Origin of the sequence: Paenibacillus favisporus (assembly GCF_040545415.1) — a bacterium.
Lineage (GTDB): Bacteria > Bacillota > Bacilli > Paenibacillales > Paenibacillaceae > Paenibacillus_AQ > Paenibacillus_AQ favisporus.
On record NZ_JBEPLV010000004.1, the window covers coordinates 230,685 to 288,355 of the forward strand.

The 57,671-nt window shown below is 55.8% G+C and carries 37 protein-coding genes and 1 riboswitch (2 of these 38 cut by a window edge); of the genes, 26 read left to right on the forward strand and 11 right to left on the reverse strand.

Annotated elements, in window-relative coordinates; all coding sequences use genetic code 11:
• From ABID47_RS18975 to ABID47_RS19025, 11 genes are all read left to right on the forward strand, one after another.
• Window positions 1–1,628, forward strand: the 3' portion of a protein-coding gene (locus tag ABID47_RS18975) for a copper amine oxidase N-terminal domain-containing protein (protein WP_354499079.1). The gene continues 1,981 nt to the left of window position 1, outside the view; 1,628 of the gene's 3,609 nt are visible here — the last part of the coding sequence; its start codon lies off the left edge, out of view; the stop codon is at window positions 1,626–1,628.
• A 285-nt stretch (window positions 1,629–1,913) separates the two neighbouring features.
• Window positions 1,914–4,520: a xyloglucanase gene (locus tag ABID47_RS18980; RefSeq protein WP_354499081.1), complete on the forward strand. Its 2,607-nt coding sequence runs from the start codon at window positions 1,914–1,916 to the stop codon at window positions 4,518–4,520.
• Window positions 4,521–4,823: 303 nt separating this feature from the next.
• Complete coding sequence (locus tag ABID47_RS18985; protein WP_354499083.1) at window positions 4,824–5,789, forward strand: LacI family DNA-binding transcriptional regulator; 966 nt, start codon at window positions 4,824–4,826, stop codon at window positions 5,787–5,789.
• A gap of 90 nt (window positions 5,790–5,879) precedes the next feature.
• Window positions 5,880–6,293 (forward strand): YugN-like family protein, encoded by a 414-nt coding sequence (locus tag ABID47_RS18990; RefSeq protein ID WP_076173024.1) that lies wholly within the window; start codon window positions 5,880–5,882, stop codon window positions 6,291–6,293.
• 195 nt (window positions 6,294–6,488) lie between these two features.
• Window positions 6,489–6,950, forward strand: a complete 462-nt coding sequence (locus tag ABID47_RS18995) for a pyridoxamine 5'-phosphate oxidase family protein (protein ID WP_105445264.1) — start codon at window positions 6,489–6,491, stop codon at window positions 6,948–6,950.
• Window positions 6,951–7,293: 343 nt separating this feature from the next.
• On the forward strand, window positions 7,294–8,979 hold the full coding sequence (locus ABID47_RS19000) for a sensor histidine kinase (protein ID WP_354499085.1): 1,686 nt from the start codon (window positions 7,294–7,296) through the stop codon (window positions 8,977–8,979).
• A complete protein-coding gene (locus ABID47_RS19005) occupies window positions 8,957–9,775 on the forward strand; it encodes a response regulator transcription factor (protein ID WP_076173022.1) in 819 nt (272 codons plus the stop codon). Before ABID47_RS19000 ends, ABID47_RS19005 begins: the two co-directional genes overlap by 23 nt.
• Before the next feature lie 148 nt (window positions 9,776–9,923).
• Window positions 9,924–11,258 (forward strand): ABC transporter substrate-binding protein, encoded by a 1,335-nt coding sequence (locus tag ABID47_RS19010; protein ID WP_354499087.1) that lies wholly within the window; start codon window positions 9,924–9,926, stop codon window positions 11,256–11,258.
• Window positions 11,259–11,452: 194 nt separating this feature from the next.
• A complete protein-coding gene (locus ABID47_RS19015) occupies window positions 11,453–12,331 on the forward strand; it encodes a carbohydrate ABC transporter permease (RefSeq protein ID WP_076173203.1) in 879 nt (292 codons plus the stop codon).
• A 26-nt stretch (window positions 12,332–12,357) separates the two neighbouring features.
• The gene (locus ABID47_RS19020; protein ID WP_076173020.1) at window positions 12,358–13,191 is read left to right on the forward strand and encodes a carbohydrate ABC transporter permease; all 834 of its coding nucleotides are present in this window, start codon (window positions 12,358–12,360) and stop codon (window positions 13,189–13,191) included.
• Window positions 13,192–13,691: 500 nt separating this feature from the next.
• The gene (locus tag ABID47_RS19025; protein WP_354499701.1) at window positions 13,692–14,891 is read left to right on the forward strand and encodes a multidrug effflux MFS transporter; all 1,200 of its coding nucleotides are present in this window, start codon (window positions 13,692–13,694) and stop codon (window positions 14,889–14,891) included.
• Between the two features lie 258 nt (window positions 14,892–15,149).
• On the opposite strand, the gene ABID47_RS19030 is transcribed toward ABID47_RS19025, so the two are convergent.
• From ABID47_RS19030 to ABID47_RS19055, 6 genes are all read right to left on the reverse strand, one after another.
• The gene (locus ABID47_RS19030) at window positions 15,150–16,475 is read right to left on the reverse strand and encodes a 6-phospho-beta-glucosidase (RefSeq protein WP_354499090.1); all 1,326 of its coding nucleotides are present in this window, start codon (window positions 16,473–16,475) and stop codon (window positions 15,150–15,152) included.
• A 12-nt stretch (window positions 16,476–16,487) separates the two neighbouring features.
• Entirely contained in the window at window positions 16,488–17,477 is a 990-nt protein-coding gene (locus ABID47_RS19035) for an N-acetylglucosamine kinase (RefSeq protein WP_354499092.1), read from the reverse strand.
• Between the two features lie 70 nt (window positions 17,478–17,547).
• A complete protein-coding gene (locus ABID47_RS19040) occupies window positions 17,548–18,546 on the reverse strand; it encodes a LacI family DNA-binding transcriptional regulator (RefSeq protein WP_354499094.1) in 999 nt (332 codons plus the stop codon).
• Window positions 18,547–18,810: 264 nt separating this feature from the next.
• Window positions 18,811–20,196 carry an ABC transporter substrate-binding protein gene (locus ABID47_RS19045; RefSeq protein WP_354499096.1) on the reverse strand — a complete coding sequence of 462 codons (1,386 nt, stop codon included), beginning with the start codon at window positions 20,194–20,196 and terminating at the stop codon, window positions 18,811–18,813.
• A gap of 179 nt (window positions 20,197–20,375) precedes the next feature.
• The gene (locus ABID47_RS19050; RefSeq protein WP_354499098.1) at window positions 20,376–21,260 is read right to left on the reverse strand and encodes a carbohydrate ABC transporter permease; all 885 of its coding nucleotides are present in this window, start codon (window positions 21,258–21,260) and stop codon (window positions 20,376–20,378) included.
• Window positions 21,261–22,151 carry a carbohydrate ABC transporter permease gene (locus ABID47_RS19055; protein WP_354499100.1) on the reverse strand — a complete coding sequence of 297 codons (891 nt, stop codon included), beginning with the start codon at window positions 22,149–22,151 and terminating at the stop codon, window positions 21,261–21,263.
• Window positions 22,152–22,709: 558 nt separating this feature from the next.
• On the opposite strand from ABID47_RS19055, the gene ABID47_RS19060 reads away from it, so the two are divergent.
• From ABID47_RS19060 to ABID47_RS19070, 3 genes are all read left to right on the forward strand, one after another.
• The gene (locus ABID47_RS19060) at window positions 22,710–23,657 is read left to right on the forward strand and encodes a helix-turn-helix transcriptional regulator (protein ID WP_354499102.1); all 948 of its coding nucleotides are present in this window, start codon (window positions 22,710–22,712) and stop codon (window positions 23,655–23,657) included.
• Between the two features lie 149 nt (window positions 23,658–23,806).
• Complete coding sequence (locus ABID47_RS19065; protein ID WP_116232974.1) at window positions 23,807–25,216, forward strand: MATE family efflux transporter; 1,410 nt, start codon at window positions 23,807–23,809, stop codon at window positions 25,214–25,216.
• Between the two features lie 191 nt (window positions 25,217–25,407).
• Window positions 25,408–26,133 carry a DsbA family oxidoreductase gene (locus tag ABID47_RS19070; RefSeq protein ID WP_089549267.1) on the forward strand — a complete coding sequence of 242 codons (726 nt, stop codon included), beginning with the start codon at window positions 25,408–25,410 and terminating at the stop codon, window positions 26,131–26,133.
• Window positions 26,134–26,285: 152 nt separating this feature from the next.
• Here ABID47_RS19070 and ABID47_RS19075 read toward each other — a convergent pair whose 3' ends face one another.
• Window positions 26,286–27,341, reverse strand: coding sequence for a serine hydrolase domain-containing protein (locus ABID47_RS19075; protein WP_251677900.1), 1,056 nt, complete (start codon window positions 27,339–27,341; stop codon window positions 26,286–26,288).
• A 251-nt stretch (window positions 27,342–27,592) separates the two neighbouring features.
• Between ABID47_RS19075 and ABID47_RS19080 the strand changes: the two genes are divergently transcribed.
• Window positions 27,593–29,977: an Ig-like domain-containing protein gene (locus tag ABID47_RS19080; protein WP_354499105.1), complete on the forward strand. Its 2,385-nt coding sequence runs from the start codon at window positions 27,593–27,595 to the stop codon at window positions 29,975–29,977.
• A gap of 116 nt (window positions 29,978–30,093) precedes the next feature.
• Here the strand turns inward: ABID47_RS19080 and uvrA are convergent, their stop codons facing one another.
• From uvrA to ABID47_RS19100, 4 genes are all read right to left on the reverse strand, one after another.
• Window positions 30,094–32,637 (reverse strand): excinuclease ABC subunit UvrA, encoded by a 2,544-nt coding sequence (uvrA, locus tag ABID47_RS19085; protein ID WP_354499107.1) that lies wholly within the window; start codon window positions 32,635–32,637, stop codon window positions 30,094–30,096.
• Window positions 32,638–32,931: 294 nt separating this feature from the next.
• Window positions 32,932–34,722 (reverse strand): hypothetical protein, encoded by a 1,791-nt coding sequence (locus tag ABID47_RS19090; protein ID WP_354499109.1) that lies wholly within the window; start codon window positions 34,720–34,722, stop codon window positions 32,932–32,934.
• 15 nt (window positions 34,723–34,737) lie between these two features.
• The gene (locus ABID47_RS19095) at window positions 34,738–35,673 is read right to left on the reverse strand and encodes a hypothetical protein (protein ID WP_354499111.1); all 936 of its coding nucleotides are present in this window, start codon (window positions 35,671–35,673) and stop codon (window positions 34,738–34,740) included.
• Window positions 35,666–35,815, reverse strand: coding sequence for a hypothetical protein (locus ABID47_RS19100; protein WP_163880163.1), 150 nt, complete (start codon window positions 35,813–35,815; stop codon window positions 35,666–35,668). Before ABID47_RS19100 ends, ABID47_RS19095 begins: the two co-directional genes overlap by 8 nt.
• Window positions 35,816–36,157: 342 nt before the next feature.
• Between ABID47_RS19100 and ABID47_RS19105 the strand changes: the two genes are divergently transcribed.
• The 11 genes from ABID47_RS19105 to ABID47_RS19155 form a co-directional block, all read left to right on the forward strand.
• Window positions 36,158–37,942 (forward strand): vWA domain-containing protein, encoded by a 1,785-nt coding sequence (locus ABID47_RS19105; RefSeq protein ID WP_354499113.1) that lies wholly within the window; start codon window positions 36,158–36,160, stop codon window positions 37,940–37,942.
• Window positions 37,943–37,984: 42 nt separating this feature from the next.
• A complete protein-coding gene (locus ABID47_RS19110) occupies window positions 37,985–41,374 on the forward strand; it encodes a tubulin-like doman-containing protein (RefSeq protein WP_354499115.1) in 3,390 nt (1,129 codons plus the stop codon).
• A gap of 3 nt (window positions 41,375–41,377) precedes the next feature.
• Window positions 41,378–43,864 carry a transcription initiation factor TFIID gene (locus ABID47_RS19115; protein WP_354499117.1) on the forward strand — a complete coding sequence of 829 codons (2,487 nt, stop codon included), beginning with the start codon at window positions 41,378–41,380 and terminating at the stop codon, window positions 43,862–43,864.
• A 37-nt stretch (window positions 43,865–43,901) separates the two neighbouring features.
• The gene (locus ABID47_RS19120; protein WP_354499119.1) at window positions 43,902–45,182 is read left to right on the forward strand and encodes a vWA domain-containing protein; all 1,281 of its coding nucleotides are present in this window, start codon (window positions 43,902–43,904) and stop codon (window positions 45,180–45,182) included.
• 19 nt (window positions 45,183–45,201) lie between these two features.
• Window positions 45,202–45,867 (forward strand): beta-mannanase, encoded by a 666-nt coding sequence (locus tag ABID47_RS19125; protein ID WP_354499121.1) that lies wholly within the window; start codon window positions 45,202–45,204, stop codon window positions 45,865–45,867.
• A gap of 1,315 nt (window positions 45,868–47,182) precedes the next feature.
• A complete protein-coding gene (locus ABID47_RS19130; protein WP_076172999.1) occupies window positions 47,183–48,442 on the forward strand; it encodes a hypothetical protein in 1,260 nt (419 codons plus the stop codon).
• Window positions 48,442–51,687: a GAP1-N2 domain-containing protein gene (locus ABID47_RS19135; protein ID WP_354499123.1), complete on the forward strand. Its 3,246-nt coding sequence runs from the start codon at window positions 48,442–48,444 to the stop codon at window positions 51,685–51,687. Before ABID47_RS19130 ends, ABID47_RS19135 begins: the two co-directional genes overlap by 1 nt.
• A 242-nt stretch (window positions 51,688–51,929) precedes the next feature.
• Window positions 51,930–52,325: a hypothetical protein gene (locus ABID47_RS19140; RefSeq protein WP_354499125.1), complete on the forward strand. Its 396-nt coding sequence runs from the start codon at window positions 51,930–51,932 to the stop codon at window positions 52,323–52,325.
• A gap of 193 nt (window positions 52,326–52,518) precedes the next feature.
• Window positions 52,519–52,618: riboswitch (purine riboswitch) on the forward strand.
• A gap of 55 nt (window positions 52,619–52,673) precedes the next feature.
• Window positions 52,674–54,110: an NAD(P)/FAD-dependent oxidoreductase gene (locus ABID47_RS19145; protein WP_163880177.1), complete on the forward strand. Its 1,437-nt coding sequence runs from the start codon at window positions 52,674–52,676 to the stop codon at window positions 54,108–54,110.
• A gap of 206 nt (window positions 54,111–54,316) precedes the next feature.
• A complete protein-coding gene (locus ABID47_RS19150) occupies window positions 54,317–55,840 on the forward strand; it encodes a stalk domain-containing protein (RefSeq protein WP_354499128.1) in 1,524 nt (507 codons plus the stop codon).
• A gap of 21 nt (window positions 55,841–55,861) precedes the next feature.
• Window positions 55,862–57,671, forward strand: partial view of a FecR domain-containing protein gene (locus tag ABID47_RS19155; RefSeq protein WP_354499130.1) — the 5' portion only. 560 nt of this gene lie beyond the right edge of the window; the window shows 1,810 of its 2,370 coding nt (coding positions 1–1,810); its start codon is at window positions 55,862–55,864; the stop codon falls past the right edge of the window.

Here is a 57,671-nt window from a genome sequence, read left to right on the forward strand (position 1 = left end):
GCGTATCTGACGTTTCGGACTACGGCGACGGCCGGGACCTTCTCGTGAACTTTAAGCGTGCCGACGACGAAAGATATATCAGCCAGTACCGGATTCTCGTCGTGAAAAACGGGGATGCTGGACGTTTTGACCTGAATGACGCCAACGCGGTGCGCAGCTCGAACTACACGGCAGTCACGCCGAATGGTGCCAACATTAGCAAGGCCCTCGCTTCGGGAGCGCGGGATGTGGATGGGGACGCCATCCGGAACGGCATCTCCTATCGGGTATTTATTTTGTCGGTAGGAACGGGCAGCTACGCCGGAACGAATGCTCTCTCCTCGTATTCGCCATCCATCACACTGTCGGGCAACGTGAAGGTGGACCCGGCAACGAATGTGAAGGCGGCGGATATCGGCGATAACGGCGATGGACGCGATCTGCAAGTGACTTTCAATCGTGCCAAGGACGAAAGCAACATTAAAGGCTACCGTGTGCTCGTCGTCGAGGCGGGTTCGGCCCGTTTCTTCGGCCTTTCCGATGCGGAAAAGGTTTCTAGCTCTGCTTATACCGTCGTAGATAAAACGGGATCCGATTTAAGCGGTGAGCTGAAAGCCGGAGCCCGCGACGTAGATAATAACGTCATCAAAAATGACGTCAGCTACAAAGTGTTCGTTTTGTCCGTAGGGGCGAACGGTACCAATGCGCTGTCTGAACCATCTGCGCCGATCACGCTAACCACGAAAGCTGCAAGTCCCGTAACGGATGTCAGCGTGTCGGACGTAGGGGACAACAACAACGGCAGTGACCTGGAGGTTTCCTTTACCAAAGCGGCGGATGAGCGCAATTTGTACGAATACCGCATTTTAGTCGTGCCTGCCGATAAAGCCAAAGTACTGAAAGTGGCGGAGGCATCAGATATTAACTATTTCACGAAAGCATCGAAGGGAAGCAATTATAAGCATGCCCTAAGCTCCGATGCCAAGGATATTAATGGCGAATTTATTGCGAATGGGACCTCTTATAGAGTTTTCGTCCTGTCGGTGATGAGTCCGGACGGCAAGGGCAATGTTCTGTCGACTCCTTCCGATGAAATCAAACTGCAGTCCAACCCGACGCTGGTGACCCGTGTTACCGCCTCGGAGATAAAGGATGAAGAGGTCAAGGTTACCTTTGCGAAGGCAGCGGATGAAAGCACCATCGATTATTACAAGGTGTTCGCCGTGCCGGTTGGATCGACCACGTTCATGACGGCGAAATCCGTCAAGGAAGTACCGGACAGCTTCAAGAAAGTCGATAAAGGCAACAAGGGTTCTTATGAGACGGCTTTCCAGGCGGGCGACAAAGATATTTACGGTCAGGAGCTGGATAAGAATGCCAGCTACCTGGTATACGTCCTGTCCGTGTTGAAAGGGGAGCAGGCTTCCAAAAGCGTGCTTTCTTCCGAAACAGGTTTTATGTTCGTAACGGCTTTTGATGAGAAGGACACGAAGGGTTACACCAAAAACCAGCTGGTGAGTGATCAGGGCAGCATTTATCAGGTGCTAAAGGACTCGCCTCAAGGAACGCCGGGCAAATCCGGTGACTATAAACTGCTGAAAAAGGCGGACGCCGTCAAAGCTGACGTCTCCAGCAAAACAAAGGGCTGAGAAGGGTTTCACGTAAACTTGCCGATCATCGGCCCGCAAATCACAGCTCCTGGATAATTGATTCCAGGGGCTGTTTTTATTGAACATGTCTAATTTTCACATGAAAAATCATCCAATTATTAGGGTATTCTTACGGGATTCTTTGCCCTTACAATAAATTTACTCATCCTTGGAAACCGCTTACATGAAGTGCTATGTCTTGCAGCAATCCGCATGTCAGTCATCATCGATTTTACCGAAAACGCTTTCGAAAAACCAAACCATTTATGATTGAGGAGGGCAATGATGTTCAAGAAAACGTTAAGCTTGGTTCTCGCCGCTTCCATCGCGCTGCCGCTGGCCGGTGCGGGGGGCCCGGTGTCCGCTGACAAGGCGAACAATGGTAAAGGACCCAAGGCACCTGTCCAAACATACAGCTGGGACCGGGTCAAGGTTGTCGGCGGAGGTTTTGTTCCGGGGATTGTCTACAACCCGAGTGAAAAGGACCTGATCTACGCAAGGACGGATATCGGAGGGGCCTACCGCTGGGACCCGGCTACGAAGACCTGGAAGCAGCTGCTGGATTTTGTCAGTGCAAAAGAATGGAACATGCTTGGCGTGGACACCCTGGCGACGGATCCGGTGGAAACGAACCGTTTGTACGTAGCGGCCGGAACCTACACCAACGACTGGACCGACATGAACGGCGTGCTGCTCCGCTCTACGGATAAAGGGGAGACGTGGCAGCGCACGGAGCTTCCTTTTAAACTCGGGGGAAATATGCCGGGACGGTCGATGGGCGAGCGGTTGGCGATCGATCCGAATAATAACCGTATCCTCTACATGGGTACCCGCAGCGGCAATGGGCTGTGGCGCAGCACCGATTATGGAGTCACTTGGAAAAAGGTTGAGAGCTTCACTGCAGCCGGCAACGTGAAGGACCCTTACAACGATCTCGTCGGCGTCGTGTGGGTGACGTTTGACCCGTCGACGGGAAGCCAAGGGAAAACCACCCAGACCATTTACGTGGGAGTCGCCGATACCGAGCACAGCATCTATCGGAGCACCGACGGCGGTCAAACCTGGGAGCCGGTGCCGGGACAGCCTGACCAAGGATTCCTCCCGCACCATGGCGTGCTTTCGAAGAACGGCAGCCTCTACGTGACCTACACGAAGGAAGTGGGTCCGTATAACGGCGGTGAAGGCTCGGTGTGGAAATACGATACGTTAACCGGACAGTGGACCGATATCAGCCCGACCGGTGCGGGTTCTACGGACAGTCCGTACGGCGGCCTTGCCGTCGATGCGCAGCACCCGGATACGATCATGGTCGCCACGATGAACAAATGGTGGCCGGATGAATTCATCTACCGGAGCACGGACGGCGGCAAGACGTGGAAGCCGTTCTGGACGCTGGATTACGCCAAAGACCCGGTAAGGACGAACAATTATACTATTGACTACTCCCTGTCGCCGTGGCTGGATTGGGGTGAGAAAAAGAATCTGCCCGAGCAGAATCCGAAGCTCGGCTGGATGATCGGCGACCTGGAGATCGATCCGTTCAACCCGGATCGGATCATGTACGGTACGGGCGCGACGCTGTACGGGTCGGAGAACGTGACTGCCCTGGACAAAGGAGAAAACGTCAATATCTCCGTTATGGCTGACGGGATCGAAGAGACGGCGATTCTCGGCTTGATCAGCCCGCCGAGTGGGGCCCATCTGCTGAGCGCAATGGGGGATATCGGCGGCTTCCGCCACGACGATTTGACCAAGGCCCCGTCCATGATTACGAATCCGTATATCGGGACAAGCACGGATATCGACTATGCCGAACTGAACCCGGACATCGTCGTCCGCGTCGGGAACAGCGACGGGGCGAACCCGAGGATGGGCGTGTCCACGGATAACGGCAAGACGTGGAAGCCGGCGGCCAACGCCTGGGCGTCGGCATCCGACGATGCTACGCAGGGCGGCTATGTCGCGGTCGGTGCAGACGGATCTTCCATCGTCTGGAGCCCGTCCAACTCGGCCGCTCCGAAGCCGGTGAGCTATTCGCGCGACCTGGGCGCCACGTGGACGGCCTCGTCCGGGGTTCCAAGCGGCGCGAGAGTAGCCTCGGACCGGGTGAATCCGAATAAGTTTTACGCGATTGCGGATGGCACGTTCTATGTCAGCCAGGACGGAGGAGCCTCCTTCGTCAAGGCAGCCGCGGGCCTGCCGACCAACCTGACAAGTAACTTCAAAGCCGTACCTGGCGTGGAAGGAGACATCTGGGTCGCCGCTGCCGCGGATAACAAGAACCAGGACAGCCTTTTTGGATTATGGCATTCCACGGATTCGGGCCGGACGTTTACGAAGCTGGGACAGATTCAGGAAGCGGCGGCCATCGGTTTCGGCAAAGCCGCTCCCGGCCAGAAATACATGGCGCTGTATGCCCATGCCATTATCAACAATGTGGACGGCATTTACCGCTCCGATGACGCAGGCAAGACGTGGACACGCATCAATGACGACCAGCACCAGTTCGGTTCGGCCAACTCGGCGATCACCGGGGATCCAAGGGTTTACGGCCGCGTATATTTGGCGACCAACGGCCTCGGCATTGTTCTTGGCGATATCGCCGGCAGCCCGGATACGGCAGCACCGGTCATCACGGTGGACGACAAAGGCAAACCGCAAAATAACCGGAACTATGTGCTCTCCGGCCGCGTTAACGAGCCTCTGCAGGATTCCACGATCAGCGTTTCCTTAAATGGCGGAAAGCCTTCTACCATAAAAGTCGTGAACGGCAAGTTCAATCATAAGCTGACCTTGGCCAGCGGGAAAAACCGGATTGTGCTGGAAGCAGCCGACCTGGCAGGGAACAAGGCAAGCCTTGAGGTTACGGTCGAGTACAACGCCAAGAAGTAATTTGAAAAAGGACGCAGGGATCCATCTCAAAAGAGGGACCTGCTGCCGTCCATGCGGTGAGGACTGCCCACGATCGGCATTCTGCCTTTGTGAAGCGGTATAAATGAGGGGCCGGCCTGGGACAGCAAATCTGCTGCCCGGGCGGTCCTTTTCTTTTTCAAGAACAGATCAGCGCCTTTGGTAGAAATGAATTTCAGCCTGTATGAAAACGCTGTTGTGCAGGGGAAAGGGGCACCGGTGTCGAAACGATTCAAACAGAATGATAAAATGAAATGATAAGCCAAACGATTGGAGTGAGAAGCCGTGGCCAGCATTAAAGATATCGCCAAAAAAGCCGGCGTATCCATATCAACGGTATCCTACGCGCTGAACGGAAGCCCGAAGGTGACGGATGAGACCTGCGCCCGGATTTTGGCCATCGCCAAAGAACTGAATTATGTACCCAATGCGGCGGCACGAAGCCTGAAGAAAAAGGAGTCGAAAATTATCGGGGCCTTTCTGCCGGATTTTAGCGGCGGTTTCTACGGAGATCTGCTTCAGGGAATGAAGGGCACGCTGATTCAAAAAGGATACGATCTGGTGGTATGCAGCGGCCCCCAGTCGCACCGGCTGCTGGCCGAGAAGCTGTTTGACGGGGCGCTGATCCTCGACCACACGTTCTCGGACGAGCAGCTGCTGAACTTTGCCGAGCTAGGGCACCGGCTGGTGGTGCTGGACCGGGAGCTGAAGCATCCGAATATCAATCACGTTCTTCTTGATAACAAAGCCGGGGCCAGCCTGGCGATGGAGTATCTGATCGACTTGGGACACCGGAAAATTTACGTGGTTACCGGTCCCGAGGGCTCTTACGACTCGAAGCAGCGTATGGCTGCGGTCAGACAAACGGTCGAACGAAGCAGCGACGTGGAATGCATTGAAATTCCCGGTGACTTTAACCGCACGGGCGGAGAGCGGGCCGGCAAACAGATTGCCGCGGAATTCGAAGGTCCGGTGGCGGTCTTTTGCCTGAATGATGAGATGGCGATCGGCATGTATGACTATATATCTGAAACGGATTTGGAGATGGGCAAGGACATCCATATCATCGGTTTCGATAATATCGAGCTGTCCGAGTACATCCGCCCAAGGCTTGCGACGATCGGTTATTCCAAGAAGAAGTGGGGTTCGCTCGCATCCGAGCAGCTGATCAAAATCATTGAAGGCAAGCCGGTCGAAAATGAGCGGATTTATGTGACTTTGGTCAAGGCGGAATCGGTTAAGCCGGTCTAATTAGTCCAATCCCGCCGGACGGCAGCCGCTGAAGTATAAAGAAAGATATTCCTGCTCATCCTGAAGGTAAACCGACAGGAGGATGCAGGAATGATCAATCTGGAGTCCAGACTCGAAAATGTGGAAGACGAATTCGTCAATATTGACAGCTACCTATGCAAGCATGATTTTTCGCTGGCCGGTAACTGGGATTATAAGCACGGCTATCTGGATAAGCGCCTTGACCAGGAAAGAATGGTGTGGCTGCGGATCCCTTTTCATGTAACCAAAGGCAACCTGGACGGCGAATGCGGCGGCTGCCGGGCGACCGTTAAGCTGGGACGTCCTTTCGTATTCAAATACGTATACAACACGGGAACTGACAAGCATGCCATGCCCCATCTGCTCGGCGCCTTATTCGACCAGTTTCAGGCACCGCTCGATCCGGACGCACATCTGGAGGACGAGTGGGTGCAGCGCGCAAGAAGCGTTCTGCAGGAAGTGGAGCTGGGGTACTTACCTTAAGGATTTCGCCGTAAATTAGAGCAGCTTGGTCAAATTCGTTTGGCCGGGCTGCTTTTTGTTTTGTACAGGAAAGCGGGGCCAAACCATCGGGATCACCTGAGCTTACGTTGTTTCTTTTTATACAGCCATCGTTTGTTTCATAGAGTACAATAGGAGAACTACAGGGAAGAAAGGAGGTGTCAGTCAATGAAATACATGGAGACGGCGGAACTTCCGGACGAGCTGTACGAGCTGCTGGACGGCAGGGAGCTGATCACGAAGCAGCATGAGGCGATGATGCTGATGACCGTAACGGAGGAGGGCTGGCCGCATACGGCCATGATCAGTGTAGGCGAGATCGTCGCCCTGGACCGGGGGCAGGTCCGGCTGGCCATGTGGAACGGAACCGCGACGACCCGAAACATGATTCGTACGGGAAAAGCGACGCTCGTTCTGGTCTACTCCGGTAAGGCCTATTACGTAAAGCTTGCGCTGAGACTTCTGCCGGTGCTTCCCGCAGCCAAGCATCCGCGGGAGCGCTTTGAGGCGGACATCCTATCCGTACGAGCGGACGTGGCCGCGTATGCGGACATTAGGTCGGGCATACAGGTCGACTTTAAGGAGCCCGAGGCCGTCCTCACCCGCTGGTATGAAACGTTAGCCGAGCTGAGGTTGTAGAAAGGCAGCCGGATGCCGATAAAAGGCGCTTCGGCCATCCCCGGACTGGGCAGATGCCTGGTCTGAGGATGCCGCTAAACGCGGTTCAGCTATCATGAGTTTACGTCGATAGGGCTTTTCTTCTGATCTTTCGTGCTTTGTTCGGAATTTATGCAACAAGACTTTGAAAGCGCAATCATTCGTATATACAATAACATTACGAAATTCACACTTGGAAAAAGAGGGTGATTCGCATATGAGATCCTGGCTCCTCACGCGCTTTCCCCCGCTACATTCGATTGTCGTGCAGCTATTCCTCTTCTTTTTCTTCGGGATGACTCTTCCTGTCCTTATAGGAGGTTTTTTGTCCTACCACAAATCGTCCTTGATCGTTGAACAGCAGGTCAGCAAGGTGGCCGCGCTAACGATCGTGCAGGTCAGCGACAAGCTGAACATGTTTTTCAAGAAACTGGATGACTCCTCGATGATGGTATTAAACAGCAAAATCGTCCACAACATTTTGGAGCAAAGGCAGGGCGACAACGCCTATGAAACGACGCTCAAGGTGAAGGACGGTAAAGATATGCTGACCTCGATTATGATCAATTCACCGGAAATTCTCGATATTTATATTTTTGATGTCAAAGGCAAAAACTCGGTGCTCAGCGCAGACTCCCTCATGTCGATCCCGAATCAGTGGGATTCCGACTGGTACAAAGCCATTTTGAAGGCGAACGGCAATACCGTATGGTTTGGGCTCTCCGAAACCTCATACCTGAAGAAGACCGGGATGGGCTTCCCGGTGTTTGGTCTCGGCAGGGCCATCCGGAGCTGGGAGACCGGCGAAATTATCGGCGTCATGTTTGTCGAAGTGATGGGGAACGTGCTGATCGATGAGCTGAACCGCGTTCAATTCGGCGATACGGGATACGTCTACATCGTCAACGACCGGAATCAGTATTTCTACCATCCCGACCCGGATGAGTACGGCCAAACGTCGAAGCTGCCGCTGCCGACCCGGAAGACGCAGCTGCGCGAAGGACGGCGGAATACGCTGATGATTCCCGAGCTGCTCGACAACGACTGGCGCGTCGTCGGCGTCGTGCCGCTGGAGGAGATGACAGCCGATTCGGCCAGTATCCGCAACCTGACGGTGTTAATTACCCTCTGCTCGATCGTGCTGGCGATCGGCATGGGCTACTACGTTACACGCAGAATCGGGAATCCGCTCGTCAACTTGAGCCGCTTGATGCGCAAAGGGGAAGCCGGCGACCTGACCATTCGCAGCCGCAACGTCGGACGCAACGAAATCGGCCAGCTGGGACGCAGCTTCAACAAGATGATCGAACAGATCGAGCTGCTCATCGAGCGGATTGCCAAGGAGGAATCCGAGAAGAAGAAGGCCGAAATCCGGGCGCTTCGATACCAGATCAATCCGCATTTTCTGTATAACACGCTGAATTCGATCCGCTGGCTGGCCAAGCTGAACCGTACGAACGATGTCGACCAGGCCGTCACCTCGCTCGTCCAGCTGCTCGAGGTCAGTATGGGGCGCAGCGGCGTCTTTATCCAGTTAGGCGAGGAGCTGGACCTGCTGCAGAAATATATGGTCATTCAAGGGTACCGGTATGACAATGCCATCACCCTGCTTATCGATTGTCCCGATGAGCTGAAGCAAATTCCGATTCCGCGCATGCTGCTGCAGCCGATCGTGGAGAACGCGGTCTTCCACGGCATCGCTCCCAAAGACGAACCGGGCACGATTGAGATCCGCGCGCGGCAAGAGGGGGAGGAGATCATCGTCAGCATCGCCGACGACGGCGTAGGTATGAGCGAAGAGCGGCTGGCCCACATCTTCGCCGACGAGCGTGCCCATCATCACCGGGGGATGACCAACATCGGGCTGCGCCATGTGCACCAAACGATTCGGCTGTATTACGGCAGCGGATACGGGGTCAGCGTGACCAGCGAGCTCATGCAGGGGACGGAGGTCACGATTACTTTTTCAAATTTAAAGGGGGATCAGGATGTACAAAGTGCTGTTGGTTGATGATGAAGCCATCGCAAGAATGGGGATTCGGTCTACTTTTGAATGGGAAGTCAACGGATTCGAGCTGGTGGGAGAAGCCTCCAATGGCCAGCGGGCGATGAAATGGGTCGAGAGCAAGGAGATCGACATTCTGATTACCGATATTGCTATGCCGGTCATGGATGGGCTTGAGCTGGCGCGCAGGACGAGGGAAATCTGTCCTTGGGTCAAGGTGCTCCTGCTCAGCTGCCACAGTGACTTCGAGTACGTCCGTGAGGGGATCCGGCTGGGTGCCTTTGACTATATTTTAAAGCCGATGCTGAGTGCGGAATCGCTGAAAACGGTGCTGTACGAAATGCGCCACAGCCTGCAAAAGGAGAAGGAGGATCACCGTATTCTGGAGCAGTACAAGGAAAAAAATAGCGCAGATCCGGCGGTTGCCGTGATGCCGCTGCCCCTCCCTGCGGATTGTCCGCCTCCGGATAAATCGCTGCACCAACGGATCGTCCAGCAGGCGGTCGAGTATATTTCGGAGCATTTTACAGAGTCGATCTCTCTGCAGCAGGTTGCCGACAAGGTGTGCGTCAGCCGCAACTACTTCAGTGAAATGTTCAAGCGGGTCACCGGACACAATTTCATCGATTACTTGATTACGCTGCGGGTGAACCGGGCCAAGGAGCTTCTGCAAAATCCAACGCTGAAGGTATATGAGGTCGCGGAGATGTCCGGCTTCAATGATACCAAGCATTTCAGCAAGCAGTTCAAAAAGGTCGTCGGACTGACGCCGGCGGAATTCCAGGGCATGCCGCGCAGGTGAGGTGTCCAAAACACAGGAAAACATGACACGATTTCGGAAATATGTGCCGTTCAAAAGGCGAAGGGCGCCGTTTTATAATAATCACGTAAGCGTTTTCACACCAAGGTGCTAATCCGATGACTACTCTTTTGAATGGGGGAGTAAAGAAATGAAGAAGCTCAGAAAGTCCTTGCTAGCGGTGGTATTGTTGGCGTCGGTTGTGCTGCAGGCATGCGGATCGGGTGGCGGCAGCGGTGATAACCAGGGAGCGGTGGCGGAAGACGGCAAAGGCAGCGGGGAGAAGGTCAAGATTAAATGGGCGACCTGGGGGAATCCCGGAGAGCTGACCCGCTTCCAGGAGTTTACGAAGGATTTCAACAAGAGGCATCCCGACATTGAGGCGGAGCTGATTCCGATTCCGGGGGAATACGACCAGAAAATTTTGACACAGCTGACGGGAGGAACCGCTCCTGACGTGTTTTATGCCGGCGATGGCTTCGTTGTGAAACTGATTGAGAACAAAAGCATTGAGGAAATGACGCCGAGAATGACGGCGGCAGACAGCAAAATCAAACCGGACGACTACTTCGAAGGGCTGTGGGGCGCGGCCAAGCGTGACGGCAAAATCTACGGCGTGCCGGTCGACTGCAATCCGATGGTGCTGTGGTACAACAAGAAAGTGCTGAATGACGCGGGAATTACGGAGATGCCGGCTGACCTTCAGGCGAAAGGTCAATGGACCTGGGACGCGTTCAAAGGCATGGTGGAGAAAATCCGCGACTCGAAAAAGTACGGGTACGTGCTGGATAACTCCTGGAACAGCTATTACAGCTGGGTAACGTCCAACGGCGGCAAAGTTTACGACGACAATGGCAAGTTCATCGGCTACGACGATCCAAAGTCGAAGGAAGCGTTCCAGTTCCTGTACGACAACGTGAAGGAGAAAAATATTACATTTGCCGGTACGCTGCCGAAGGGACAGGGCGGTGACGCTATGTTTATGTCCAACCAAGTCGGCTTTGTCGGGGCCGGACGCTGGTATCTGCCGCTGTTCAAGAAAAACTCCAGCCTGGAGTACGATGTCGTGACCTGGCCGACGAACACCGGGAACAAGATCGAACCGGCCGGAATTCCGACGGCATTCCTGGTCATGAACAGCGCATCGAAGCATAAAGACGCCGCCTATACCTTCTACTCCGAATTCCTGAGCTCGGATGGCCAGAAGTTCCGTCTGCAAGGCGGGGGTAATGCTGTTCCGTCCGTTCAAGGTGTGGATGACGTCGTTCTGGAAGGCAATCTGCCGGAGCATGCCCAGCTGTTCCTCGATGCCCGTGAGGTAGGTTATTCGCTGACGCCGTTCGAAGCAGGCATTCCAGGGCTGAGCACGGATATTACTTCCAAGTTCGAGGCATTGTGGCTCAAGAACGGCGAGTTGGACGCATCGCTCAAAGACATCCAGGAAATGGCCAACAAAAAAATCGACGATTATAAAAACGGCAAATAACGAAAGTCCGGAGGGAAGGAGCGCAGGGCACAGCGCAGCGTTCCTTCCCTCTTTCCATGCCGGCCGGCGGCTGGCGGCCAGCGCTTCATAAGGCGTAATTCGCAAGAGGAAGGTGGATGTTTATGCAGAATCAGACGGCCGATCGAACGGCTTCTGCGCCGGCCTTGCAGCCGGACAACAAACGGAAGACCGCTATGACGAGCAAGACATCGGATGGCATATGGGGCTATGTCTTTATTTTTCCCCAATTGGTCGGACTGCTGCTGTTCTCCTTAATTCCCCTGATTTCGGCTTTCGTGCTCAGCATGATGAAATGGGACGGGATGGGCGAGAAGCAGTTTGTCGGACTGGATAACTTCATCAACACGTTCAAGGATGAGGATTTCCGGATCGCCGTGGTCAACACGCTGTATTATACGGTGTTAACCGTGCCTACGGGCATTATTCTGGCGATGCTCATCGCGGTGGGCCTGAACCGGGTACAAGGCAAGCTGATCTACAGACTCATTTATTTTATGCCGAATATTACGATGTCCGTGGCGGTCGCCGTCGTCTTTATGTGGCTGTTTAACGCCGATTTCGGGTTGATCAACCTTTATTTGAAGGAGTGGTTCGGGATCGACGGTCCCCGTTGGCTGACCGACACGCGGTTTGTAATGCCGTCGATTGCCATGCTCAGCGTCTGGATGGGGCTTGGCGGGAATATGGTCTTGTTCCTGGCCGGGCTGCAGGGCATATCCGCCAGCTATTACGAAGCCGCACAGATTGACGGCGCCAGCAAATGGCAGCAGTTTGTCAATATAACCGTTCCGCTGCTGTCTCCGACGACCTTTTTCGTGACGATTATGACGATCATCGGTTCGTTTCAGGTGTTCGACCAGTCGTTCGTCATGACCTCCGGCGGGCCCGCGAAAGCGAGCTATACGATCGTGTTTCACATTTACGATTCGGCGTTCGTGGACTTTACGTTCGGGAAAAGCACGGCGACTGCAGTCATTTTGTTCATCATGATCTTGGCGCTGACGCTGTTCCAAATGAAAATGTCCAAACGCTGGGTCCATTACGAGGACTAGAATCGACCGGATAAGGAGGAGAACGCATGCAGACCAGAGGACTACGTTTGTCCACCGTCCTGCTTCATATTATATTGCTGATCGGCGCGTGCATTATGGCACTGCCGTTTGTATGGATGCTGCTCAGCTCGCTCAAGGATCTGTCCCAAGTTTTTATCGTGCCGCCCAAATGGATCCCCGATCCGTTCGTGTGGTCCAACTTCAAAACCTCGTTAACGGCTTTGCCCTTCGGAAGGGCGTATTTCAACAGCTTCTATATCAACATCATCGTCGTTGCTTCGCAGCTGTTCACCTGCTCGATGGCGGCTTACGCGTTTGCCAAGATCCGCTTTCCCTTCCGGGAGCCCCTCTTCGTCCTGTTTCTGGCGACGATGATGGTACCGGGGCAAGTCACGATCATTCCCCTGTACTTGATGATGAAAAGCATCGGCTGGCTCGACTCGCATTTGTCGATCATTGTGCCTGCCGCGCTGTTTAACGCCTTCGGCGTGTTTCTGCTGCGCCAGTTTTTCAGAGGCATTCCGAAGGAGATGGAGGAGGCCGCCATCGTGGACGGCGCCAACCGCTGGACGATTTATGCGCGGATCATGCTGCCCCTGGTGAAGCCGGCTTTGTCGGCGCTCGGCATTTTCACGTTCCTCGGCATGTGGAACAGCTTCTTCTATCCGCTCATTTTCCTGAACACTCCCGAAAAATTCACTGTCCCGATGATGCTGAACCTGTACCGCGGCATGTATTCCACGGACTGGACGCTCATGATGGCCGGCGCCTCGATTGCGCTGATTCCGGTGCTGATTGTGTATATTATCGGTCAGCGGTATATCATCGAGGGCGTAACGCTGTCCGGGATTAAGGGTTAAAGGGTTGTGTCTATGTTTGGAGATAAGAAAGTATTCACTTCCCAGGCAAACATCCTTATCTCGCAAGAAAAACTTCCGCTAAACGCGGTATGTCTTCTAGAATGTACGTCGATAAACGTTTTTCTTATAAGCAAGTCGCCGCAGCGTGGCCAAATTTCTTTGGCCAGGCTGTTTTTCTTTGTAGACGTAAGCTGCCAAAAAGGCGGGGTGACCGAGCGCAAGGAATTGGGGATAGCGGTATGGGGGGACGGTTGAAGGGGGAGGATGATGCTTCTTGGAAATATAGGCAAGCCGCTCATTTTGCGGGGGAAATATGATACTCTATACTTTAGTTCAATCTATCTAGTGAAGAAAATTCACTTTATAAAGGCCATGCATCGGAGCAGGGAACACAGAGGGGGAACAAGATAGAGCTTATGAATAAACGTTCACAGACGGATGCGAAGGCAGGTGGCTTTGCGGGTGCAGCTGCTTCCGGACCGGGCGCGAACCGGGTCTGGATGATTATTGTGCTGGGGGCGCTGTCGGCCTTCGGTCCGTTTTCGCTTGATATGTATTTGCCGTCTTTGCCGGAAATGGCCAAGTCGATGCACACGACGGCATCGCTGACCCAGCTGAGCTTGACGTCCTGCCTCATCGGGCTTGCGGTAGGCCAGCTGCTGGCGGGGCCAATCAGCGATGTGAGGGGACGCCGCACGCCGCTGATGATCGGGATGGTAGTGTACGGGGTTTCGTCGCTGCTGTGCGCCTTCAGCCCGTCGATTGAGCTGCTGATTCTGCTGCGGTTTATCCAGGGCATTGCCGGCTCGGCGGGCATTGTCATTTCAAGAGCGATCGTCCGGGACATGTATTCCGGGAGCGAGCTGACCAAGTTTTTCTCCATGCTGATGCTGGTGAACGGGGCGGCGCCGATTCTGTCGCCGATCCTGGGCGGGCAGCTGCTTCAGGTGACTTCGTGGCGCGGCGTATTTATCGTGCTGACCGCCATCGGGGTCGCCATGCTGCTGGCCGTCATGCTCGGACTGCCGGAAACGCTGGCGCCCGGCAACCGCTCCGGCGGCGGGACGCTGGGCACGGTGAAGACGTTCGGCAAGCTGCTGCGCGACGGCAAGTTCATGGGCCTGGCGCTCAGCTCAGGCTTCATATCGGCCGCGATGTTTGCCTACATTTCCGGCTCGCCGTTCGTGCTGCAGGAAATCTACGGGGTATCCCCGCAAATGTTCAGCGTGATCTTCGCCACGAACGGACTCGGGATCATTATCGCGGGGCAGATCACCGGCCGGTTGGCCGGACGCGTCAGCGAGAGGAAGCTGCTCGTGACCGGCATTACCCTGGCGACGATCGGCGGCGTACTGCTGCTGATCCTGCTCGCCGCCGGGGCAGGCCTTGCGGCGATCCTGCCGCCGCTGTTCGTGGTCGTATCCTGCGTCGGCATCGTCGGAACCGCAGGTTCCTCGCTGGCTCTGCAGGATTACGGCCGCTCGGCAGGCAGCGCCTCGGCGCTGCTCGGACTGCTCTCCTACATCTTCGGAGGGATCGTCAGCCCGCTCGTGGGCATCGGAGGCAGCACCTCGGCCCTGCCGATGGGCATCGTCATCGCCTGCGCGGACGTCGGCGCCGTGCTGTGCTACGTGCTGCTGGTGCGCCGGCACACGCGTGCCAGCCAAGCCGGCTCGACGGACGCCTCGGCAGGGCTGTGACGCCGGGGACGCCGCGGGTGGCCCGGCCGGGAGGCAGGCCACCTGGCCGCTGGGCTAGCGGCCTGCGCAGCGTAGAGGCGGCTGATGCGGGCGCGAACTGAAAAAACCTTGAACGGGAACGTGCCGTTCAAGGTTTTTTTGTGTGCTTTGCAGCGGGAGTTCTGCCAATCTGCATTTATTTTCGGGGAAAGGGAAAAGGGCGCTTTCTTAGACAGGCGTCACGATCATCCGCTCATCCCGTGAGACCATCCCTCAGCCTCAGGGATGAGCCGGTGTTTTCCCGAAAAACTGCGGCAAGTATTCTTTGTTGGCCTCCAGCATCTCATCCAGCATCTTGATGGCTACTTCAACCGACGGCACAAGCGGGTGATGGGCCAGCGCTTGGATCGCCAGCCCGCGGTCACCGGTGACCGCAGCGTCGATGGCGAGCTGCTCATAGGTTTTGACGGCCTGAATCAGGCCGACGGCCATCCGCGGGATGCGCGTCACAGGCAGCGGGAGCGGCCCGTTCTTCGTTACGACGCAGTTGACCTCAATGCTGGCATCCTCGGGCAGGAACGGCAGCGTCCCGCGGTTGGCCACGTTCAGCGTCTGAATGTCATTGGTGCCGTTATAGAGCGACCGCATCAGGTTGACGGCGGCTTCGGAGTAGAAGGCGCCGCCGCGCTGCTCCAGCTGCTTTGGCTTCTCTTTCAGATCCGGGTCGCTGTACAGCTCAAACAGCTCCTCTTCGACCCGCTTCACGACCTCGGCGCGGTTGATGCCCTGATGGAAGGACTCGAGCTGCTCCTCCAGCATCGCGTCCGTCATGTAAAAATATTTTAAATAATAGGAGGGCAGGGCACGCAGCGACTGCAGGAACTCGAGATTCCATTCGCGGGCCGGTACGTTCGAAGCGCTGTAGCCGGCGGTATCGGCGAGCAGTTCATCGAGTTTGTCTTCGCCCTCGACATCGACGCGGGTGACCCAGTGAAGATGATTCAGACCCACAAACTCAGCGTAGACCCGGTCAGGAGCGACCTGGTATTTGGCGGAAGTTTGCTTGATCAGGCCGATGGGCGCGTTGCATAACCCGATGCTGCGGACGTTGGAATACTTCAAGATGGCTTCGGTGACCATGCCGGCCGGATTGGTAAAGTTAAGCAGCCAGGCGTTTGGCGCCAGCTCCTCCATATCCCGGCAAATATCGAGCAGGACCGGGATCGTGCGCAGCGCCTTCATCATGCCGCCGGGGCCGGTCGTTTCCTGACCGATGACCCCGTACTTGAGCGGGATCGATTCGTCGCGTCCCCGGGCGTCCAGCATGCCTACGCGCATTTGGGTGCTGACGAAGTCGGCGCCTTCGATCGCTTTGCGGCGGTCGGTGGTCAGATGCACTTCGATCGGCAGTCCGGACTTCTCGACCATCCGCTTCGCCAGGCTGCCGACGATGTTCAGCTTCCGGAGACCTGGCTCGATATCGACGAGCCACAGCTCGCGGACCGGAAGCTCACGATGATGCAGGATAAACCCTTCGACCAGCTCTGGCGTATATGAGGAGCCCCCGCCGATCACTGCTATTTTCAACCCCTGTTTTGAAGTCATGATCCTTCACTCCTATCGGGTAATTTGGTGTATATGTTCAAAATCGCGAAACAGCCGCATCTGCTCGTAGACCTGTTCCGGAATCGTTAGACCGTCCGCCTCCATGGCCGCCCACACGGCGCCGACGACCGGCTCCGTCGCGAGCGTTACGACCGAGGCCGCTGGTGCAACGGCTCGAACGGCCTGCTCTATCGGGCCGCGGATCCAACCGCGGTCACCCCGCGTCAGCAGGCTGCCGGCAAGCACCACATCAAAGGCCTCGTTCTCCATACCGAGCCTGCGGATGACGGCAGCGGCCGATTTGCCGAGCTCCACGCCCTGGCGGTTCAAAATTTCCAGCGCCACCGCATCCTGGCCGGCAGCAGCTGCAAACAGCAGGCGTGCGGCGTCTACGGGCACGCTGCGCTGGTTGTCGTAGAAATCGTCGAACATCTCACCGACGGTATCGTAGCCCAGCAGGGACAACAGCAGTTCCGTCAGCTGCGTCGGCTGCTCGCGTCCGTCCCAGGCGCGGATGACGGAGCGGAACACCTCGATGTTCAAAGCTCCGCCTCCGCCAAAATCGCCGTACATGTAATCGAAGCCGCCGCACTGTACATGCTCGCCTTGCGGATTCCGGCCGGCAGCATTGGTGCCCGTGCCGCAGATGAGGGCGACCCCGTACGGCCGCTTCGTCCCGGCCCGGAGGCCGATGACGGTATCACAGTCGACCGAATAATCCGTGAAGCCCATATTTCGGATCATGGGATGCAGGATCCGGTAATCCGGCTCACGGTCGGCTCCCGCCAGGCCGAAGAAGGTGTGGCGGATGTCCGCGAGCTGCAGCCCGGCGTCGGCGATGGCGCCGAAAGCGGCGCTCCGGATGCTCTCGGCGGCCACGGCGGCGTCAATCTGGTGATTCCCGTTGCCGCTCTGGCCTTTGCCGAGCACTTGCCCCTGTTCGTCGGTGAGCAGGGCATAGGTTTTGGTTCCTCCCCCGTCGATTCCCAAATAATAAGCCAATAGTCGTCACTCCTATATGATCAATTCATGCTTTTGCATTACATGATGATCCGGAGCCGGGTAATTAAAGTCAGGCTCGACGCCCAGGAACGGACGACTCCCGGACGATGAGCTCCGGATCGATTTTCAAGTTGGCTCCGCGCTTCATCGTACCGTCGATCCGCTTCAGCAGCATGTCGGCTGCGGCGATGCCGATCCGGTCTGCCGGCTGGCGTACCGTCGTCAGATACGGATGAAGCTGGGAGGATATTGTCTGGTCGTCATAGCCAACGACGGCTACCTGGCCGGGCACCTGAACGCCCGCTTCCATCAGCGCGTTCACCACGCCGAGGGCGATATTGTCGTCGCCGGCGAAGACCGCTTGCGGAAGCTGCCCTTCCTTCAGCCACCGTACGGCCGTTTCATAGCCGAACCCGATTTCAAAGTCTCCGTTTACGATTTCAAAGGGGGCAAGCCCCCGCCCGGACAGCGCCTGCATAAATCCGTCGCGTCTCTCCCGGGTACTTCGGAACATTTCCTGTCCGCACAAATGGGCAATGGACGTATATCCGTTATCAAGCAGATGGCTTGCTGCCGCATAGCCGCCCTTGAAGTTGTCGATCGTCACCGAGAAATTGTCGTTTTCCGGCTTCTGATTGTCGATCAGTACGTATGGAATGCCGCGTTTTTTTAATTCCACGATATAGTTGTCTTCTTCCATGGGGGAGAGCAGAATGAGCCCGTCCACCCGGTCCTCCTGAATCAGGTAATGGCTCTCGTCCGAATCGATGCCCGTCGATACCGAAATGGCCAGGTAGTAGCCGTGAAGCGCGAACACTTCGTTCAGCTCTTTGACAACGGCATCGAAGAAGGAATCCTGCAAGGTCGTTACGATAAGGCCAATGATGCCGGTTTTCCCGCGGGCAAGGCTCCGGGCGGCGGCGTTCGGGTGGTATCCCAGCTCTTTGATCGCATCGAGCACTTTCTGCCGGTTTTTTTCCCGGACGGTTTCGGCCCCGTTCAACACACGGGATACCGTTACGACGGACAGTCCTGATTTTTTGGCAACGTCAAAAATACTTACTTTCATCTCTCATTTCTCCTTGGGCAGATTTTTCCGAACCTATAAACTTATCCCTAGTATACATGGACGGAAGTCTGTCCGCGAAGCATGGGATGGCATAAAACGGATACCGCCCTGCAGAGGACGGCATCCGATCGCCGATACGCCGTAAAAAGGTATAACGAATTGAATCGAATATCTACATTATAAAATTATGGCACGCCCCACCGAGGAGGACATTTTTACGATGGAAGGGGAAATTTCTCTATTCATGTTCCACAAACTCTCCGTTTACCGCTTGATAATATCCTGCAGCTTCTTCTGGATCGTCGGCATGACCTCTTCCACCGTCTTGTGCCCGCTCTCGATCGGCTGCATCTCGTTAATGAACATGTCGTTGATTTGCGAGTAGTTCGTGATCAGGTGGTTATAGGACTCAAAGCCGTATTTAATGGCGCCTTCGTATACGTTCTTAATATCCTGCGGGTCGACGCCCTCAAAATGTTGGTAATAAGCTTCTGCTGCCTGCGTGTTCACCGGCGGATTGCCTCCGCTGAGCTCGATGGATTTCTCCTGCACGTCGGCGGTGACCAGATACTTGATCCATTCAAAAGCTTCCTTCGGATGCTTGGAACCTTTCAGGATCATGAGCGGATCGACGTACAGCGTGCTGCGAACCTTGTCGTTGCCGCCCCAAGGCACGGCCGCTACGCCCACTTTGAATGGAAAATCGTTGGCCCCGGCCAGGTTCCACGAACCACCGACGGACATGCCGATTTTGCCGGCGACGAAGGGATCACCGTTCTGACCGGCGACGCTTTTGCTCCACTCGGTCGTCGGGGAGACCTTCTCTTTGAAAATCAAACCGAACAGCTTGTTGTAGGCCGCCATCACTTCCGGCGAATCGAAATGGGTAGCGGAAGGAACGCCGCCGTTGGTCCAGGTGTCTTCCGAATAAGGCTCGGCGCCGAAGTAGAGAGGGCGGTTATCGCGCTCAGCCCAGGTAAAGTCCACGCCGTACTGGGTTTTGGCGATGTCGTCCGAAATAACGGTCATCTTCTTGGCGTCTTCGACCATTTTATCGAACGTCCAGCTCTTGTCCTCATAATCGCTTGGCGGATAAGGCACCTTCGCCGCGTCGAACATATCCTTGTTGTAGAGCATCAGCGTGACATACATATTGACCGGAATGCCGTAAGTACGGTCCTTTACCTTGTAGATGCTCATCAGGTTGTCCGGAATGCCGTAATCCCCCGCCTTGAAGCCGTCCTCCTGGATGATGTCCGTCAGATCCAGCAGCATATCCTTGTTGTAATATTCGGCAAATCCGCCGTAGCCGTAATGGCTGGTGACGTCCGGGGACTTGCCGCCGGCGATCAGCGTCTGCAGCTTGCTGTCAAACTGCTCGTAAGGCGCCTTTTCGACCTTGACCTTAATATTCGGGTGCTTTGCTTCAAAGTCGGGAATCAGTTTCTCGACGAACGTGCGGTCCTCCGAGTCGATCGTGTAGTGGGTAATCGTCACTGTGCCGCCTTTATCGCCCCCTGCGGAGCTCTCGCCTCCGGAAACCACATCGCCCGCCGATTTGCCGCCGCTGCAGCCGGACAGCGCGGCGGCAACCAGCATTAGCGTCGTCAAAAGAAGGGCAAAACCTGATCTTTTCCTGTTCTTGTTCATGAACCGATACCTCCATTGCCTTCATGTAATGGGTGCTGCTGCTGTCTGAACTTGTTGAAGTAAAAGCCGGCTTGCTAGTCTGTGGGGAAGGTTCTTGCAGCATGCCGGCCTCGACGTCGTCCCGGATGGCACTTGAGGATAACCGCCGGGACGACGGGTCTTCCAATAGATCCGTGCCATTACTTGATCCCGGTGAGCACGATGCCCTCGACGAACCGCTTCTGGGCTATAGCGAACAGCGTCACGATCGGCAGCATGGCCAGCACGGAGGCGACCATCAGCAGGTGCCACGGCGGAATCCGGAAGCGGGATGACGTCAGGGATGCCATACCGACCGGCAGCGTGAATTTCTCGGTGGAGCTCAGGTACAGCACCGGCGTCAGCAGATCGTTCCAGCTGTAGATGAAGGCGAAGATCGCTACGGTGGCGAGCGCCGGTCCCGAAAGCGGGAGGGCGATTTGGCGCCACATGCGAAACTCGCTGCAGCCGTCGATGCGCCCGGCGTCGAACAGCTCTTCAGGGAGCGTCGAGAAGAATTGGCGCAGCAGGAAGATGTTGTACGCTGAGCCGAAGAACGCCGGGACGATCAGCGGCAGGAACGTGTCGATCCAGTTCAGCTTCGAGAAGAGGATGAACTGGGGAATCATGATGGCCGGGTAGGGCAGCATCATCGTGCTCAGCATGAGCAGGAACCACGTGTTGCTCCCCTTGCCGCGGTATCTGGCAAAGCCGTAGGCCGCGAGCGCCGAGGAGAGCAGCGTTCCGATGACGGTAAGAACGCCGATAATCAGGCTGTTCATGTACATCGTGCCGAAGGAGAGTGTATCGAAAATCTCCTTATAATTGCTCCACTGCCAGCTTTCCGGCAGGAAGGTCGGCGGAAACTTCAGCATTTCCTTCTTCGACTTCAGCGACGTCGATACCATGAAGAACAGGGGCAGCAGCATCAGAAAGGTGGTAACGACCAGCGCGATAAAGCTGACAATGCCTACGGGGTCAGTGCTGCGCCGCCGCTTGGGGACGGCGTTGTCCGCGTGCGGGCCGGTGGCCGGAAGGGTACTCATCTAGCGTTTGCCTCCTTCGTAGTGAACGTATCGGTTCGACAGCTTCATCACGAGCGCGGTAAAAAGCATGACGACGACGAGCAGCACCCAGGCCAAGGCGGAGGAATAGCCGGCGCGGTACTCTTTAAAGGCGCTGGTGTACAGGTTGTAGACATAGAACCAGGTAGAGTAGTTCGGGCCGCCCTGGGTCATGACAAAAGCCTGGGTAAACACCTGGAAGGAATCGATCATGCCCATAATCAGCTGGAACAGCAGTACAGGCGAGATCATCGGCAGGGTGACATGGAGAAAAACTTTGAAGCGTCCCGCCCCGTCCAGCTTGGCGGCTTCCACGAGGCTCGCCGGAACGCCCTGCAGTCCCGCCAGAAAGAGGATCATGCCCGAGCCCGCCGTCCAGAAGGACATGATCATCAAGGCGTATAGAGCCGTGTCCGGGTTCATGAGCCAGGACGGACCTTTGATGCCGAACCAGGAGAGCATGTAGTTGAACAGCCCGATCTGCGGGTTGAAAATCCAGTACCAGAGCAGCGACATCGCCACGCCGGATACCATGCTCGGGAAATACATCGCGGTCCGGAAAAATCCGCGCAGCGGGATCTTCTGGTTCAGCAGCAGGGCGAAACCAAGGGCCAGCAGCAGCTGGATCGGCACACTGATGAGCGTATACCTCAGCGTCACGGTGACGGATTTCCAGAACAGATCATTGCCGAACATCTCTGCATAATTGGACAGGCCGATAAATTGGGGCGGGTGAATGATGTCGTAGTCCGTGAAGCTGTAATAAAGCGAGGACAAGATGGGATACAGGGCAAAAACCAGAAAGCCGATGAGCCAGGGGGAAATAAACAGATACATGTACAGCGTCTGCCGCCTGCTTTCGCGATGGGTCACGGGTGCATCAACCTTTCTCACAAAGTTTATAAAAGTTTAAACGCTTTAACTTATGGGACAAATTAAACCCTAAATATTTATATATAATAGCGGGTTATAATCTATAAAGTTAAAGTGCTTTAACTTTTATCTCCTGCCTGTTGCCATTATCATAGTGGATGGTCTGCAAATAATCAATACTAAATTTCAGACTTGTAAGCGTTGCCTGTTATAAAAGGTTACATTAAGCAAGGGAATCTTCATTGATTTCAAGCGGGAAATCAGGTTTATGCCGGTTAGCGACGTGACTTTCGGATTGAAAAAAGACATGTTTCACTTTATTAGCTGCCTAGTACCCCTGTCCTCCGCTGTTGCACAGTAATATGTTACAAAATATAACACTAATATAACGGAAAAAAGGATAGCCTCTCTTTGATCCTGGCTGGTTGCGAGGAATCAGGGCTGTGCCGATGTTTTGGGCCGACTCCTATAGTCGTTTATAATAATGACAAGGTTTGTCACCGACCATATTTGTTTTCGATGGTGTGTAACGCAAAATCCAGTAACGGGAGTGCCGACATGTCCAAATCCAAAAGACTGCTCGACCTGATGATGACGATTAACCGGATGCGCCGCTTCAAAGTCAAGGAGCTGGCCGACGAATTCGGGGTGTCCACCCGGACGATCCTAAGGGACCTGCAGGAGCTTAGCGAGCTCGGCGTCCCTTTGTATTCGGAAGTGGGGCCGCATGGCGGCTACCAGGTACTGAAGGAACGGATCCTGCCCCCGATTGCCTTTACGGAGGAGGAGGCGGTGGCGATTTTTTTCGCGGTGCACGGTCTCCGGCATTATGTCCATATCCCGTTTGAGACGGAGAGCTCGTCCGCGCTCCAGAAATTCTACCACTACATGCCCGGGGATGTGCGCGACCGGATCGACCGGATGAAGAACCGGGTCGACTTTATTACCCCGTCCAGGCGGGCGGGTGCACCCCATTTGTCCGTACTGCTGGACGGGGCCGTGAACCAGAAGGTGCTGCGCATCGTTTACGAATCCCGCGGCAGCAGCTCGGTTCGGCAGATCCAGCCGATCGGCATCTATGCCAGCCAGGGACTGTGGTACTGCCCGGCGTACTGCTTCCAGCGGAAGGACTTCCGCCTGTTCCGCTGCGACCGGATTACGGATGCTGCCGAGGATACAACCGGCCTTGAAGCGGTCGACCTCAGCCATGTGCATCTTGGGAATCGGAAGTCGTTTCACGGGGAGGACTCGGCGGAGCTTCGCTGCTATGCGGAACTGACCCCGGAAGGCGTGGAACGGTGTGAGGGAGAATTGTGGCTGGAGTCCAAGCTGCATATCCGCGAGGATGGGACCGGCTGGGTGGACGGAATGATTCCGGAGCATGACCTTTCGTTTTACGCCCAATTTTTTATCGGCTTGGGAACGAATGTGACCGTGAAAGAGCCTCAGGCACTGGTCGGTCTGATCCGCGAAAAACTCGCTGAACTGCTGTCCCGGTACGAATAATGGTCATTTTTAGGGAAGTAAGGGCTTACCAAAAAAAGAATATTAAATTTTCAGTGTTTTTCTGTTAAATGTCATGTATTTTCATGAAAACTGTGCTAACATACCTTTGTTTCAAAGAATACGATTGAAAGAAAGGTGAATTCTGACTCATGACCGCAACTGTTGAAGAGCCTTCTGCACGGTCAGAAAAACGGCTCAGTCTTGTCCGCCTCACCTGGCCTATATTTCTCGAATTGTTCCTGTTCATGCTGATGGGCAGTGTCGATACATTGATGCTCAGTTCGGTTTCCGACAATGCCGTCTCCGGCGTCGGTGCCGCCAACCAAATTATTTCCATCGCCATCCTCGTGCTGGAGGTGATCGGCAGCGGGGCGGCGATCGTGGTGGCCCAGTACCTGGGCTCCAAGAAGCTTAGCGACGCGGCGCAGGTGACCGGAAATGCAATCACGCTGAACCTGGCCGTAGGGGTGCTCCTAAGCGTTATTTTTCTCGCCTTCGGCGGAATGATGCTGCGCCTGCTTAACGTGACCGGGGAAATTTACGGGTACGCCCAGTCCTACATCCAGATCGTCGGAGGCGGCATTTTCCTGCAGGCGCTCATTAACGCCCTTGCCGCAACGATCCGGACCCACGGGTTCACCAAAGAAACGATGGTCGTGTCGCTTCTGATGAACATCATTCACGTGGCAGGGAACTATGCGCTGATCTTCGGGCATTTCGGCCTGCCGGCGCTGGGCGTACAGGGGGCGGCGATCTCGACGGTATTCAGCCGCCTGGTCTGCCTGCTGATCTTCTTCTGGCTGCTGTACCGGGTCATGGAGGTGCACGTGGAATGGCGTTATTACATCCGTCTGTCGAAGAAATTTGTGCTTAAAATTTTGAATGTCGGCATTCCGTCGGCTCTGGAAAGCATCGTATACCAAATGTGCCAGCTGACCTTCACGCTGTACGTCACCTACCTTGGGGCAGAGGCGATGGCCACCCGGCAGTATGCAGTGAACATCTCGATGTACATCTATTTGTTCAGCATGGCGATCGGCATGGGCACGGCCATTATGGTCGGCCATTACGTCGGTGAAAGACGCAACCAGGACGCCTACACCCGGGTGTTCCAGAGCGTGAAGTGGGCGCTGGCCGCCACAATCGTCATCGACTTGATCATTATCCTGTTCCGCGTTCCGCTGATGGGCTTGTTTACGGACGATGCACTCATTATCAAAATGGGGGCGCAGGTCATCCTGCTCAGCATCGTGCTGGAGACCGGCCGCACCGTCAACATCGTCATCATCAACTCGCTGCGCGCTTCGGGAGACGCGAAGTTCCCGGTCTACATGGGGCTGTTGTCTATGGTATGCATGTCTCTGCCGCTGGGATACTTCCTCATATTCAAGCTTCACATGGGCCTTGCCGGCGTGTGGCTCGCCATTGCCGCGGACGAATGGGCCCGTGCCGTCATCATGTATTTCCGCTGGCGGAGCCGGGCGTGGGAGAAGCATGCGCTGATCGAACCGCAGGACGGACCGGAGGCCGTGCCGGCAACAGTGCCGACGACGGGTTAACACGAGAAGTTAACCCGGCTGGATATAAAGGGAGATCGGCACAAGGAAAGTTGCGCGGTCCCGGTAATCGCGATATAATGTACCTGATGCAGTTACAGCTGAGTGACTGCTTTTCTTTTGACTCTTACTGTGATGGAAAAAGTATCAGTTTACCAAGCAAAGGACATCACCCGAAAAGGAGAGGTTTGCATATGAAAATCGAAGTATGGTCGGACTTTGCCTGTCCGTTCTGCTATATCGGCAAGCGCCGTTTTGAGGCTGCCCTCGAGCCGTTCGCGCACAAGGATGAAGTCGAGGTTGTGTTCCGCAGCTTCGAGCTGGACCCGGGCGCACCGAAAGACAACGACAAGGACATTCACAGCATCCTGGCCTCCAAGTACGGCATGAGCTGGGAGCAGGCCAAGGCGGCCAACGACAATATGACCGAGCAGGCCAAGACGGTGGGGCTCACGTACAATTTCGATACGCTGGTCCCGACCAATACGTTTGACGCGCATCGTCTGACGCAGTGGGCAGGGGAGTTCGGCAAGAAGTATGAGATGACGGAACGGCTGTTCAAGGCGTACTTCACCGATTCGGAACATTTGGGAGACCGTGCGGTATTGGCGCGCTTGGCCGGCGAAATCGGGCTGGACGCCTCTGCGGCAGCCTCCATGCTGGAGAGCGATGCTTACACGAACGATGTCCGCAAGGACGAGGGAGATGCGGGACGACTCGGCATCAACGGCGTGCCGTTCTTCGTCATCAACCAGAAATACGGCATTTCCGGCGCTCAGCCGACTCAGGTGTTTGCCGAAGCGCTGGACAATATCTGGAAAGAGGAGCATCCGCTGACGCTGCTGGGGAACAGCGCTGACGGAGATGACCTCTCCTGCACGGACGGCTCCTGCCAGGTGCCGACGGATAAAAAGGCGTAAACACTGCGTTCGCCGCAAGGCGCCTGGAATTGAATACAGGCTGTTAGCAGAAGAAAGGCTGCCTACAACCGGGCTTGCGAGCAATCCGGGAGGCAGCCTTTTTGGCTGTATATTTTTTAAGGATTTTTTACATGAGGATGCGGTTAGACCGGTTAATAGACCGTTTTGGTCAGCTGCTTGAACAGCTGGAAGCCGATCTCGTCCACATGCCGTTTCTGCGGTCTCATCATGGACAGCATTTTCATCGCAAAGCTGCCGTTGTTGGACAGCACGACGACCGCCGTGTTTTTTTCCATGTGAAAGCCCAGGAAGCTGCTTGAGCCGTACGTACCGCCGTTATGCCAGTGAATCCGGTCGTGGTAGATGCCGGTTTTGACCATCCATCCGAGGCTGACGTCCTCGCCGCGGCGCACCCGGTGGCGGGGCTTCTGCCCGTCGCGAAGCGCGGCCGTGATCGGGGCCGAGCCCATGCCGACGTTCGCTTTGGCAAATTGGAGCAGATCGTGCGCCGTGGAACGCAAGCCTCCCGCGCCGGCGAGAACGCCCAGATCCCAATGGGGAACCGGCTTGCCGTTGGCCGTATACACCGGGAGGAGACGGGACTGCTGCTCATCGTTCAGTTCAAAGAGCGTGTCCTCCATAAATAACGGACCGCAGATCTCTTCCCGCATAAGCTGTTCCAGACTTCGGCCGGTGCAGCGGCTCAAGATAAGCCCAAGCAGGCCTACGCCCAAATTGGAATACTCGAAGCTTCCTCCCGACGAAGGTCTGGTTTTCAGCAGGTCCTGCAGCAGATGCTGCTCGGTGTAGTTTTGGTACGGGTTCAGTTTGTCGGTGACGGTCTGCTTGAGACCGGCCGGCAGCCGGGGGAGTCCGGAGGTATGCGTGGCGAGCTGTTCCAGCGTGATGGCGCCGACTTTGGCGTTAGAGGCGATTTCAGGTATGTATTGGCCTACGGTATCCTTCAGCTGCAGTTTGCCCTGACGCTGCAGGATACACAGAAGTGAGGTCGTAAAAACTTTCGTTACGGATGCGATTTCATAGATGGCTGATGCGTAATCGAAGCCCGGAGGTTGTCCCCAGCCGGTGTAAAAATGGTCCCCGTTCTCCAGAATGCCGATGGTGACGCTCAGCGGGTTTCTTTCCCCGTAATGCTCCTGCACCAGGTAGTTGGCTTCTTCAATGATTTCATGGTCAGGAATGATCATGCGCTTATGGCACCTCCTATCTTAATTAGACGCCATAACCCCCGTACAGGTTTCGCTAGAAGGTTTACCAATTAGAGGATTACCCCTTTTTAGCGTGCGTGACGCGCAAATTTCAGAATCAGACGGCGGTTTTTATCAAAAAATTGCAGAAAATCTCCAAAAAACTAACATTTTTGGCTGGACTGACCGATATGGGAGGTAGGGTCTTTTTTTGTTTCTACTCAAAATAAGGGAATTGGAGGGAATTTACATTGCGAATCAGATTAAAAAGGGTACTGGTCATGTCCCTGGTTATGGTGCTGTGCATGGCCTATGCCGGAACAACCTGGGCCGCCACGGCGGATTTGACCAAGCTGGTTTTGTCCAAAAATGAGCTTACCCTTGAAATCGGCGATACGGCGAAAGTAACCGCGACGGGTGTATATTCGGATAATTCAACGGCAGATTTGACGGTAAAGGCGAGCTGGAGCAGCTCGAACAACGTAGTTGCCACCATATATAACGGTACCGTAACCGCGAAGAGCGAAGGTACGACAACGGTAACAGCCGTATTCGGGGACGTATCCGAATCGGTGTCGGTGACCGTGACGAAGAAGGTCAAGGCGCTTACGAAAGATGTGCAGAGCCTGGATTTGAAGCTGGGGGACAAGCCCCAGATCAAGCTGACCGCAACCTATACAGACAACAATACGGAGGAAGTTTCCGGCAAAGCGGACTGGTCGACAGATAACGCCAGCGTGGCGACGGTCGTGAACGGAACGGTGACGCCGGTGGGTCCGGGTACGGCTACGCTGACGGCGGTATACGGCAAGCAGACCGTAACGATTCCGGTGAGCGTAGAAGTGGTGAAGCGGCTCGATGCGGACCCTGCGCTGGTGTCCGTGCTGCTGAGCGAGAAGACGCCGGTTCAAGTGACGCTGAAAGCGACCTATCCGGACGGCACAACCAAGGATAACGTTGCGGCCGACGCGGAATGGACGTCGAGCAACGAAGGCGTGGCGGACGTCATCAAGGGGCAGATTACTCCTTACGGTCCGGGAACCGCGACGATTACGGCGAAGTACGGCACGAAAACGGCAACGATTCAGGTCGATGTCGACAAGACGATCCGCCTGAAGGCGGACAAGCAGGATATTTTCCTTCATGCAGGGGACTCCACCACACAGCCGATCAAGGTTGAAGCGGTGTATCCGGACAAGGATGCGGTGGACATTACAGGAGATGCCGTATGGTCTTCCAGCGACGAAAAGGTTGCTTATGTGAACAAAGGCGTTATTACGGCCATCGCGCCGGGTGCAGTGATTATTACCGCCAAATACGGGGACAAGAGCGTGGCCATTAATGTCGACGTCGACGTGCCGCGCCACCTCGATCTGGTCGAGAAGGTTGCGCTGAGCCTGACGGGTGAGAAGACGAAGCAGCTGGACCTGATCGCTACCTATGCGAACGGGGAAACCGAGAAGGTTCAGAGCAAAGCCGTGTGGAAATCCAGCAATGAGGACGTCGTTTTTGTCAGCGGCGGGAATTTGACGGCATTCAAAAAAGGGGAATCCAAAGTCAGTGCCACCTACGGCGGAGTGACGGTAACGACATCGGTAGCGGTCGACATGCCGCTCAGCATCTCGCTGCCGGTGAAGAAGTTGTCCCTGAAGGTGGACGCCACCTACCAGGCGAGCATCGTGCTGGATTACGGTGCGGACCGTCCGGCCGAGACGATCTCGTCCAAGGACAAGGTGGAATGGAGCACAAACAAAAAGGATATTGCCGACATCGATGAAAATGGACTCATCACCGGCGTGGCGACAGGCACCGCGACGATTACGGCCAAGTACGAAGGCAAATCGTACACGATGACCGTGGAAGTCGGATTGGTCAGCGACCTGAAAGCGTCGGATACGCTCGTGATCATGTCCGCCGGTGACAAGAAGCAGCTGACCTTGACCGCGAAGGATGCGACGGGTACGGTGGTGGATGTGACCAAGGAAGCGTCCTGGAAGTCGAGCAGCTCCACGGTTGCCGGAGTAGACAATAATGGCCTGGTATCCGGTCTGAAGAGCGGGAAAGCCAACATTACCGCTGAGTACGGCGGACAGAAAGTAACGATCCCGGTGGAAGTCGACGTCATCTCCGCCATTGAGGCGAGCGAGACCGCAGTATCGCTGAAGACGGCAGGCAAAGCCAAAGATAAAACGGCCACCGTCAAGCTGGAAGTGACGTTCAGCGACGGCAGCACCAAGGACGTGACGTCCAAGGCGGAATGGAAAACCGGAAACTATAAAGTAGCATCGGTCAGCGACGGTGTCATTACCGCTGCTGCTTACGGCAAAACGACCGTGACGGCCAAGTACGGCAACAAGACGGTCCGGATTCCGGTCGAAGTGGATACGCTGAAATATTTGCAGACTGACAAGGTGAGCGTGACGCTGAACGTCGGCGACAAGCTGACGCTGGCGGCCACGGCGACCTACATGGACGGAACCGATGTGGATGTCTCCAAGCCGGCCCTTTGGAAGTCTTCCAAAATTTTGACGGCGACGGTGAAGGACGGCCAGATCACGGCTAACGGCAAAGGCAAAGCGACGATCACGGTCAGCTTCGGCGGCAAATCGACCAAGGTGGTCGTGACAGTACAATAGAACATAAGCGGATCAAAGCGATCCGAATATGAAGAATCACCCATAGTCCATGTGACTGAGGGTGATTCTTTTTTGCTTGCGCAAGCTACAGGAGCAAAGGTGATTGGGAAGCACGATCAGTGTGACAGATGCCCGGCCAGATAGCGGCCTGTATATGATGCTTGAGCGGCCGCCACATCTTCCGGCGTACCTTGCGCGACCAACTGCCCTCCGGCATCCCCGCCTTCGGGTCCAAAATCGGCGATCCAGTCGGACGCAGCGATCAGATCGAGATGGTGCTCGATCACCATGACCGTGTTGCCGGCGTCCACGAGCCGGTTCAACAGACGGCACAGATGCCGGACATCGCTGGGATGAAGCCCGGTCGTGGGCTCATCCAGCAAGTACAAGGTATGCCCTCTGCTTTTTTTGCCAAGCTCCTTCGCCAGCTTGATCCGCTGGGCTTCTCCGCCCGACAGCGTCGTCGTGGGCTGCCCCAGCTGCAGGTAGCCGAGCCCCACTTCGCCCAGCAGGTTCAGCATGTCGGTTATTACCGGCTCCTCAAAGAGGGCGGCATTCTCCAGGACGGTCAGGTTCAGAATGTCCGAAATGCTAAAGCCCTTGTACTGAACGGCAAGCACATTCTCTTTGAACCGTTTTCCCAGGCAAACGGGGCAGCGTACCTCCACATCCGGCAGAAAGTGCATATCCAGCTGCAGGGTGCCCATGCCGCGGCATTTCTCGCATCGGCCGCCCGGCGTGTTAAATGAGAAGTGCTTGGGGCTCAATCGTTGTTTTCGGGCCTCTGGCAGCTCCGCGAATAGGCTGCGGATCGGGGTGAACAGGTCGGTGTAGGTCGCGATATTGGATCGCGAAATTTTCCCGACCGGGGCTTGGTCGACGGCGATGACCTTGTCGATAAGCTCCAGGCCGGTGATGCGTTCGTATGGGCCTGGCATATTGCCGGACAATCGAAGTTGGGATTTTGCCGCAGGCTCGAGGATATCGAACAGAAGGGTGGATTTGCCCGAACCTGAAACCCCTGTCACTGTAATCAGGCATCCGAGCGGAAAGCTTACGGTCAACTGCTTCAGGTTATGGGCGGAAGCCTGCTCGATCGTAAGCTTGCTGCCGCTGCCCGCTCTCCGTGTAACCCGAGTGCCGGTGATGTCCAATTCCCGCAAATACCGTCCGGTAGCGGATTCGGGGATCGCTTTCAACTGTTTGAGCGTTCCGGTGCCGACGACGGTCCCGCCTTCTTTTCCGGATCCGGGGCCAATCTCGATCAAATGGTCCGCGGCCTTCATCACCTCGGTATCATGCTCGATGACCAGCACGGTATTTCCCAAATCGCGGAGCCGCTTCAGCACCCGGATCAGCTTGTGGGTATCCCGCGGATGGAGACCGGCCGTTGGCTCGTCCAGTACGTACAGGACGCCGGTGAGGCCTGAACCGAGCAGCGAAGCGAGCCGGAGCCGCTGGGCTTCCCCGCCGGACAACGTGCTCGCCTTCCGGTCCAGCGACAAATATTCGAGCCCAACGTCGATCAGCCGCTGGATGCGGTCCGCCAACCCGTTGAAAATGGGCTCCCATACGGCCAGGCTTTCGCCAGGCAGCTCCTGTTTCAACTGCTTGAGCCAGGCATAGAGCGGGAGAAGGGTGTAAGAAGCCGCCTCGATGATAGTCGTATCCCTAATGGTAACGAGCCGGCCCTCTCTCCCCAATCGCGATCCCTGGCAATCGGGGCAGGTCTGCTTCATAAAATACGGGTCCCATTTTTTAGAGCCCGATTCTTCCGGATCTCCGTCATGTTCCCTGTACTTGCGCAGCAAATGGGTGATCAAGCCTTCAAAATTGCCCTTGCCCACGGTTTTGGGAGGCTTAACGCCGGGGAAATGGCGCTGGAACCGCTCACTGGCTGCGCCGTAGAGCAGCATGTCGCGTGCGATCGCGCCATAATCGCGGATGGGCAGGTGCGGCTCGTACGGGAAACCGTAATGTTTAGATGCCGCTAACAGCACGTCCGCATAGTATTCGCGAACCCAGCCGTCCCAGAGCGTTACGCCTCCTTCCAAGATACTGCGGTCTTCCTGCAAAAGCCGGTCCACGGCAATATCGGTCACGATGCCGATTCCTGTGCAGGTCGCGCAGGCTCCTTCAGGCTTGTTAAAGGAGAAGTGGGCCATCGTCAGCTTCGGGATCGAGGCATGGCAGTGCGGGCAGGGCATATGCTTAGGCTCCTCAATCGCATCTTCCGCTGGTTCAAGAACTTCTTCGGACACCGCTGGACTGTCTTCGAAGACAGGGTGAATGTTTTGACCGCAAGCTGGACATACCCGCACGCCAAGCTTGGCGTACAGCACACGCAGGTACGTATAGATCTCCGTAACGGTCCCGACGGTGGACCGGGGGTTCCTGTTGGTCACATGCTGGCTGACGCTGATGGAAGGGGACAGGCCGCGGATGGAATCCACCCGCGGTTTGCTGATGAAATCCGTCACCATCCCCATGGACTCCATGTACTGCCGTTGGCATTCCTTTTGCAGCGTATCCATTGCGAGCGACGATTTGCCCGACCCGGACAAGCCCGTCAGTACGACCAGCTTGCGTTTGGGAATGCGGAGCGAAATATTCTTCAGGTTATGCTCCCGGGCCCCTTCGATTTCAATATATTCATCCACGAATCCATCCCTCTCTTTCATTTTGCGATACGGTACCTTGGATGGTTTTAGAATAATTCATATATACGACAAAAGATGACGTAATTGGAGAGATGACATTGTAAAAAAGGCCTCACGCCGAAGCAGAAGCCTTTTAATGTTCACGAACGATCCTAATAACTATGCCAGGAACGATGCATGCACGATATTCTTTTTGAAATTGGTCTTTGGCCGTTTTCGTCTCCATCGGACAAGACCTTGTAGGGCTATGCCTTGTTGGAAGTTGGAAGTTGGAAGCAGCCGAACTTCCCGAATCTACTCCAGCCGCTCCACGTCTACGATCGGTACGTTCACAGGCTCGACGGTTTGATCGCCATCCGGGTACATCTCCTCAGACTCGTTATAGGTTCCGATGACGGTCACGCTGCCCTCGGTGAATTGGAAATTGCCCCTCAGTTTGATATACGAGCCTTCCATTTCTGCGAGCGCCTCGCCCTGGCCGCCTTGGACGATATAGATGGTAAAGCGAACCTTCTCGCCCGGATGCGACGGCAGGTCGGTCGCTGCGATATCCGTAAAGTCCTGCTGGAAGCCCGTAAACTCATAGGCATCGCCGCTCCGCTCATATATCGCCTCCGGTGCCGTGCCTCCGGCAGCGTCCATCCCGCCGGTCACGCTGCCTCCGCCGATCTCCGGATTCGTCACCAGGAGCGACTTGTCCGATTGAACGCTATAGCCGTCCGCGCTGAATTGGAACAGCTGGACCATGCCGTTCTCCCGGACTTCATAAGCGGCATACAGCGTCTTCCGGGTCGGCGAGTCCGCCTCGACGAGAATGACCGGCGTGCCGCCCGTGCTGAGCGACGGTTCGATGGAGACTTTCCGGATGGCAGTTCCCTGCGGGAAATCATGGCTGCTGTAACCCTGCACCGTCTCATCGCTGTTCATCCGGGTGAAATAGACGGTGTTGCTGCCGTCCGCCCCGATGGCATAGGCTTTACCGCCGAAGCGATTCGCTCCTCCGCTGACGAAGTCGTAGGAGGGGGAGGGATCGGCGCTCTGCAGCAGACGGACCGGATCGTGAACCGTCCAGGCCAGTTGGGCCGCCTTAATCTTGTCTTCCGTATCCTCGTAGCCGGATAAGGCCTGGTAAATCGCGATCGCCTCTTCATACTTATGGTTCTTCACTTTGCGGTCGGCGCCCTTCAGCCAGGTGCCGATTTGCCGGGTGATGTAATCCTGGACAGCGGACTGCTTCGCGCCGGCGCCGGCCATGTAGGCGGCGTACATCTTGGCGTGGGCGGCAAAGTTTGCCGCCTGGTCTCCCTGCACGTCCTTTGTGAGCAGGGCACGGGTGAGGGAGTCGGCCTTTTCTTTTACCCAATTCGCCTTAAAGCCGCGGCTCTTGTATTCGGTCATCATGGACAGCGACCAGTCCAGCATGTTCTGATACTGCCCGGCACCTGCCATGCGGGCCATCAGAGCCTCGTCATACGATTGAAGTTTTCCGCTTAACTGCTTGCTTTTGGCTTCCGCACCGCCGTAAAATTCCGCCGGAATGGCCAGCAGATTCCATTTAAAGGCGTTGTCGTTAACGTCCCCCTGGGCCAACTGATCCTTCGCCTGCTGGTAAAAGAGGGACTGGAACTGCTTGAAGTCCTTGGTCAGATCCCCCGAAATGCCGTACATGGCGGAGATCTTCGGATAGTAGGCGGCCAGCGGCTGGCTCGCTGCCATATACTCTTTCTTGGCGGCAACCAAGTCGGCGTACACATTCATAAGCCCGTCAAAATCCCGGTTTCGGGCAGCGGTTTCCGCGCGGCGATCGAGACGGGACAGCGACTGCCTCATGGAGGTGATCGGCTCAAGCTCTTTCAGCCGGGAGGCGATCAGATCTTCCTTGTAGCGTATGGACCGGTTTGCGGTGGCTTTTTGGTACCATTCCTCTGCATTGATCAGATCTTTCCGGTCGTAGTACTGACCCGCTGTGGCGACCCAATCGATCTTCCGGTTCATGTCATAACCCTTGACTCCGATCAGGACCAAAACCGCGGCGCAGAGCAAAATATACAAATTACGCAGGGTTAGCGCGTTTTTCATCGTCATATCTTTATGGCCTCTTTATTCCCATTTTTGAAAATCCGGGTCCCAGCGGTACTTTTCATTATAAATGGCGGATACCTCGTCGCGTAAACCGTCCCAGGACTGGTCCGGATTGCGCCGCACGATTTGGTACAGCCGTAAAAACCGCTCCCGCGGCAGGCCGCGCGCGTAGCGCCGGATGAAATCAGGATACATATCCACGTACTTCTTCATCCGTACCGCGGCACCGGCCGCCGCCGTCATAATGCTGGCGCCCTGCTTCATTTGCAGGATGTAACGTTCATGAATGAGCAGATAACGAATGGCGCTGGCTTTGATCAGCTCGCGTTTGACCTTGGCGATTTCGCCGATATAAGCGGCCAGATCGGAATCGAAGTCCTCGATCAGCAGCGGCTCCAGCTCGAGATCCATATCTTTGCGCAGCACGAACGACTGGAGCAGCACGATTTGCTGCAGCCGGATCCGGTCATTATGCACGATGGTGGCAATCTCCCGCAGAATCTCGTATCCGATCTGCTCGTCATCCTTAATGGCGGCTGAGGCGGTGGACAGGTTCAAATAGATGCCTTCCAGGATCAGACGCTGGCTGCCGTGGAGCAGCTTGTCCAGCTGGCGGCGTGTCTCGGACGGCAGCATGCGCCGCTGGAGCAGCCACAGCAGCACCGTCAGCAGCATGCCCCCGCCCAGGCAGACGGCAATCTGCAGGAATGTCTGGCTTAGCAGCACGGCCACCAGCGTCAGCAGAAGGGCGGCAAGCCTTTCCGTCTGCATCGACCGCTTGGCGTTAATCGCCGCCTGGTCCATGACTGGGATCAGCGCGTGACGGCCGCAGTTGGCGCAAGTGTCTTCCCACAGGACGGTAAAATGATGGCAATGTTTGCAAACTCTTAACTTTTGATAGGCATATCTCGTTCTATAATAAGGGCGCAGACGTACCGGCTTCTTCTTAACCATGGCGGTCTCCCGGGTTGGCGATGGTGAGCAGCGTTTCGTCCAGCTCTTCCGGCAGCGGCGCGGTCTTCTGGCGTCTGAAATAATTGACGGATTTGATCAAAACAAAAAGAAACAAAACGGCGAGACATCCGTAAGCAATCATATCAATATTCCTTTCTATCGGATGGATAATTATGCAAGTTGATAGTTAGGTCCTAATGCCTACACTCAGCGGAGCTCCTGTAAACATTGAACTTTGGCAGGTATAATTATATCATAATGTTATAGATTGGGATATTTTAGCGCTCGGCATGGAAGTTTCTACTGAATATGGAATGAAACTAGAAACGTCGCTTCACGTTTTTTTATCGTTTCTTAAGGAATATTTAAGACTTTTTGCCTAGAGTTAATAATGGCACTCTTACGGCTTGGAAAGGTCGAATTTTGCGGAATACTGGCCTCGAATATTGGAAACCGAAGACTAATGTTGTGAAGGAGAAACGCTATGCATTTAAAAAATAAATGGACGCTGTGCCTGCTGGCCGGGGTGCTGCTGCTTGTGTCATGGTGCGGCTTCCTGCCGCCGGTATCGGCTGCCGGGCAGCCGTCATCCCAGATCGACGCTGTACTGGTGATGGATGCCAGTAATTCGATGAAGGCTAGCGATCCGAACCGGATCAGCGGCGAGGCAATGAAGATGTTCATCGACATGCTGTCCGCCCAAGGGGACAAGGTCGGAATCGTCTCCTATACGGACAAGATCCAGCGGGAGAAGGCGCTGCTTGAAATCCAGTCCGCGGCGGACAAGGAAGATCTGAAGCAGTTCATCGACCAGCTTGACCGCGGCGCCTATACCGACATTTCGGTCGGCGTGGATGAAGCGGTGAAGGTGCTGAAACAGGGCATGGACAAGAGCCACGAGCCGATGATCGTCGTCCTGGCGGACGGCAACAATGAGCTCGACCCGAAATCGGGCAAGACGGAGCAGCAGGCCGACCAGCAGCTGAGCACCGCCGTGCAGGAGGCGAAGAAGGCAGGCATTCCGATCTATACGATCGGGTTGAATGCCGACGGCAAGCTGAACAAGGCTGCCCTGGCGGATCTGGCCAGCCAGACCGGGGCCAAATCGTTCTCCACCAGCTCGGCGGATGATTTGCCGCAAATTTTGAGCGAAATTTTCGCCAGCCACCAGAAGCTGAAGATCGTTCCGGTGCAGTCGATCACCGCGAACGGCAGCTATCAGGAAGTGACCATCAGCGTTCCGAACGCGAATGTGCTGGAAGCGAACATTTCGATGATGTCCGGAAGCCCGGTTGACGTGAAATTGACCGATCCTGCCGGGACGGCTCAGACCATTCCTTCGGCGAACGTGCTGAGCTCCAAGTCGAAGACGTACTCCCTGATCAAGCTGCTGAAGCCTAAGCAGGGCGACTGGAAGCTTCAGGTGAAGGGCGTTCCGAAGGACAAAATCGACATCAATCTCGTCTTTAACTATGATTTGGACCTGACGATGGATCCGCTGCCGTCCAAATCGGTGAAGCCGGGTGACACGATAGAGATCAAGTCGTATCTGGTCAGCAGCGGCCAGAAGCTTCAGGATCAGGCGCTGTATGGCAGCATGGCCGCCAAGCTTCTGGTGAAGGACCTCGATACGGGCAAGACCGAGGAAGTTAAGCTGACGAACCAAGGAGACCATTTCGAGGGTTCTTACCAAGTTCCCGCCAAGCACCAGTACGAACTGAAGGTGCGTGCGGAAGACCAAAGCTTCTACCGCGAAACCCAGCCGTTTACCGTCAGCGCAAAGCCGGCGGCTTCGGGCACAGGGGCCGGGACGGGTGGCGCAGGAGCGTCCAAGGATAAACCGTTCCCTACGATGCTCGTCGTGATCGGGGTTATTGCCCTTCTGATCATCGCGGCCGCTGCGTATTTCATTTTAAATGCCGTGAAGAAGGCGAATCGGGGCTTTGTCGGGCAGATGGTCATCGAGATCCGCGACGAGAACACCGGGGAGAAGACATACCCGCAATATAAGAAGCTGACTTCATTCCGGGGCAAGTTCAACCTGCACCAGCTGCTGCAGCTGGCGCCGGAACTGAAGGAAACCGACAAAATCATGTTTACGCCGGGCAAGAACGACCGCCTGGTGCTGAAAAATGCCTCGTCTTGCACGATTGAGCGGTCCGGCCGCGTGCTGGATGCTTCCGCCGGCGTGGAGCTGAAGAGCGGAGACCGCTTGAGCGTGTCTCTGCAGCAGATTGACAAAACGATACAATTTGAATATTTGGTGTAACGATTTATTCATATCCGTACACCTTTTCCAGGAGGGGAATCTATGAAACCGGTCGTTAGAGAACATATACAGCAGCTGGACGTGTCGCTGGGAGGCGGTATCGTCAGCGAAAAAATCCGGGTGGACACGATTGACAACCCGATACTGATCATCGGCCTCGGAGGCACCGGCATCGATGCGCTGCTGCGTCTGAAATACCAGATCAACCGGCGCTTTAAGCTGCCTGAAGATCCGCTCTCCAAGAAGAAAATGGACAAGCCGGACAACGTCGAGTTCCTGGCCTTTGAAACGAACGAGCAGGACCGGAACAAGCGCTACAAAGGCGTGGGCCTGGATCCGATCAACGAATTCGTGCTGCTGTCGAACGCCGAGATCGGCGGACTGCTGCAGAACCGCAGCATTTTGGAGCCGTACATTACGGACTGGCTGTCGCCCGAGCTCAGCATCACCGACGGCATGAACGGCGCGGCGGGCGTCCGCCAGGCGGGACGTTTGCTGCTCTTCACGAAGATCAACCAGGTCGTGCAGGCCATCGACAAGAAGATCAAGACGCTGTCCGTAGGCACCAACAAGAAGCTGATGGTGTTCCTGCTGACGGGCCTCTCCGGCGGTACCGGAAGCGGCTGCTTCCTGGACATCGCCTATATCGTCCGCGGCATTATCGAGCGCGATCATGGCTCCGCCGGGATCGACCGGGTCAACACGCTCGGTTATCTGTTCACGCCGGATATTAACCTGGCGAACAAGAGCCTTAGTGAACATACGCGTGAGTACATCAAGAAGAACGGTTATGCAGCCCTCAAAGAGCTCGACTACTGGATGAACGTGGATGCGCGCGGGGAGCGGTTCAAACAGCAGTACGGCAACATTTTGACCGTCAACTCGCCGCTCCCGCCATTTAACCTGTGTCATCTGATTTCGGCGACCAACACGGAAGGCAAGCTGCTGGAAAATGCTTACGATTACTGCATGAACGTCACCGCCGAGAACATTACGAACTTCATGGCGAGCGAGGAAAAGCAATCGGGCGAAGAATTCGCCATTCACGACTATATCAGCAACATCCGCACGAACATCGCCCAAATGAACAAGGCGTATCCGGCCAACTACGATTACAACATCATCGGCGCCTCGTCGGCCGTGCTTCCGATTGAGGAAATGACGACGTTCCTGGCGTACCGCCTGTTCGGCAAAATGGAGACGATGTTCGAAAAAGCGCCGAATCAGGAAGACGTGGAGAAGTTCGCCCGCAAGCTCGGCGTCGATCTCGACACGATGGTGAAGACGTTTGAATCGCGCGTGCCGGAGCCGCTGCCCGGCTATCAGAACAGCGAGCGCTTGAGCTACACGAACGTTGTTAAAAATCAGGTCATCAACATGGACACCGAGCTGGAGCAAAATTTCCTGGCACGGGCCCGTGAGGAATATATCAAGGCGAAGAAGCAGCTGCCGGGGGAAATCGTGGCGCAGTTCAGCGACCAGATCCGCCGCATGTTCCTGCACCCGCAGCAAGGGCCGTTCTACGTGTCCCGCCTGATCTACACGGAGAAGGGATTCAGCTTGCTCAAAATGCTGCTCTCCTATATTGAGACGCTGCGCGAGAACCTGACCCGCATTCCGCGGGACATCGAGGTGGCCCGGGAGCAGGCGGATGAGCGTCTGGGCGATGCAAAGAGCGCCTTCGTATCCAAAGAAAAGAAGAAAAACGTCTACATCGAGGCCAAGATCAACGAATACTGGCTGATGGCGGATGTAGAGCGTACCGAGCAGATGATCGAGTTCTACGAGGATCTGTACGATCTGCTGAACAAGGAAAACAACCGCATTTATAACGTATATACCGAAATTTTGAACGCGCTGAACTCCATTTTCGCCAAAAACGGAGACATTCTCCTGAATGGGGAAGAGCAGCAGGATCACAAGGGCAACAAAACCTACTACTGGAATCTGGTCAGCGTGCCCGACATCTCGAAGGTCATTAACCGCATGATGGAGCAGAAGGATGTTGACGATCTGATCCGCGACTTTGCGCAGGAGCTGTTGGACCATTCCAATCGCTGGATTCGCGAGCAGGAGATCGACGTGGTCAGCTCCATTTCGGAGTTTCTGACCGACAAGTTCGGCGACCTCATTACCCGCTCGATGGAAGACTTCCTGATCATGAAGTTCGGGCAGGAGGAGTCGATCGAGAAGTTTGTGGAGCGGAACATCGCCAGCAAGCTGGACGAAGAGGCCGTGCCGGTCTTCCACTTGAGCAACAGCGCAGGCAATCTGTACTTCCCGTCCTGGGGCTTTGTCTCCGTGCCGGTGCAGGCGCCGAGCATCCTCAAGGGGATCCGCAATTATCAGAACAATTCGGTGGGCAAATCGCATTTTACCGTCAAAGAGAGCGAAGTGAAGAACCGGATCTTCTGGCTGAACACGAAAAATGGCGTGCCGCTGTTTGTGTATACGCCGCTTAAGGTGTACGAAGAAAGCTACGAACGCACGATTCTGGACAAAGAAGGCATCGGCCGCCACCTGGTGCAGACCGATCGTGTGAACTGGACGTACCTGCCTTCGCCGATTCCGGAAAAATCGTGGGGCGAGACCTACGTAAACACGCGGGTGCAGAGCTACAATGCCCGTGTCCGCACTGAATTCGACCAAGCACTTCAGCTGAAGGTGGTTCAGCTGAAGGATGCCGACCAGAACACCAGCAACCGCTACGCGGTGGTGTTTACGAAGCCGTTTGACGTGGAGTCTGCGCTGCGCGCGTACGACATGCAGCTGAATGCCGCCAAGCCGAACCTTGGCGAAGTGAAGCGGGCGCTGACCGAGCTGAAGCGTTACTTGAGTGAGGGATTAGAGCGGGAAGGATCGAAGGATATCTTTGGCTCGATCAATGAGGAGCTGGCCAAGGAGAACCTGATCCGTTCGCCGGAGCTTATCACTCGGGTGCGGGCCGAATTGGCCAAATATACAGCCATTGCCGCCAAGGCTGCCGAGCTGGAAGACATCATCAGCCAGCACCAGGATGAGGAGAAATGGCTGGACCAGTTTATCGAGGCGATGTACACCGGCACGATATGCAAGAAGGGCGCCTTGTACGTCTACGACCGCGACCCGGAAGAAGAAGCGTGGCAGCCGTTCGCCAATCTGCTGAAAAGCGTCAATTACGTCGAATACGAAGTGTTCAAGCATTTCCGCGGGCTGGATGAGAAAAGCCGCAGTACCCTGCTGCGCAAATCGTCCCGCCGGGATGCCGAGCTGACCGCTTCGGAGGATATCACCCCGCTGCTCACCAAGCTGGAGGAGCTGTCGGCGACCTTCCTGGAAGCCCGTGACCGACTCGAATACGAGAAGGTGGAGCTGGCGGACGGGGAAGACCGCTATCAGTTCTACAGACAGATTTCTTCCAAGCTGAACGATATCCGCAGAAGGCTGAAGTAAGCGATGAACGGCATTTTAGAGCGGTTTGCATCCAGCTATGCCGCGGCCCAGGAGAGCCTGACGGGTAAGGGAGACGACCAGAGCAGCATCCATTACCCGGCGGTGCTTCTGTTTATCGGCGACAAGACGGCGGACGCCATCGGCCCGATCATGAAGATCCACCGGCAAAAGTGGGATAACAGCGCCGGAGTGACGTATTTTAATGTCGGCACGGCGTCGGGCAACGACCGGGGAGGTGCCGTTTCAGACGAAACCCACGGCACTTTGGCGTCCATGGCCTCCAGGGGAAGTCATGCGAATGAAAGGTTTGAAGCCAAAGGGTACGGGTTCGGCGAGGTGCGCTCCGAAGACGGGGGCTCCTTGCTGAGCCGGTTTCTGTTGGACGATTCCGCTGTGCCGGGTGATCCCAAAACGATACGCAAAGAGCTGCACCGGGCGTTCTACCGGAATGAAAAGCAGTTGTTCGAGCTCAATAAAGCGATCCGCCGGCTAGAGTCTCATATTGCGGGCTACGGCCGGATGTATTCCTCGTTCGACCGGATCCATCTCTCTGTCATTACGCGGGTCGACGACCCGCTTAATGTGTTCATACCGGAAATTTCGCTGCTGGCCCAGTCGATCTTTAGCCAGTCCTTCAAGTCGGTTCAGATGGACCTGTACGCGCTGATCAGCGAACGGGAGCAGCTGGAGTCGTTCGGATACGCCAGCTCGGCGGGGATGGCTTTTCTGCGGGAGCTCGACATGATGCAGCGCCCCGAGTACACGTTCTCCGCGCCGCTGCACGTAACGGAGGATGGACTGTCCATCCCGGTGACGCATCCGGCTTCGCCGCTCTTCGATCTGGTGTACGTGCTGTCGGACAAAAACGAGCGCGGCATCGCCGATCCTGGCGGCATGCAGGACAACTATGAGATCATCTGCCACCTCGGCCTGCTGAAGAACCGCAAGCAGAAGGAACATCAGGTCGACGGTCAGGCAGGAAGCTATAACAATACCTCCTTTAAAAACAACATCATGACCGAGTCCGGCCGTCAGGGCTATGTCTCTGCCGGTTTCTCCCGGGTCAAGCGGCCGAACCAGCCGATCGCGCTGACGGTGCTGTACCATTTCTACAGCCAGCTGCTGCTGCGGATGAAGACCGGAAGGGAGCTCGGCATCAAGGAACGCCTGGCGTTCTTCGGGCTGGATCCGGCGGCGGTTTCGTCGCGTGCGGACCATGTGGTGCCGGACGGCAGCCGGATCGAGGAAATGAACGGCATGATGACCCGGCCGGTCGGCTTCGCTTCGCTGAAAGGCATGTCCGTACGCGAAGCGGAGGAGGCGCTGTTTGGTGACGGATGCCGGCGGTATTTCCAAGCCAACTACGAGCAGGAGGCAAGCGAAGCGCTGGGCCGCCTGGACGGGGCGGAAGAGCTGGATTCCGTCATCCGGCAGCAGATGGCGGAACATCCGGAGATCAGCGTGTTCCACATTGCGGCATGGACTGGCGAGAAAGACGGGGCAGGCGGTGTGCTGGAGGCGCTGCGGGCCCGGATCCGCGATATGGCCGGCCAGCTGGAGGCTGACCGGGCCGAGCTCGACCGGTATTACGGCGAGCAGGTGGGGAACCTGCCTTTTCCAAAACGGCCGCTGATGGACAAGCATAATGTGCGGAGCTTTATCCGCTATTTTCTGGAGACCATCTATCAGCGCAAGCTGGAATTGCTGCTCCTGGAGACCGAGCTGAAGCTGTACCGCCGCTACGAAGCGGAGCTGGAGCGTCTGCACGGCCACTATAAACGGCAGGCGCAGCGGCTGGAACAGCTGGAGGGTGAGCTGCATGCCTCCGCGCAGCAGAGCATCCGGGCTGCCGACGATTATATCGGGCAGAACATTATGGAGTATTACGGACTCGTGACCAAAGACATCATGCGCGACCTGGAGGCGAAGAGGGGGCCGTTTATCTTTTTCGAGGACCGTTATGTCGGGAACCTGTCCGCATTGTCAGCTGCAGGGACCGACAGACTGCTGGAGAGGCTCATTGCTGTCGTGGAGCGTGATTTGCTGACGGCGGAGCCTTTTGATCAGACCTTTGAGGATGAATTGCTGCGCCGGGCCAACGTAACGATCGATTACAGCAACAAGCAGGTGCTGTCGAAGGAAGACCTGTTCAAGATGCTGTACCGAACCCTTGAGGAGCATGCGGTCATTAACGTGCGGCTGTTCGACTACACGCAGGAGCACCGCTATGAGGAAAAGTATTTCTTTGGCGATGCCAGCAGCGAATTCGTCCGGTATGCCCTAGGGGCAGACGAGACCTCGCGCATCTACAAGCTCGGGGTCGTGCATGAGAAGCGCAGCAGCGGCGTCGAGAAGCTGAACCTGATGGGCGGATTCCATCTGGAGGACTTGATGTATTACCGCAACGGCAAAGCCTATTATGAGACGTACGTCCAGAACGGCTACGAATTTCACGGTGTGGACCCCGGGCAGCTGCCGGAGCTGCGGTAAGGGCCCGGGCGCCACTTAAGAAAGGAAGCATGGTATCATGCAGCGTAAAATCAATCTGCTTCTGCTGCTCCTCAGCCTGATTGGCGGCGCGGCCGGCTACGTCATCGGAGAGGTCGTGCTGCACGTGTGGGGCAGCGATCTTCCGCGAATCGTGGCTATTGGATTATATTTGGGAATACTGGCTCTCTGCATCGGCACCGGGTGCCTGATCGCGGAGATAATGTCACCACGCCTGAATGGGCCGTCCTGGAGACAGCGGTATATGGGGACTTCCTGGAAACTGCTCGTGCCAGCCACACTGGTGCTGGTCTTCGTGCTGGGATTGGTTTTGGAGTTCGTCTATGAAATCAACCCCGGCCATGCGAAGCCGGTCAAGGACATTGCTCTGGTCATCGACAACTCCGGAAGCATGGGGGAGACGGACCCGGACAATGACCGCTACACGGCAGCCAAAAACCTGATCAACCGGATGGACAGTGACAACCGGGTGGCGGTGATGGTCTTTAACGACCAGACGACCCTGCTGCAGCCGTTTATGAAGGTCAAAAATAAGGATGCGAAAAATAAGGTCATCTCCGAAATTGACGGGCTTGAAGCAACCGACGGGGGAACGAACATCAGCCTGGCGCTGGCGGATACGATGAAGCATATCGAGGAAACGAATGACGCCAGCCGGAACACGATGGTTATCCTGCTGTCGGACGGCATCAGCGATGTCGACCTGAACAGCGCTCTCGCGGCGTACAAGCAGCGCCAAATCGCCGTTAACACGATCGGGCTCAGCCTGGTTCAGGCGGATGGGGCGCAGCTGCTGCAGGATATTGCCCGGGAGACGGGCGGGCAGTATTACGACGTGTCCAATGCGGGCGACCTGTCGCCGGTCTTCCAGCAAATCTATGAAGACGTAGGCGACCGGACGCTTCTGACCGAGCGGACCGGCCCAACGCAGGACAGCGTCTATTACCGGATGCTGCACATCGCTTTCATCGCCATCATCGGCGGGGCGATCGGCTTGTCCCTCGGCCTGATCTTCGACAACCGGTATTTGGCCCGCAGCTTTGGTATTGGCGGCGTGGTGTCCGGCCTGATCGCCGGAGCCGTGCTCGAATTCGGCCTGTCGGGCCACACCGTCGGCGACGAGATGGTCCGCCTAATGTCGTGCCTGATCCTGGCCGGCGTGCTCGCCTTGTTCACCGGCGTCATTCCGGTGAAGGAGAACGGCAAGCTGGCGGCCGGTCTTCAGCGCCCGGGCCAGGCCGGACGGACGCAGTCCGGCTTCGACCAGCGCCAGAAAGACAACACGAGCAGAGGATTCTAAGCAGGGAGGCGCATGACCTATGCGGTTTATCGATGCACAGCCGGGCGACCCGGTCATTCGCGGCTTGTCCCACCAGCTGGACGAGGACCGCTGTACCCTCCGTTGGCAGTGGCCGGAGGGGATTCAGGCCGTGTACATCGGCAGGGCTTTTGAGATTCTTGCGGGGGACGCGGGAGAGGGCGGAGCTTCGGCTCCGTCCGATTCGCCTTCCGACAAGCTGAGGCTGTATACCCGAAACGAATACAAAGCGAACAACGGTTATCACGACCGGATCGAGGGCGTCGGACGCGTCATCTACACCGTCTATGCTTCGGTAACGGAACAAGGCGATGCCGTCCTGTTCCGCCAGCCTGACGGGGCCAATCGTGCCGTCTTCAGCACAGGCAAAGCCCGCGTGACCGTCTCCATCCGCGAGAAGGGCGGATGGCTGCAGAAGTTCAAGACCGTGGAGATCCGGGTGACGACCGAGGTCCCGATCCCGAAGGAAGCGCTCTGCTATGTCAAGAAGCAGGGAAGCTACCCCGCCCACAAGGAAGACGGAACGGTGTATCCGTTCGTCATGGATTTCGCGGCGGGGAAAAACGTGCTGCCCGCCATCGAGGTGGGCAAAAACGACTACGTGCGCCTGTTTTTTACGGACGGGAAGAAGTACGGGCAGCTCTTCGAGTTGGTGCAGGGACGCTAGGGTCGCTCCATATATGCCCCTGCGGCATCTGTTGGGTCGCTCCATATATGCCCCTTCGGCTTCTGTTGAAATCGTGTTATTTTGATGAGATTGGAAGGGAATAACACGATTTCAAAGGAAGCACGTAAACTCTCCGGTCCATATATTCCGCTTGGCAGGGGGCGATTTGTGGGTGGACTCAGGATGCTCCATATCGACATGGCAGGGAGAGTTTGTTGGCGGACTCAGGGTGCTCTATGTTCGCTTGGCTGGGAGCATTGTGGGCAGATTCAGAGGAGAAGGCAGAAGCTGGATAGCTCGAAGATGGCTGTATGAGCAGCCACGGGACCCGGGGCAGGTCGTATCGGCTGCCTTTAGGCAGGAATGTGCGATAAAATATAGAGATTAAACATATGAACTATTAAACTAGTGAAATTAAGGGTTAGAGTGAACGGAATTGGATTCAAAGGCGAAATGCTAGCTTTGAGAGGCGAAATAATACAGGCTAAAAGTACGCAAGCTTGCGGAATCGACCTGTAAAGCTGCAGAATGGAGTTTGAGGGTTCGAGGTAGGATTAAAGGTTGGGCTTGCGGAACAAATAGATTAGAAGAACAAATAGCTTAGAAGAACGAGAAGATGACCAGAACGAATAGATTAGCAGGAAGTATACATTAAGGGAGCAGTGCTTTGGGTGAAGTGCTTTGAGAGAAGTGCTTAGAGAATAACAGCATAGAGGGAAAGAACTTAGAGCTTAAGAGTGAGCTTAAAGATTAGGGCTTGGAACTTAATGATCAGAGATAAGAATTTGCAACCTGGACCATCATAGCGTTAAGGGCAGGGTAGCCTGAACGGCTGAATGCCAAAGTAACAGAACTCCATAGGGCTAAAGCAGAGTGATGCCCAGAGATAAAAATGCTTCCGGAGATGACCCAGCGGAGAGGACGGAATCATTCTGGAGAAGCGGCAGCGGTCGCCTTTGCCTCGGAATTTCAACCTTTAATAGGGTTAATCAAATCAGGAAATTTGGAGGCAACAGCGATCGGAAGAATGATCCGGCATCGGAGCGGGCTTTGGCTTCTCTGCCACGGCTCGAGGAAGATATTCTCGATGTTTTGCTTCCGCAAAACGATAGATATCAGCGCCTCTTCGAGTCAGCTCACGAAAGGTCATCAGCGCCTCTTCGAGTCAGCTCACGAAAAGTCATCAACGGCTCTTTGAGCCAGCTTACGATAAGGCATCAGCGGCTCTTACGAGCCAGCTCACAATGAGATTACTAGCGGCTCTTCGAGCCAGCTATTGAACATAGAAGTACGGGAAAGGGGGAACGAGAGCATCATGGGCATTTTTGACAGGTTCAAGAGGAAGCCGGAGCCGGAGCCCCGGCCATTGTTTTACGATATCGTATGTCCGTACTGCTTCAGCAAATTTTCGCCGGAGGAGGTCGTGTTCCGCGCTGCCCACCATCGGGAAGACGATGAGGATTACGCGCTCCGGGAGGATGAGGAGCTGAACCGCTACCGGGAACGCTTCGGCCTGGATTCGGTGTACGACATGGAGGCGATTCTCTATCCGCGGGACATTCCCGAGGAGCATCAGATCTACTCCGATCACGTACTGATCGGGCTGAACGACCGCTACGGGGTGGTCACGCGCAGACGGCTGTGCCCGAAGTGCCATAACGAACTTCCGGTAACGGCGGGCAAAGTGCCGAGCAATATCATCTCGATCATCGGCGCCTCGCAGGTCGGCAAGTCGGTGTATATGACCTCGCTGATCCATACGCTTCAACATATGACGGCGGACCATTTCAACGCGGCCTGCATGCCGCTGAATGCGGAGATCAGCCGCAAGTTCCGCACGATGTACGAGGAACCGCTGTTTGAACGCGGAGACCTGCTCGCTTCCACGCAGAAGGAGAAGATGCAGGAGCCGTTTATTTTCCAATTCGTGTTCAAGGACGAGACCAAGCCGCCCCTCACGCTGGTGTTCTTCGATGTGGCCGGCGAGGGCATGGTCGACGAGGATTATCTCGGCCTGCACGGGCAGCACATCAAAAACTCCGCGGGCATCCTGTTCATGATCGATCCGCTGCAGATCCGCTCGATCCGCGAGAAGATCCGCCTGAATTTAGGTGACCAGCCGGGCGAATGGGTGTCGCAGTACGACGAGCCGCGGGACGTGGTGCTGACTCTGTTCGGCGACTTTATCGCCTACGAGGACAAGGGCAAAACCGACATACCGACAGCGGTGGTGCTGACCAAGAGCGACATGCTCCACTCGTTGAAGGACGAGGACGGCGAGTACGTGAAGCCGAACAGCAACATTTTTAACAACATGGTGCACCGCAAATATTTGAATCTGACTGAGTTCGAAAATATCGACGGAGAAATCCGCCGCTTCATCGAAAAGGTCGACCGGCCGTTTAAGGGGACGATGGACGTGTACTTTTCCAATACGGCTTATTTCGCGGTGTCTGCGCTGGGCAGCAATCCGGTGGGGCAGAAGCTGCAGAGCGTGGTCAGCCCGATCCGGGTGGATGAGCCCTTTATCTGGCTGCTGTACAAGCTGAAATACATCGAGGGGAGAGAAGACTAGTGCCTGATTTCACTCCCAAAAAGGTTCAGCAGCAAATGTATACCCGCGAACGGCGCGGGATTTTCCGCTCTACCGAAGGGTTTGATACGATCGCCAGATCGCTGGGGCTGGAGCATGGCTTTATTAAAAAGGTGCTGCATCCGTTCTGCCAATACGACGCCCCAGCGGAGCTGACCGCTCGGAGCGAGAAGGAAGCAGCCGCTTATCCGGACGCCCTGCATCTGTTTCGGACCGAGACCGGAGAAACGGTTTTGGGGCGCAGCGTGTACCAGCCGGCGGATTTTACAGGGCTGCGAAGCGCCTTTTTTACCCATAACTATGTACTCCCACCGGGCTGGATGGAGCAGACGGGCACAGATTACCGCAGGCTCCTGAACGCCCAGTTTACCGATCATTATGACATTGAGCTGGGCCCGGACCTCCCCGAACTGGGGGATTTGCCAGTGGCGAAAGACGGGCAGAATTTGGCGGCGACCGAGGTCATGGCGCTCCTGGAGGAGCTGCATATTGACGAGAAGGTGTTTAAACAGCTGCTGTTTGCAGCCATGTCGTCGGTATCGGGTAAAAAGAAGGTATACATCGTCCTGGACGTTCCGGTGGAGCAGTTGTCCATCAAGGCGCGCGAACTGCTGCATGTGCTTTATGGCAGCCTGCCTTACGCGCTGCGTAGCGAGCTCGGTTTTCTGACGTATGCCAAAGAGCCGCAGAGCAAAAAGGGCATCCACCTGAACTTCGTGGAAAAAGGAGGCCTGCGCCTCGGTGACCGCAGCGTAGAGAAGGATTATTTGTTTGAGCTGGCTGCGGGCCGTGTCATCAATGTGGACTTGGACTGGTCCAAGCAGCCGTACCTGGATTTTGCCTGGGCGAATCTGCGGAATCCGGAACGGTTGGAGGATTTTTATGCTTTTGCCGACCAAATGATGGAGGGCATGGAGCCGATCCGACGGATTTCGGTTGCGGGCTACCATGAGCTTTGCGTGCTGTACCAGATCGATCAGGGGCGGGAAGAGCTGTATACGGCGCAACCTGGCACGGTGCTGCGCTGCATCCTTGATTATCTGTCCACACCTGGGGCAATTTATGCCAAAGCCCGGCTGAATCAGCTGTTCTTGACGCGTTTTGACAAAGAGCTGGATCGGGTGAAGCTGGGCGAAGTGCCAGGTACGGACATCATCGAAAGCATCAAGGACTACTATGCCGTCGACGGCAAAAATTTTGGCCTGCGCATCGTGGAGTATTTCATCCGTACGATCAACAATGCGCTGTCGCAGCAGCGTGAGGATATTGCGCAAGCCGCGTACGGCATGCTGGAGAGTACACCGGCCTTGAGCCGTACCTTCTTCGCCCGTGTGCTGAGCAGCCCGGGGCTGCCCGCCCTGCTGTTCGAGCCGTACATAGAAAACAGGCTGAAACAGGCAGCGACAGCCAGCGATCTGGTCGAGCTCGCCGGCGCCTGGGTGCAGAATCACCCGATCGTGCTGGAGAACGCGGTGTTCACTAAGCTTGCGGAAACGCAGCTGATGGACAAGCTGGGCCGGGAGTCCGATCCGGTCCGCGCCGTGAATGCGGTGATGGACCAGTTGGACGATCTCGAGCGGGATCCGGGCCGCGGACTGGGCCAAATCGAAGGCGGGTCGCGGTTTGTCGACCGGCTGGTGTATGCGGCCAATCTCTTTTTGCTGAAGGATCTGGATTTGGAACGTCTTTCGAGAGAGCAACTGTTGGATATTGGATTTCTGCGGGAGGCGAAGGAATTAAGATCGTGGGTATCCCGATTCGATGCCCGCATCCGCTCCAAAGCGAACGTCATGCTGGCGCTCTATCAATGGTTCGGTACCGACCATCCGAAAAGGGAGGACGTGCTGGACGGATTGTCCTTTGCCGAGCGGGATCAGGTGCAGTATATCGGCCGTGGCTGGCTGCAGCGGGAAGTGAAGCCGGAGGTGTTCGAGTGGATTACTCTAGCCTTCTGTCAGGACGTGGAGACCGGCGCGGTGGATTACGGATCCCTGCTGGATTTCGTGTATAAACACGGAGACAGCCCGGAGACGGTGTATGAGTACATCCAGTGGTCTGCGGACCAGCCGTTGTTTGTGCGTCCGCGCGGCCTGGTGCCCGCGTATGCCGCGGCGATCGTGTCGTTTATGAAAAGAAATGACCCGGGCGCGTTCCGGAACAAAGACAAGGTGAAAAGATACTTTGACTCCGCTCCGCCGGCGCTTCAGCCGGCCTACGCCCGGGCACGGTCAGAACTTGCGCCATCGTGGATGAAGTTTTTTAGAAACAACCGCAAGCCGATCATGCTCAGCTCAGTGCTGCTGGTCATCGTGATTGCGGCAGGTGTTACGATGCTGACGCTGCAGGCGAACGGTGCCTTTGACCGGAAGGCGGACCCGGTAGACGTTACGAAATCGCCGGTCGCTTCCCAGCCTCCGGCGACGGAGACGGCAACGGAAATTCCGCTGCTTACGGCGGAGCAGGTCAAGGATGGGGAGCAAGGGGAACTAACTGAGCTTACTTTCCACTTCAAGCAGCCGGAAGCCTGCCGGAACTTCAAAGCCGGCGAAGTGACCGTCCTGGACAAGGACGGTAACATCCTGTTTGAGGCGATTGATCCGCAGACGGTCAGCCAGTGCGCGGCAGATTCGGCCGGGGGAACGGATTCCACGTCCGGAGATACGGCAGGCGGCAAGGCAACCGACGGGCAGACCTCCGATTCGGCAGGAACGTCAGGCACGGATGCGACGGAAGGCGGCGAGACCGGCGAAACGCCTGGCGGGACCGATACGGATACCACGAAGGACGGACAGGCGGATACCGGCGGGGCTTCCAGCGGGAAGACGAACGCTGCGGATGGAACGGCGGGAACGGACTCGAACGGTGGGGGAGCGGACGCGGGTCAGTCGTCCGACAAGGCTGCCGATCCATCGGATGATGCATCGACTGGCACTGCCGGCGGTAAAGACGGTACAGCTTCAGGCAGCGGAGACACCAGTAACGGTGACACCGGGGGAGTAACGGACAGTGCAGGAACAGCGGAAACTACAGGTACGACCGGTTCCGGTAATACGTTGACGGACGAATACACCAGCACTGTAACCGTGAAGCTGGGCAAAAAGCTGGACATTAGCCAGATTGAAAAAGTCAACGCGGCCGGCGGATCGTTTGTCTTGACCGTAAATCCTGGGCAAGGAAACACGGATCAGGAAACGGGCGATACGACCGATCAGATTTCTCAGAAATAAAGAGCCGACATACGGATTAACCAGTGCCGAGAATATAAGGAGTTTTACAGCCAAGCCCTTTGCCACAGCGGTGGCGGAGGGCTCTTTTTTGCCATTGTTCATGGTGATGATCTCTTCTTGCCTGGAATCGGTAAATATCACGAAAAGCGTAAAGTCCCTTCATAAGTTCGCAACATCCGTTCGTTATGCTGTAAGGGAAGCCGGGAAGGCAGACCATGAGAACAGAAGGGAATGAAATATAGATGAACATTGCAGGAGCCGCTAAGCTCAGCCTGCCCTTGATTGTTGGCTTGGGAGCGCTCGCGATGATCAGGCCGATCATGAAAATGACCGGTTTGATGGACCTCATCGGGCAGCAGTTTGGCAGTATTTTGATGACCGTATTGATATCCTTGGCTTGGCTGATCATCGTGATCATGAAAAAGGTCACCGATCCAGTTCGCACGCTGGTGTTGGCGGGGGTGGCCTACGCATTGTTCGCCATTATCGTGAGCGGCGTGATGTCACCGATCCTTACCGGGCATCTTCAGGGCCCGCTGACTAATCCGTTCGCTTTCGTCAGTGTGTTCGTCACAAATGCGATCTGGGGACTGATCGTTGGGGCCATCGCCCAAGGGATAAGAAAAGGGAGAAGATAGGCCGTAATCCAGACTCCTTTCGGAAACTGGTTTTGATGCGGTATGTCACCATTGGTTCGTTAATGTTCGGTTTTTGTTGAATATTATAAATAATAGTTTAATATTATTTCCTTAAATTCGTTGAATTACGAACTATATTTTATATTGAAGTTGACACATTCGTGTTTATCCATTACACTAACTCCTGTAAACGATAAATAACAGATACATTGTTCGTATAACCTCAATGATATGGTTTGAGGGTTTCTACTAGGGGCCGTAAATCCCTGGCTACGAATAGGCTGCTTCGCATACCTATTCTATGCCGGGGATTTTTTTGTTGACCTAACCCATTTCAGGAGGAACATGATGAGTAAATATGATGTCATTGTCGTTGGAGCCGGTCCGGCCGGTATTTTTGCCTGTTATGAATTTGCATTGAAGGCGCCTCACCTGAAGGTGCTCCTGGTGGATAAAGGGCATGATATTTACCGCCGCAGCTGTCCGATTCTGGAGGACAAAATCAAGTTATGTCCGCCTGCCGGCGGCCGTAAGGAGTTTGCGGGCTGCGTACCCGCCTGCTCGATCACAGCGGGCTTTGGCGGGGCCGGAGCTTACAGCGACGGAAAATTTAACATTACAACCGAATTTGGCGGCTGGATGACGGACTATCTGCCACCATCCAAAGTGCTCGAGCTGATCCGTTACGTTGACGAGCTGAACCTGCAGCATGGCGCGACGACGAATATTACCGATCCGACGACGGATGTCATCCGGGGTATCGAGCAGCGCGGTTATGCGGCGGGTCTGAAGCTGCTGCGGGCACAGGTACGGCATCTCGGCACGGAGCAGAACCTGGAAATTTTAAAATCGATCTACGAGTTTCTGAACACGCGCATCGACATGATGTTCAAGGCCGAGGTGGAGGACATCCTCACCGTCAAGGAAGACGGCGTCCACACGGTGCAGGGCATCGTCCTGAAGAACGGGGACAGTTACGAGGCGGACCGCGTCATCATCGCCCCCGGCCGGGACGGATCAGCCTGGCTGACAAGCATCCTGAAGAAGCGCCGGCTCAAAATGTACAACAACCAGGTCGACGTCGGCGTTCGCGTCGAAACCTCCGATGTGGTGATGTCGGAAATCAATCAGCATCTGTACGAGGGGAAATTCGTCTTTAACACCTCCGTAGGCACTCGGGTCCGCACGTTCTGCAGCAACCCTTCCGGCCATGTCGTGGTCGAAAATCACAGCGGAGCCATGGCGGCCAACGGCCATTCTTTCAAGGATCCGGCGCTGGGCTCGTCCAACACGAACTTTGCGCTGCTCGTCTCACATAAATTTACGGAACCGTTTGATAAGCCGAACGAGTATGCGCGTGAAATATGCAAACGGGCCAACGATTTGTCCAATGGCGGGATCATCGTCCAGAAGTACGGCGATATTTTGCGCGGACGGCGCTCGACCGAAGGGCGGATCCGGGAAGGATTTCTGGAGCCTACCCTGAAGGAGGCTGTACCGGGGGACCTGGGTCTCGTTCTGCCCTACAACACGATGAAAAGCCTGATCGAAATGGTCGAGGCGCTGAACCATGTCACGCCGGGCATCGCTTCGGAGCATACGCTTTTCTATGGTGTCGAGGCCAAGTTTTACTCCGCCCGTCCCAAGCTGTCGGAGACGCTGGAGACGGAAATCCGCGGGTTGTACTGCGGCGGCGACGGAGCGGGGATCACGCGCGGTCTGGCCCAAGCCGGGGCGGCCGGCGTTTGGATTGCCCGCGGGGTCGTGGAGTCGCTGTCCCGGTAAACAATAGCATATAGAAATTGGTGAGATTCCTGCCTGAATGTAAGGCGGGAATCTTTTTTTCACTCCAAAGGAAGATACCCTGCCTGTCCGGGCCCTAAAATAGAAAAATTTTACTAGTCGGATGTCTTTAATCAGGATAAGATCGATGCAGAACAATTCAGCGTTGAGGCTTGCATCCATTCATAAATACGTAGGAGGAATGAAATTTGCAGGGGTACGGTAAAAGGTGGGTTACCGCCGCGTTGACGCTGTGCATGGCACTTGGTGTGCCTTCACTGGCTTTGGGCGCAGGGGTCAGAGAGGACTCGGCATGGCTCAGCGTCAGCACTTGGCAGCCGGATGCTACCGCCAGCACGAAGGGGGATTTGCTTACCGCGGGGTGGGTTGGAAACGGCAGGGCGCTGGCCGCAAAGGACGGCAGCGTGCTGGTGTCCGACACGGTGAACCAGGTGATATGGAAGGTCAGCGGCACGCAGCGGACCGTTTTTGCGGGAATGCGGTTTGCGGGTTATGACAAGAGCAGCGAGCCGCTGGGCGGATTGCTGGACGGGGCTGCGAATACCGCGCTGTTTAACCAGCCGATGGGCATGGATACGGATGCCGCCGGCAATTTGTACGTCGCCGACTCGGGGAACCATGCGATTCGCAAAATCACCCCTACAGGGCAGGTCAGCACGCTGGCAGGAAACGGAGTGCAGGGGTTCAAGGATGGCACCGGTTCGGCAGCCGCGTTGAATACGCCAGAGGATGTGGCGGTGGCGAAGGACGGATCCGTGTACGTTGCCGACACGCTGAATCATGTGATTCGGAAAATCGCCGCAGACGGTACGGTCAGCACGCTAACCGGCTCTTCCGACCGTGTAGTAGAGGTCTATTCGGGAGTGGCGGCATTCGCTGGCGATTACAAGGACGGGGCGCTGAAGGATGCGCGGTTTAACGAGCCGTCGGGGCTGGCGCTGGACGATGAGGGGAACCTCTACGTCAGTGACTCCGGCAACCAGGTCATTGGCTATATTAACCTGAAATCCGGCATGGTCACGACGGTGGCCGGGGCGGTAACGGGCGATGGCCAAGGGGCGGCACCAGGGAAACTCTACCGGGACGGGGGATACCAAGATGGCGCGGCAGCTTCGGCTAAATTTAATCATCCCGTTGATGTGGCTTGGTCCTCCTCTCAGCATGAGCTGGTCATTGCCGATTCGCTCAATCAGGTCGTGCGAACGTTGAAAGACGGCCAGGTCCATACGCTCGTGGGCTCTTTGCAGGGAGAAGAAGGGAAAGCAGACGGTGTCGAGAGCACCTCCTTACTTTCTTATCCGCAGGGCGTTGCTGTAAGCCAGGATGGGAGTGTCGGCTGGATTGCCGGAAACGGCTTGCGCCAGTGGAGCTTGTATCGGCAGCCGGATCATAAACCGATGAAACCGGCTGGTACCGTTTACGTGGCCTACAACGCCAAATGGCTGCAGATCGATACGCGGGTGACCAAGGACGGCCAGACGCTCATCCCGCTGCGATCCATCGCTTCCGAGCTTGGACTGAAGCTGGTATCGGCTACGGCCAAGTCTGCCGTGGCTCAATCGGGAGACCGCATGATTCAGCTGGAGGCCGGCGGCACTGCCCAATCCATCGACGGGAAGCTGTATGTGCCGATTCGGACGCTGACGGACCTGCTGGACAAGGACGTGAAATGGTTGGCTTCGGAGAAAACCGTGGTTATCCGTGATAAATAAAGGAAAGGAGTTGAAAACAACGTGAGACGAGGAAAACTATCTTGGAAAATGGTCAGCTCGACGCTGATTCTGCTTCTTGCAAGCTCGGCGGCTTGGACGACGCAGGCTTCCGCCGACAGCACACGCAGCATGACCATCAGCCGCATTGACGGACCGGCTTATATCCAGCAGAGCGGGGGCGCGCTGCGCATTCAGGCGTATCCGGGAATGCTTTTGCATGAGGGCGACACCCTTGTTACCGAATCCGGCGGTGCGGTGCTGTCCATTCAGGACGAAGGGGACGAAATCACGCTGGCTCCGAACAGCGAAATTCGGATCAAGGTGCTGGCGGGTGGAGCAGTACAGTCGACGACCAAGCTGGAGCTGATGTCAGGCCAGGCGTATACGAGCGTCCATGATCTGCGTGAGTCACGGGACGTGTTCGAGATGGATGTCCCCGGGCAGAAGCTGGAGGTCAAAGGAACGCAGTTTTTTGTCATTATCAATCCATTGACAGGTACCCCTGATGTTGTCGCGGGAGCAGGTGTGGTCAAGGTTTCGGGTACGAACCCTCAAAGCTTTGCCGGGAAGGCCGAGTCACCCGTCACTTTATATCCAGCACAGCAAATCAGCTTAACGCCCGGCGTGGATCCTTCCCTTCAAACGCCGACCAGCGTCGATATCTCGGATCTTGTTCATCAGGCTTCACCGGACATCATTAAAGCCATCATCCAAAACAAGGCGCAGATTGACCGGGAGAACCAGGAGCTGATTGAGCAGCAGAAGAAGCAATTGGAACAAGGTCAGTCCAAACCTTCCGGTTCTTCGGCATCAAACGGGTCAAACGACCTCTTTTTGGTGAGCCAACTGGAAGACCTTCAAAAAATCCAGCAAAATTTGAATGTCTTGGTCGGCAATGTAGCCAAGGAGGCGAGTAGTCAGGGCAAGATTGAAAAAAGTAAATTGGATCCGTTGATAGAACAGGTGAACCGCGGGATTGACGACCCGAACGGAAAAATTGACCTTGGAAATGTGCGTCCGTTTGATCCGACCGTAGGATTGGACCCGCAACAGGAGGCTAAACGCAAAGAGCAGGAGAAGGCTCAGCAGGAGCTGCAAAAAAAGATCCAGCAGCAAATTCAGCAACAGCAGCAGCAGATACAGGAAGTATTGCAGCAGCAACAGATGCAGGATATATTGCTGCAACAGCAGATGCAGCAGCAATTACAGGCTATGATCGACAATATCCTGAAAACGATCGCCGAATTGCAGCAGGCCAACCAAAAGGCAGCAGAGCAAAGAGCTACGCAGGCCGTGATCCAGTATCAGCAGCAGCTTAGCACTGAAGAGATGAAGCGTTTTGAAGAAGAAGTGCGACGGCGCAATCAGGAGCGGATTCAAATGGGAGGCCAGCAGCCTGCCGCTCCTACACAGCCGACTGCCCCTACGCAGCCAAATTTGCCTGGTGGGTCGATGACACCTCCGGTGAAACCGCCAGTGGATCCTCCGGTCGATCCGAAGCCTGTCGAAATTAAAGCTGTTTTCAGCCCGGATTTTCCGGAACAAGTGCCGCTCCATTCTTCACACAAGTTCACGTTTGGATTTAGCAGCGGTCAATCGAATCAAGATACGAAAGTAAAGGTACGAGTGACGTACAGCTCTAAAACGGGCATCAACTTGTCCGAGACGGATTACACCTATTGGTATGGGGAAGATGCTATCAAAGAGGGCCAGCTCAGCACTGATGGCATTGTCCTAACAAAGGAAGCCGGACCAGACGGGGAAGAAGGGGAAGCCTATACCCTGGGCGAACTGAACGGCACGCCGATTACTTTTGAAACCAGGTTACCGG

What these genes read in the sequence shown, in the direction of transcription:
- ABID47_RS18980 (WP_354499081.1), top strand. Translation starts at nt 1,914, where the DNA reads ATGTTCAAGAAAACGTTAAGCTTGGTTCTCGCCGCTTCCATCGCGCTG.
- ABID47_RS18990 (WP_076173024.1), top strand. Translation starts at nt 5,880, where the DNA reads ATGATCAATCTGGAGTCCAGACTCGAAAATGTGGAAGACGAATTCGTC.
- ABID47_RS18995 (WP_105445264.1), top strand. Translation starts at nt 6,489, where the DNA reads ATGGAGACGGCGGAACTTCCGGACGAGCTGTACGAGCTGCTGGACGGC.
- ABID47_RS19005 (WP_076173022.1), top strand. Translation starts at nt 8,957, where the DNA reads ATGTACAAAGTGCTGTTGGTTGATGATGAAGCCATCGCAAGAATGGGG.
- ABID47_RS19010 (WP_354499087.1), top strand. Translation starts at nt 9,924, where the DNA reads ATGAAGAAGCTCAGAAAGTCCTTGCTAGCGGTGGTATTGTTGGCGTCG.
- ABID47_RS19015 (WP_076173203.1), top strand. Translation starts at nt 11,453, where the DNA reads ATGACGAGCAAGACATCGGATGGCATATGGGGCTATGTCTTTATTTTT.
- ABID47_RS19020 (WP_076173020.1), top strand. Translation starts at nt 12,358, where the DNA reads ATGCAGACCAGAGGACTACGTTTGTCCACCGTCCTGCTTCATATTATA.
- ABID47_RS19025 (WP_354499701.1), top strand. Translation starts at nt 13,692, where the DNA reads ATGATTATTGTGCTGGGGGCGCTGTCGGCCTTCGGTCCGTTTTCGCTT.
- ABID47_RS19030 (WP_354499090.1), bottom strand. Translation starts at nt 16,475, where the DNA reads ATGACTTCAAAACAGGGGTTGAAAATAGCAGTGATCGGCGGGGGCTCC.
- ABID47_RS19040 (WP_354499094.1), bottom strand. Translation starts at nt 18,546, where the DNA reads ATGAAAGTAAGTATTTTTGACGTTGCCAAAAAATCAGGACTGTCCGTC.
- ABID47_RS19045 (WP_354499096.1), bottom strand. Translation starts at nt 20,196, where the DNA reads ATGAACAAGAACAGGAAAAGATCAGGTTTTGCCCTTCTTTTGACGACG.
- ABID47_RS19050 (WP_354499098.1), bottom strand. Translation starts at nt 21,260, where the DNA reads ATGAGTACCCTTCCGGCCACCGGCCCGCACGCGGACAACGCCGTCCCC.
- ABID47_RS19060 (WP_354499102.1), top strand. Translation starts at nt 22,710, where the DNA reads ATGTCCAAATCCAAAAGACTGCTCGACCTGATGATGACGATTAACCGG.
- ABID47_RS19065 (WP_116232974.1), top strand. Translation starts at nt 23,807, where the DNA reads ATGACCGCAACTGTTGAAGAGCCTTCTGCACGGTCAGAAAAACGGCTC.
- ABID47_RS19070 (WP_089549267.1), top strand. Translation starts at nt 25,408, where the DNA reads ATGAAAATCGAAGTATGGTCGGACTTTGCCTGTCCGTTCTGCTATATC.
- ABID47_RS19075 (WP_251677900.1), bottom strand. Translation starts at nt 27,341, where the DNA reads ATGATCATTCCTGACCATGAAATCATTGAAGAAGCCAACTACCTGGTG.
- ABID47_RS19090 (WP_354499109.1), bottom strand. Translation starts at nt 34,722, where the DNA reads ATGACGATGAAAAACGCGCTAACCCTGCGTAATTTGTATATTTTGCTC.
- ABID47_RS19095 (WP_354499111.1), bottom strand. Translation starts at nt 35,673, where the DNA reads ATGGTTAAGAAGAAGCCGGTACGTCTGCGCCCTTATTATAGAACGAGA.
- ABID47_RS19100 (WP_163880163.1), bottom strand. Translation starts at nt 35,815, where the DNA reads ATGATTGCTTACGGATGTCTCGCCGTTTTGTTTCTTTTTGTTTTGATC.
- ABID47_RS19105 (WP_354499113.1), top strand. Translation starts at nt 36,158, where the DNA reads ATGCATTTAAAAAATAAATGGACGCTGTGCCTGCTGGCCGGGGTGCTG.
- ABID47_RS19110 (WP_354499115.1), top strand. Translation starts at nt 37,985, where the DNA reads ATGAAACCGGTCGTTAGAGAACATATACAGCAGCTGGACGTGTCGCTG.
- ABID47_RS19115 (WP_354499117.1), top strand. Translation starts at nt 41,378, where the DNA reads ATGAACGGCATTTTAGAGCGGTTTGCATCCAGCTATGCCGCGGCCCAG.
- ABID47_RS19120 (WP_354499119.1), top strand. Translation starts at nt 43,902, where the DNA reads ATGCAGCGTAAAATCAATCTGCTTCTGCTGCTCCTCAGCCTGATTGGC.
- ABID47_RS19125 (WP_354499121.1), top strand. Translation starts at nt 45,202, where the DNA reads ATGCGGTTTATCGATGCACAGCCGGGCGACCCGGTCATTCGCGGCTTG.
- ABID47_RS19130 (WP_076172999.1), top strand. Translation starts at nt 47,183, where the DNA reads ATGGGCATTTTTGACAGGTTCAAGAGGAAGCCGGAGCCGGAGCCCCGG.
- ABID47_RS19140 (WP_354499125.1), top strand. Translation starts at nt 51,930, where the DNA reads ATGAACATTGCAGGAGCCGCTAAGCTCAGCCTGCCCTTGATTGTTGGC.
- ABID47_RS19145 (WP_163880177.1), top strand. Translation starts at nt 52,674, where the DNA reads ATGAGTAAATATGATGTCATTGTCGTTGGAGCCGGTCCGGCCGGTATT.